This window comes from Arthrobacter crystallopoietes BAB-32, from assembly GCF_000328305.2.
In the GTDB taxonomy this organism is placed as follows: Bacteria; Actinomycetota; Actinomycetes; order Actinomycetales; family Micrococcaceae; genus Crystallibacter; species Crystallibacter crystallopoietes_A.
Genome location: NZ_ANPE02000058.1, coordinates 1 through 57,671, shown reverse-complemented (window position 1 = coordinate 57,671; position 57,671 = coordinate 1). Strand labels below are relative to the sequence as shown.

General features: G+C 66.8%; 45 protein-coding genes, 1 tRNA gene and 2 pseudogenes (1 of these 48 running past the window's edge). 18 read left to right on the top strand and 30 right to left on the bottom strand.

Annotated features, from left to right (window positions below; genetic code table 11):
• From D477_RS01785 to D477_RS01755, 7 genes are all read right to left on the bottom strand, one after another.
• A protein-coding gene (locus D477_RS01785; protein WP_005266681.1) for a gluconeogenesis factor YvcK family protein crosses the window boundary here: on the bottom strand, positions 1 to 375 show its beginning. It extends 666 nt beyond the left edge of the window; 375 of the gene's 1,041 nt are visible here — the first part of the coding sequence; its start codon is at positions 373 to 375; its stop codon lies off the left edge, out of view.
• Positions 375 to 1,274, bottom strand: a complete 900-nt coding sequence (rapZ, locus tag D477_RS01780) for an RNase adapter RapZ (RefSeq protein ID WP_005266680.1) — start codon at positions 1,272 to 1,274, stop codon at positions 375 to 377. Before rapZ ends, D477_RS01785 begins: the two co-directional genes overlap by 1 nt.
• A gap of 86 nt (positions 1,275 to 1,360) precedes the next feature.
• Positions 1,361 to 3,364 (bottom strand): excinuclease ABC subunit UvrC, encoded by a 2,004-nt coding sequence (gene uvrC / locus D477_RS01775; RefSeq protein ID WP_005266679.1) that lies wholly within the window; start codon positions 3,362 to 3,364, stop codon positions 1,361 to 1,363.
• Positions 3,365 to 4,033, bottom strand: a complete 669-nt coding sequence (locus D477_RS01770; RefSeq protein WP_005266678.1) for a lysophospholipid acyltransferase family protein — start codon at positions 4,031 to 4,033, stop codon at positions 3,365 to 3,367. It lies immediately after the preceding gene.
• A gap of 2 nt (positions 4,034 to 4,035) precedes the next feature.
• Entirely contained in the window at positions 4,036 to 4,743 is a 708-nt protein-coding gene (locus D477_RS01765; protein ID WP_237740668.1) for an HAD hydrolase-like protein, read from the bottom strand.
• Positions 4,744 to 4,776: 33 nt separating this feature from the next.
• A complete protein-coding gene (gene uvrA, locus D477_RS01760) occupies positions 4,777 to 7,674 on the bottom strand; it encodes an excinuclease ABC subunit UvrA (protein ID WP_043845230.1) in 2,898 nt (965 codons plus the stop codon).
• A 90-nt stretch (positions 7,675 to 7,764) separates the two neighbouring features.
• Entirely contained in the window at positions 7,765 to 8,136 is a 372-nt protein-coding gene (locus tag D477_RS01755) for a GntR family transcriptional regulator (RefSeq protein WP_005266674.1), read from the bottom strand.
• Positions 8,137 to 8,282: 146 nt separating this feature from the next.
• Between D477_RS01755 and D477_RS01750 the strand changes: the two genes are divergently transcribed.
• Complete coding sequence (locus tag D477_RS01750) at positions 8,283 to 8,921, top strand: MBL fold metallo-hydrolase (RefSeq protein ID WP_005266673.1); 639 nt, start codon at positions 8,283 to 8,285, stop codon at positions 8,919 to 8,921.
• Positions 8,922 to 8,967: 46 nt separating this feature from the next.
• Here the strand turns inward: D477_RS01750 and D477_RS01745 are convergent, their stop codons facing one another.
• The gene (locus D477_RS01745) at positions 8,968 to 9,744 is read right to left on the bottom strand and encodes a trans-aconitate 2-methyltransferase (RefSeq protein WP_005266671.1); all 777 of its coding nucleotides are present in this window, start codon (positions 9,742 to 9,744) and stop codon (positions 8,968 to 8,970) included.
• A 71-nt stretch (positions 9,745 to 9,815) separates the two neighbouring features.
• Between D477_RS01745 and D477_RS01740 the strand changes: the two genes are divergently transcribed.
• From D477_RS01740 to D477_RS01730, 3 genes and pseudogenes are all read left to right on the top strand, one after another.
• Positions 9,816 to 12,356, top strand: a complete 2,541-nt coding sequence (locus D477_RS01740) for a DEAD/DEAH box helicase (RefSeq protein WP_005266658.1) — start codon at positions 9,816 to 9,818, stop codon at positions 12,354 to 12,356.
• A gap of 14 nt (positions 12,357 to 12,370) precedes the next feature.
• A complete protein-coding gene (locus D477_RS01735; protein WP_005266656.1) occupies positions 12,371 to 12,868 on the top strand; it encodes a GNAT family N-acetyltransferase in 498 nt (165 codons plus the stop codon).
• Positions 12,868 to 14,189, top strand: a pseudogene (locus tag D477_RS01730) (alpha/beta fold hydrolase). The gene D477_RS01735 and the pseudogene D477_RS01730 overlap by 1 nt, the downstream one beginning before the upstream one ends.
• Positions 14,190 to 14,308: 119 nt before the next feature.
• On the opposite strand, the gene D477_RS01725 reads toward D477_RS01730, so the two are convergent.
• Both D477_RS01725 and uvrB read right to left on the bottom strand, forming a co-directional pair.
• Positions 14,309 to 15,340 (bottom strand): TerC family protein, encoded by a 1,032-nt coding sequence (locus D477_RS01725; RefSeq protein ID WP_005266654.1) that lies wholly within the window; start codon positions 15,338 to 15,340, stop codon positions 14,309 to 14,311.
• Positions 15,341 to 15,557: 217 nt separating this feature from the next.
• Positions 15,558 to 17,666 (bottom strand): excinuclease ABC subunit UvrB, encoded by a 2,109-nt coding sequence (gene uvrB, locus D477_RS01720; protein ID WP_005266653.1) that lies wholly within the window; start codon positions 17,664 to 17,666, stop codon positions 15,558 to 15,560.
• 388 nt (positions 17,667 to 18,054) lie between these two features.
• On the opposite strand from uvrB, the gene D477_RS01715 reads away from it, so the two are divergent.
• Entirely contained in the window at positions 18,055 to 19,326 is a 1,272-nt protein-coding gene (locus D477_RS01715) for an MFS transporter (RefSeq protein ID WP_005266652.1), read from the top strand.
• 19 nt (positions 19,327 to 19,345) lie between these two features.
• Here the strand turns inward: D477_RS01715 and coaE are convergent, their stop codons facing one another.
• Positions 19,346 to 20,557, bottom strand: a complete 1,212-nt coding sequence (gene coaE, locus D477_RS01710) for a dephospho-CoA kinase (protein ID WP_005266650.1) — start codon at positions 20,555 to 20,557, stop codon at positions 19,346 to 19,348.
• A 38-nt stretch (positions 20,558 to 20,595) separates the two neighbouring features.
• Complete coding sequence (locus D477_RS01705; RefSeq protein ID WP_005266648.1) at positions 20,596 to 22,017, bottom strand: FAD-binding oxidoreductase; 1,422 nt, start codon at positions 22,015 to 22,017, stop codon at positions 20,596 to 20,598.
• A gap of 217 nt (positions 22,018 to 22,234) precedes the next feature.
• On the opposite strand from D477_RS01705, the gene D477_RS01700 reads away from it, so the two are divergent.
• Both D477_RS01700 and D477_RS01695 read left to right on the top strand, forming a co-directional pair.
• The gene (locus D477_RS01700; RefSeq protein WP_005266647.1) at positions 22,235 to 22,930 is read left to right on the top strand and encodes a YigZ family protein; all 696 of its coding nucleotides are present in this window, start codon (positions 22,235 to 22,237) and stop codon (positions 22,928 to 22,930) included.
• The gene (locus tag D477_RS01695; RefSeq protein ID WP_005266645.1) at positions 22,923 to 24,056 is read left to right on the top strand and encodes a class I SAM-dependent methyltransferase; all 1,134 of its coding nucleotides are present in this window, start codon (positions 22,923 to 22,925) and stop codon (positions 24,054 to 24,056) included. Before D477_RS01700 ends, D477_RS01695 begins: the two co-directional genes overlap by 8 nt.
• Positions 24,057 to 24,165: 109 nt before the next feature.
• Here the strand turns inward: D477_RS01695 and rpsA are convergent, their stop codons facing one another.
• The 3 genes from rpsA to polA all read right to left on the bottom strand — a co-directional run bounded on the left by rpsA (position 24,166) and on the right by polA (position 30,074).
• On the bottom strand, positions 24,166 to 25,641 hold the full coding sequence (rpsA, locus tag D477_RS01690; RefSeq protein ID WP_005266643.1) for a 30S ribosomal protein S1: 1,476 nt from the start codon (positions 25,639 to 25,641) through the stop codon (positions 24,166 to 24,168).
• A 244-nt stretch (positions 25,642 to 25,885) separates the two neighbouring features.
• Positions 25,886 to 27,193 (bottom strand): GNAT family N-acetyltransferase, encoded by a 1,308-nt coding sequence (locus D477_RS01685; RefSeq protein WP_005266641.1) that lies wholly within the window; start codon positions 27,191 to 27,193, stop codon positions 25,886 to 25,888.
• A 115-nt stretch (positions 27,194 to 27,308) separates the two neighbouring features.
• Complete coding sequence (gene polA / locus D477_RS01680; RefSeq protein ID WP_081608427.1) at positions 27,309 to 30,074, bottom strand: DNA polymerase I; 2,766 nt, start codon at positions 30,072 to 30,074, stop codon at positions 27,309 to 27,311.
• Between polA and D477_RS01675 the strand changes: the two genes are divergently transcribed.
• Entirely contained in the window at positions 30,073 to 30,558 is a 486-nt protein-coding gene (locus D477_RS01675) for a hotdog fold thioesterase (RefSeq protein ID WP_005266638.1), read from the top strand. The genes polA and D477_RS01675 overlap by 2 nt on opposite strands.
• A 38-nt stretch (positions 30,559 to 30,596) precedes the next feature.
• Here the strand turns inward: D477_RS01675 and D477_RS01670 are convergent, their stop codons facing one another.
• Positions 30,597 to 31,145, bottom strand: a complete 549-nt coding sequence (locus D477_RS01670; protein ID WP_005266637.1) for a dihydrofolate reductase family protein — start codon at positions 31,143 to 31,145, stop codon at positions 30,597 to 30,599.
• Between the two features lie 2 nt (positions 31,146 to 31,147).
• The gene (gene ligD / locus D477_RS01665) at positions 31,148 to 32,170 is read right to left on the bottom strand and encodes a non-homologous end-joining DNA ligase (RefSeq protein WP_005266635.1); all 1,023 of its coding nucleotides are present in this window, start codon (positions 32,168 to 32,170) and stop codon (positions 31,148 to 31,150) included.
• 79 nt (positions 32,171 to 32,249) lie between these two features.
• On the opposite strand from ligD, the gene D477_RS01660 reads away from it, so the two are divergent.
• Positions 32,250 to 32,915 carry an alpha/beta hydrolase family protein gene (locus D477_RS01660; protein WP_005266633.1) on the top strand — a complete coding sequence of 222 codons (666 nt, stop codon included), beginning with the start codon at positions 32,250 to 32,252 and terminating at the stop codon, positions 32,913 to 32,915.
• A gap of 56 nt (positions 32,916 to 32,971) precedes the next feature.
• Here D477_RS01660 and D477_RS01655 read toward each other — a convergent pair whose 3' ends face one another.
• Positions 32,972 to 35,146, bottom strand: a complete 2,175-nt coding sequence (locus tag D477_RS01655) for an elongation factor G-like protein EF-G2 (protein ID WP_005266632.1) — start codon at positions 35,144 to 35,146, stop codon at positions 32,972 to 32,974.
• 144 nt (positions 35,147 to 35,290) lie between these two features.
• Between D477_RS01655 and D477_RS01650 the strand changes: the two genes are divergently transcribed.
• The 5 genes from D477_RS01650 to D477_RS01635 all read left to right on the top strand — a co-directional run bounded on the left by D477_RS01650 (position 35,291) and on the right by D477_RS01635 (position 37,398).
• On the top strand, positions 35,291 to 35,620 hold the full coding sequence (locus D477_RS01650) for an ArsR/SmtB family transcription factor (RefSeq protein WP_005266630.1): 330 nt from the start codon (positions 35,291 to 35,293) through the stop codon (positions 35,618 to 35,620).
• A gap of 13 nt (positions 35,621 to 35,633) precedes the next feature.
• Positions 35,634 to 36,125, top strand: a complete 492-nt coding sequence (locus D477_RS01645) for an SRPBCC family protein (RefSeq protein WP_005266628.1) — start codon at positions 35,634 to 35,636, stop codon at positions 36,123 to 36,125.
• 113 nt (positions 36,126 to 36,238) lie between these two features.
• Positions 36,239 to 36,460 (top strand): hypothetical protein, encoded by a 222-nt coding sequence (locus tag D477_RS21595; protein ID WP_081608426.1) that lies wholly within the window; start codon positions 36,239 to 36,241, stop codon positions 36,458 to 36,460.
• 6 nt (positions 36,461 to 36,466) lie between these two features.
• The gene (locus tag D477_RS01640; RefSeq protein WP_005266627.1) at positions 36,467 to 37,129 is read left to right on the top strand and encodes an RNA polymerase sigma factor; all 663 of its coding nucleotides are present in this window, start codon (positions 36,467 to 36,469) and stop codon (positions 37,127 to 37,129) included.
• Entirely contained in the window at positions 37,126 to 37,398 is a 273-nt protein-coding gene (locus D477_RS01635) for a hypothetical protein (protein ID WP_005266626.1), read from the top strand. Before D477_RS01640 ends, D477_RS01635 begins: the two co-directional genes overlap by 4 nt.
• Before the next feature lie 13 nt (positions 37,399 to 37,411).
• Here the strand turns inward: D477_RS01635 and D477_RS01630 are convergent, their stop codons facing one another.
• Positions 37,412 to 39,415 carry a vWA domain-containing protein gene (locus D477_RS01630; protein ID WP_005266625.1) on the bottom strand — a complete coding sequence of 668 codons (2,004 nt, stop codon included), beginning with the start codon at positions 39,413 to 39,415 and terminating at the stop codon, positions 37,412 to 37,414.
• A 26-nt stretch (positions 39,416 to 39,441) separates the two neighbouring features.
• Positions 39,442 to 40,830: a sigma 54-interacting transcriptional regulator gene (locus D477_RS01625; RefSeq protein ID WP_005266624.1), complete on the bottom strand. Its 1,389-nt coding sequence runs from the start codon at positions 40,828 to 40,830 to the stop codon at positions 39,442 to 39,444.
• A gap of 87 nt (positions 40,831 to 40,917) precedes the next feature.
• On the opposite strand from D477_RS01625, the gene D477_RS01620 reads away from it, so the two are divergent.
• From D477_RS01620 to D477_RS01610, 3 genes and pseudogenes are all read left to right on the top strand, one after another.
• Entirely contained in the window at positions 40,918 to 41,577 is a 660-nt protein-coding gene (locus tag D477_RS01620; RefSeq protein ID WP_052510647.1) for an MSMEG_4193 family putative phosphomutase, read from the top strand.
• Between the two features lie 13 nt (positions 41,578 to 41,590).
• A complete protein-coding gene (locus tag D477_RS01615; protein ID WP_005266622.1) occupies positions 41,591 to 42,292 on the top strand; it encodes an SCO1664 family protein in 702 nt (233 codons plus the stop codon).
• Between the two features lie 97 nt (positions 42,293 to 42,389).
• Positions 42,390 to 43,633 (top strand): annotated as a pseudogene (locus tag D477_RS01610) (DNA polymerase domain-containing protein).
• Between the two features lie 269 nt (positions 43,634 to 43,902).
• On the opposite strand, the gene D477_RS01605 reads toward D477_RS01610, so the two are convergent.
• Positions 43,903 to 43,984: transfer RNA gene (locus D477_RS01605), tRNA-Leu, on the bottom strand.
• 161 nt (positions 43,985 to 44,145) lie between these two features.
• Here D477_RS01605 and D477_RS01600 point away from each other — a divergent pair.
• A complete protein-coding gene (locus D477_RS01600) occupies positions 44,146 to 44,739 on the top strand; it encodes an ANTAR domain-containing response regulator (protein WP_005266620.1) in 594 nt (197 codons plus the stop codon).
• A gap of 52 nt (positions 44,740 to 44,791) precedes the next feature.
• Here D477_RS01600 and pyk read toward each other — a convergent pair whose 3' ends face one another.
• The 9 genes from pyk to D477_RS01555 form a co-directional block, all read right to left on the bottom strand.
• Positions 44,792 to 46,276 carry a pyruvate kinase gene (gene pyk / locus D477_RS01595; protein ID WP_005266619.1) on the bottom strand — a complete coding sequence of 495 codons (1,485 nt, stop codon included), beginning with the start codon at positions 46,274 to 46,276 and terminating at the stop codon, positions 44,792 to 44,794.
• Positions 46,277 to 46,332: 56 nt separating this feature from the next.
• Positions 46,333 to 47,802 carry a glutamate synthase subunit beta gene (locus D477_RS01590; protein ID WP_005266617.1) on the bottom strand — a complete coding sequence of 490 codons (1,470 nt, stop codon included), beginning with the start codon at positions 47,800 to 47,802 and terminating at the stop codon, positions 46,333 to 46,335.
• Positions 47,795 to 52,423, bottom strand: a complete 4,629-nt coding sequence (gene gltB / locus D477_RS01585) for a glutamate synthase large subunit (RefSeq protein ID WP_005266615.1) — start codon at positions 52,421 to 52,423, stop codon at positions 47,795 to 47,797. The genes D477_RS01590 and gltB overlap by 8 nt, the downstream gene beginning before the upstream one ends.
• Before the next feature lie 289 nt (positions 52,424 to 52,712).
• Entirely contained in the window at positions 52,713 to 53,852 is a 1,140-nt protein-coding gene (lgt, locus tag D477_RS01580) for a prolipoprotein diacylglyceryl transferase (RefSeq protein ID WP_005266612.1), read from the bottom strand.
• 37 nt (positions 53,853 to 53,889) lie between these two features.
• Entirely contained in the window at positions 53,890 to 54,690 is an 801-nt protein-coding gene (gene trpA, locus D477_RS01575) for a tryptophan synthase subunit alpha (protein WP_005266610.1), read from the bottom strand.
• A complete protein-coding gene (trpB, locus tag D477_RS01570; RefSeq protein WP_005266608.1) occupies positions 54,687 to 56,012 on the bottom strand; it encodes a tryptophan synthase subunit beta in 1,326 nt (441 codons plus the stop codon). The genes trpA and trpB overlap by 4 nt, the downstream gene beginning before the upstream one ends.
• Positions 56,013 to 56,102: 90 nt before the next feature.
• Positions 56,103 to 56,927, bottom strand: a complete 825-nt coding sequence (trpC, locus tag D477_RS01565) for an indole-3-glycerol phosphate synthase TrpC (RefSeq protein WP_005266606.1) — start codon at positions 56,925 to 56,927, stop codon at positions 56,103 to 56,105.
• Positions 56,928 to 56,929: 2 nt separating this feature from the next.
• Positions 56,930 to 57,205 carry an HGxxPAAW family protein gene (locus tag D477_RS01560; RefSeq protein WP_005266604.1) on the bottom strand — a complete coding sequence of 92 codons (276 nt, stop codon included), beginning with the start codon at positions 57,203 to 57,205 and terminating at the stop codon, positions 56,930 to 56,932.
• Between the two features lie 99 nt (positions 57,206 to 57,304).
• Positions 57,305 to 57,671 (bottom strand): Trp biosynthesis-associated membrane protein (locus D477_RS01555; protein ID WP_005266602.1); only part of this gene is annotated, 367 nt, incomplete at its 5' end.

Genomic DNA, 57,671 nt, shown 5'->3' with positions numbered 1-57,671 from the left:
GAGCAGGTTGCCGAGGGCATGGTTGTCCAGGCTGCCCTCGACGTGGTCCAGCGATTTGAACCGGTGCTGCATAACATCGCGCCAGGTCTGGCCCCATTCGGTGTCGTCGCAGAGCGCGGCCAGCGCCATCCGCAGATCCCCGGGCGGGAGGACCCCCAGCTCGCGGCGCAGGCGGCCGGAGGACCCGCCGTCGTCCGCTACCGTAACGATGGCGGTCAGTTCCGTAGTAAGCAGCCGCAGCGCAGCCAGCGACGCGGAAAGACCGTGTCCGCCGCCCAAGGCGACGACCGAGGGCGGATTCTGGCTGCGGGCACCCCCGGGCCGGTCCGGCTGCGCCACTGGTACGCGCGGAAGCGGCCCTGTCAGCAGCGCCACTATTCGCGTCCCAGGTCCCGGTGCTGCACGGCAACCTTGGTGCGCGGCAGCTGGGCGAGGCGCTTGCCGAGCTCCTCCGCGACGGCGACGGAACGGTGCTTCCCGCCGGTGCAGCCGACGGCGATGGTCGCGTAGTGCTTGTTCTCCTGCCGGTAGCCCTCGAGGACCGGTTCCAGCGCAAAGACGAAGCGCTTGATGAACTCCTCGGCGCCGGAGTCGATCAGCACGAAGTCGCTGACTTGCTTTTCGAGGCCGGTGTGCGGACGCAGCGCCGGCACCCAGTGCGGGTTGGGAATGAACCGGGCGTCGGCCACGAAGTTCGCGTCGACCGGCAGGCCGTACTTGAATCCGAAGCTCATCACGTTCAGGCGCAGCACGATCGGGCCCGAATCGGAAAACAGTTCGGTCACGTTCGTGGCGAGGGCGTGGACGTTCATGTCCGTGGTGTCGATGACCAGGTCCGAGGAGTCCTTCAGCCGGGCCAGCAGTTCACGTTCGGCCCTGATGCCGTCGGAGATCCGGCCGTCCCCTTGCAGCGGGTGCGGCCGGCGGCCCTGTTCGAAGCGGCGAACCAGCACTTCGTCGGAGGCGTCAAGGAAGAGCACCCGGAGGTTCACGGCGCTGGCGCCGAGCCCGTTGAGGGCTTCCCGGATGTCGCGCTGCAGGTTCTTGCTGCGGACGTCAATAACGACGGCGAGGCGGGGCAGCGATTCGGGCATGCGGGAGACGAGCTCGGCGAGCGTGCCGAGCATCTGCGGCGGCAGGTTGTCGACCACATACCAGCCGTGGTCCTCCAGCGCATGCGCCGCGGTCGTGCGGCCGGCCCCGGACATGCCCGTGACCACCAGCAATTCGGATTCCTCCGGCTTGACCGGTGTGAGATCCTCTTCCTCCGACATTCAGCCCGTCCTGTTCCTTGTCTTGGGCCGCGCGGATCCTCGAAACGGCGGTGCGCCGGCTCCGCTGCGGACGTTCCTAAGCCTAACTAAGATTCGACGATCTCGCCGGTAGCCATGTTGACCGCCGGTGCCGGCTCGGGTGCTTCATCCGAGGGTGACACATGCTGTTTGATGGAGGCGGCCAAGGCCGGTCCTACCCCGGGCACCTGCTGCAGTTCCTCCACGCTTGCGGCCTTCAGCTTGCGGGCCGAGCCGAAGTGCTTCAGCAGTGCCTTGCGCTTGGCCGGGCCAAGCCCCGGGACGGAGTCCAGGACGGACTCGGTCATCGACTTCCCGCGCTTCTGCCGGTGGTAGCTGATGGCGAAGCGGTGGGCCTCGTCGCGGATGCGCTGGAGCAGGTAGAGCCCGTGCGATGCCCGCGGCAGGATCACCGGGAAGTCGTCGTCCGGTACCCACACTTCTTCGAGCCGCTTGGCAAGGCCGACGACGAAGACATCACTGATGCCCAGGTCCGCCAGTGCCCGCGAGGCCGCGGCAACCTGGGGCGGTCCCCCGTCGACCACGACGAGGTTCGGCGGGTAGGCGAACTTGGTCCGCGGCGCCTCGGTGGTCGTGTCCGCCAGGGGTCCGGCGGACCCGGCCTGCGCGACCGGTTCTTCCGCCTCTGGACCGGCGGAGGGCTGGGCCGTCTTGTCGGCGAGGTAGTGGCGGAAGCGCCGGCTGATCACGTCGTACATGGCCGAGGTGTCGTCGCGGGCGGCGTCGCCGGTAATGGCGAACCGGCGGTAGTCGGACTTCTTCGGCAGACCGTCTTCCACGACGACCATGGAGGCGACCACGTTGGTGCCCTGGACATGCGAGATGTCGTAGCATTCGATCCGCAACAGGGCGACCGGGAGGTCCAGGGCTTCCTGCAGTTCCTGCAATGCTGCCGAGCGGGTGGTGATGTCGCCGGCGCGGCGGCTCTTGTGCAGGGCCAGCGCCTGTTCGGCGTTCTGCCGCACCGTCTCCAGCAGCGCAGCCTTGTCTCCGCGTTTCGGCACGCGCAGTTCAACCTTGCTGCCGCGCAGGCCCCGCAGCCACTGCTCCAGTTCGTCGCGGTTGTCCGGCTCCACGGGCACCAGCACCTGTCGGGGGATGCGGTCGGGGTCCTCGCCATCGCCATAGACCTGCTGCAGCAGGTGCTCGGCCATATCCGCCCGGGACGTATCCTCGACTTTTTCCACGACCCAGCCGCGCTGGCCGCGGATCCGGCCGCCCCGGACATGGAACACCTGGACTGCTGCCTCCAGCTCGTCCTCTGCCAGGGCGAAGATATCGGCGTCGGTATCCTCGCTCAAGACCACCGCGTTGCGTTCGAACACGCGCTTCAGCGCGGCAATGTCGTCGCGGTAGCGGGCGGCGGATTCGTAGTCCAGTTCCGCCACGGCCGCTGACATCTTCTTCTCCAGCGCCCGGATGAACCGGTCCGCTTCCCCGCCCATGAAGGCGCAGAATTCCCAGGCCAGCGCCTTGTGGTCCTCCGGGGAAATCCGGCCGACGCAGGGAGCCGAACACTTGTCAATGTAGCCGAGCAGGCAAGGCCGCCCCGTCCGCTGGGCCCGGTTGAACACCCCGACGCTGCAGGTCCGTACCGGGAACACCCGCAGCAGGGTGTCCACGGTCTCGCGGATGGCTTTGGCCGGGTAGAAGGGGCCGAAGTACTTGGTTCCCTTGCGCTTGTCGCCCCGCATCACCTGCACGCGGGGGAATTTCTCCGACATCGTGACGGCCAGGTACGGGTAGGACTTGTCGTCCCGGAACATGATGTTGAAGCGCGGCGCGAACTCCTTGATCCAGGTGTACTCCAACTGGATGGCTTCGAGTTCGCTGCCGACGATGGTCCACTCGACGGAGGCGGCGGTGTGCACCATCGCCTTGGTCCGCGGCATCAGCGAATCCGGGTTGGCGAAGTAGCTGTTCAGCCGGGAGCGCAGGTTCTTCGCCTTCCCGACGTAGACGACGCGCTTGTGCTCGTCCCGGAACCGGTAGACCCCGGGATTCGTGGGGATTTCCCCCGGCCGCGGCCGGTAGGAGGCAGGAAGGGCCATTTACCCGGCCTGCTTGGACTGGTTGTAGGTACCGGCCCTTTGCTGTCCGCTGAGCGCGGCAATCGCGTCCATGATTTTGTCTGTCGCAGCGCGGCGTGCGGGCAGGGGGTGGTCCGGACCGGTCTTCTCGAAGTAGAGCGGCGCCCCGATCTTCATGGTGAAATGCTTGGCCTTGATCATGTTGCTGTCCGCTGGCTGCAGTTGCTCGGTGCCGATCAGGCCGACCGGCACCACCGGGGCCCCCGTGGTCAATGCCAGCCAGCCCACTCCCGTCCTTCCACGGTACAACAGTCCGTCCCGGGAGCGCGTGCCTTCCGGATAGATTCCGAAGGCCTCGCCGCGGTCGAGGATTTCCAGCGCTGTCTGCAGCGCGGCTACGCCCGCTGCCTGCTCGCCCCGTTCCACCGGAATCGAGCCCACGCTGTTGAAGAACCACCGCATGGCGGCGCCCTTCGGGCCGCGGGCAGTGAAGTATTCGGACTTGGCGAAGAAGGCCACTTTCCGGGGCATCAGGGCCTGGATGATGATGCTGTCCAGGAAGGACAGGTGATTCGGCGCGACAATGACCGGGCCGCTTCGCGGGAAGTTCTGCAGTCCTTCCACCGACGGACGGCACGTGCTCCGGATGGTGGCGCGGAATGCGGCGCGGGTGCCTTCAAAAAATTCCACGTTCAGCGACTTCCTCCGCTTTGCCGGATTCCCTCATCCAGTGCTTTCAACTGTTCCTGCAACTCCTCCACCGATGCTGCGACCGTGGCGGCCCCGGCGGCAGCCAGTTCGCCGTCAGCGGCAAACCCCCACCCTACGGCGACGGCGTCGATTCCGTGATGCGCCGCAGCCTCCAAGTCGTAATGCCGGTCCCCCACCATGACAGCGTGGCTGAACCGCCCTGCATACCGCTCCAGTGCTTCGGCGAGGATCGGGATCTTTCCCAAGTCCTTCCCGCTTGCGCCTTCCAAGTCGTCCATGGCCGCACCATGAATGCTCTCGAAGTAGCCGGCCAGCCCTTGCACCTGCAGCAGTTCGACGGCGATCGGGGTCGGCTTCTGCGTGACCACCGCCAGCAGTGTCCCCTCGGCTGCCAGCCGTTCCAGCGCCGGGACGATTCCGGGGTAGACCCGGCTCCCGGACATGCCGGCGGCACGATAGTCAGCACGGTAAAGCCGGATCACTTCGCCCACCTCGGCCTCCGGCACGCGGGCCAGCCGCCGCAGGGATTCCCCGAGCGGCGGGCCGACCATCGCGTCGAGCACGTGCTCGGCGGGAACCGGCAGGCCACGGGCCTGCAGCGCGCGGCTGATCCCTCCGGTAATGGCGCCGGCCGGGTCCACGAGGGTCCCGTCCAGATCAAACAGAACCAAGGCCGGCAAAGAAGTCACCTAGGCATTTTTCCACATGCGCCAGAGCGATCGTTACTGGAAGATCTCGGCCAGGAACCGGCCGGTGTGGCTGCCCTCGGTCCGGGCCACTTGCTCGGGCGTACCATTGGCGATGATCCGGCCGCCGCCGGAGCCTCCGTCGGGACCCAGGTCCAGGATCCAGTCGGCGCTCTTGATCACATCGAGATTGTGCTCGATGGTGATGACCGTGTTGCCCTTGTCCACCAGGGACTGCAGGACGGTCAGCAGCTTGCGGATGTCCTCGAAGTGCAGGCCCGTGGTCGGTTCGTCCAGCACATACACGCTGCGGCCGTTGCTCCGCTTCTGCAGTTCGCTGGCGAGCTTGACGCGCTGCGCTTCGCCGCCGGAGAGCGTGGTGGCGGGCTGGCCGAGGCGAACGTAGCCCAGGCCGACGTCCACGAGCGTATTCAGGTGCCTGGCGATCGGGGTGAAGGCAGCGAAGAACTCCGCCGCCTCCTCGATCGGCATGTCCAGCACGTCCGCGATGGTCTTGCCCTTGTAGTGGACCTCCAGGGTCTCCCGGTTGTATCGGGCCCCGTGGCACACTTCACAGGGAACGTAGACATCCGGCAGGAAGTTCATTTCGATCTTGAGCGTGCCATCACCAGAACAGGCTTCGCAGCGGCCGCCCTTGACGTTGAACGAGAAACGGCCGGGCTGGTAGCCGCGGACCTTCGCTTCGTTCGTCTCGGCGAACAGCTTGCGGATGTGGTCGAACACACCGGTGTACGTCGCCGCGTTGGACCGCGGAGTGCGACCGATCGGGCTCTGGTCTACGTGGATGACCTTGTCCAGATGGTCCAGTCCCTCCACCCGGGTGTGGCGGCCGGCGACCTGCTTGGCGTTGTTGAGCTTGTTCGCCAGCACCTTGTACAGAATGTCGTTGACGAGCGTGGACTTGCCCGAGCCGCTGACGCCCGTGACCGCCGTGAACACGCCCAGGGGGAAGGAGGCATCCACGCCCTGCAGGTTGTTTTCCCTGGCCCCGACCACCTTCAGCTGGCGTTTCCGGTCGATCTTCCGGCGCTGGGCAGGGACCTCGATGCGGCGGCGGCCGGAGAGGTAGTCCCCGGTGATGGACTTGTCGTTGTCCAGCAGTTCCTTGAGCGAGCCCGAATGCACGACCTCGCCGCCGTGTTCGCCGGCACCGGGACCGACGTCGACAATCCAGTCCGCTTCATGGATGGTGTCTTCATCGTGCTCGACGACGATCAGTGTGTTGCCGAGGTCGCGCAGCCGGGTCAGCGTTTCGATCAGCCGGCGGTTGTCCCGCTGATGCAGTCCGATGGACGGTTCGTCCAGCACATAGAGCACGCCGACCAGGCCGGAGCCGATCTGCGTGGCAAGGCGGATACGCTGCGCTTCGCCGCCGGAGAGCGTCGCGGCGGCACGTTCCAGGTTGAGGTATTCCAGCCCGACGTCGAGCAGGAACTGCAGCCGCGCTTTGATCTCGATCAGCACCTGGTGCGCGATCTGGATTTCCCGCGGCGTCAGTTCGAGGCCGTCCAGGAACGCCAGGCACTCACGCAGCGGGAGGGCCGACGCTTCCGCGATCGACTTGCCGTTGATCAGGACGGACAGCGAGGCCGGATTGAGCCGCGCACCGTTGCACTCCGGGCAAGGCACCTCACGCATGTACTGCTCGTAACGGTCCCGCGCGTTGTCCGATTCGGTTTCCAGGTGCTTGCGGTGGATGTACTGCACCGCGCCTTCGAAACCCGTGCTGTACTTGCGTTCGCGGCCGAAGCGGTTCCGGTACTGGACGACGACCTTGTAGTCCTTGCCGTGCAGCACCGCCTTCTGGACGTCCTTGCTCAGCTTGCCGAACGGCTCGTCCATGCTGAAGCCGAGCTCATGGGAGAGTCCTTCGAGCAGCCGGTTCCAGTATTCCGACGTGGCTTTGCCGAGCGACCACGGCGCGATGGCGCCTTCGGCCAGGCTCAGTTCATGGTCCGGCACGACGAGTTCCTCGTCGACTTCGAGCCTGCTGCCGATGCCGGTGCAGACCGGGCAGGCACCGAACGGATTGTTGAACGAGAAGGAGCGCGGCTCGATCTCGTCGATGGCCAGGGGGTGCTCGTTGGGGCAGGCCAGGTTTTCGGAGAAGGAACGGAGCCGGTGCGGATCCGCCGGATCCAGGTCCACGAAGTCGGCCAGCACCCGGCCTTCGGCCAGGCCCAGGGCGGTCTCCACCGAGTCCGTCAGCCGTTGGTGGATGCCCTCCTTGACCACCAGGCGGTCCACCACCACCTCAATGGTGTGCTTGAACTGCTTGCCCAGCTTGGGCGGATCCGAGAGCTGGATGAGGTCGCCGTCGACCCGCGCGCGCGAGTAGCCCTTCGCGGACAGCTCCTTGAACAGGTCCACGAACTCGCCCTTGCGCCCGCGGACCACGGGCGCAAGGATCTGGAACCGGGTGCCCTCGTCCAGTTCCTGCAGCTGGTCCACGATCTGCTGCGGTGTCTGCTTGGTTACCGGTTCGCCGCAGACCGGGCAGTAGGGCCGGCCCACCCGGGCCCAGAGCAGGCGCAGGTAGTCGTAGATCTCGGTGATGGTGCCGACGGTGGAGCGCGGGTTGCGGCTGGTGGACTTCTGGTCGATGGACACCGCAGGCGAGAGCCCCTCGATGAAGTCCACGTCCGGCTTGTCCACTTGCCCCAGGAACATACGGGCGTATGAGGAAAGCGACTCGACATAGCGGCGCTGGCCCTCGGCGAAGATGGTGTCGAACGCCAGCGAGGACTTGCCGGAACCGGACAGTCCGGTGAAGACGATCATGGCGTCGCGGGGCAGGTCCAGGTCCACATTGCGCAGGTTGTGCTCGCGCGCCCCCTTGACGATCAGCCTGGAGAGGTCACCGCCCGCGGCTCGCACGAGGCCGGATTCAGTTGATTCAGTCGCTTTTAGCACAGCTTCCACTCTAATCGAAAATGCGTTCGAAACCGTAACCGCCAAGGCCCTCCACCCGGCGGCCGCGGACACCTGCTGTCCGCGAACGTCTCAGCGTTCCAGGGCTGCCTTGACAGCGGCCACTGCGGCTTCCGTGCCGATGCTTTGGGATTTGACGACGGCGGCAAACCGGTCCGCGGCTTCGGCCAGGAGCTGCGCGGTTTCGTCCGCACCGGCGCTGATGACCGTGCCGGCCCGCCCGGCAGTCTTGACCCGTCCGGCCGTTTCCAGCTCCCGGTACGCCCGCGCGACGGTGTGCGGCACAATGCCGAGGTGGTCCGCCAGCCGGCGTACCGGCGGCAGCTTCGTACCTACCGGAAGTTCGCCATCGTCCGCCGCTTCGATGATGCGCCGCCGCAACTGTTCGTACAGCGCAACAGAGCTTTCCTTGTCGAGCCGCCAGTCGAACTGGTCAGCCTCCATCCGCTGTCCATCCTTCCGCTGCGGCCGCCGGGACGAACTGAATTTACGCCGCGGCCGCAACACCGGGCAAGCGCTTTCACTCTGGGCGCAGTCCGGTGCCGCCATGTTGCAGGCGACGGCGCGGCCAGCTGCATAGACTGGGGCGCATGTGGGATCTCCAGGACATCACCATCCGCTCGGCTGCCGTCAGCGAGATGGACAACAACGTCTACGTCATCACGTCGAAGCGGACCGGTGCACAGGTGCTCATCGATGCCGCCGACGACATGCCCGCCATCCACCGCCTGCTCGAGGAAGCGGCGGCGGACACCAGTGCGGAGGCGAAGGTGGGGCTGATCATCACCACCCACAGCCATTGGGACCATGTCCGCGCCCTCGCCGACGCCGTCGCGGCCACCGGCGCGCGCACCGCTGCCGGCAGCGAGGACGTGTCCGGCATCGAGGTCCCCACGGATGTTGCGCTGGATCACGGCGATACGGTGGACGCCGACGGTTTCAGCCTCGAGGCCATCAAACTGCGCGGCCACACACCGGGCTCCGTCGCCCTGCTCTACCGCGACCCGGCCGGCCCCGCGCACCTCTTCACCGGTGACTCGCTGTTTCCGGGCGGGGTGGGCAATACGCAGCAGGACCCTGCCCGGTTCACGTCGCTCATTAACGACGTCGAGGAGCGGCTTTTCGCGTATCTTCCGGACGACACCGTCGTCCACCCGGGCCACGGCAAGGGCACCACGCTCGGCGCGGAGCGCCCGCACCTGGCGGAGTGGCGCGAACGCGGCTGGTAGCGCTGGTAGCCCGCGGCCGGTCCCGCCCGGGCAATCCGTCCGGACCTCAGCGCTTGCGCGCTGCGCAGAAGATCCGGCGGAACGGGTAAACCGTGCCGAACGGCCCGGCTGGATAGGCCGTGCGGAGCTCCGCGGCATAGGCAGCCTCGAATTCCGCCGCGTCGGCCGGACCCAGTGCCGCCAGCACTGGCCGCAGGCCGGTCCCGCGGACCCACTCGAGTACCGGGTCCTCCCCCTGCAGAAGGTGCAGGTACGTGGTTTCCCAGGCCTCGGCGTCGTACCCCTGCTCCTGGAGCAGCTCCAGGTACTGGGCCGGCTCCCCGACCGCGCCGTCATGCCGCAGCACGCCCTCCAGCTGCTGCTTCCAGCGGCCGCTCTCGGCCACCTCCCGCATGAGGGCGTGGGAGGGCGAGCCGAAATTGCCGGGCACCTGGAATGCAATCCAGGCGCCCGGCCGCAGCCGCCGCGCCCAGTCGCGGAGCAGCTCGCGGTGGCTGGGCACCCATTGCAAGGCCGCGTTGGAGACGAGCACGTCGAGCCCGGCCGGCGGAGTCCAGTCCGCGATGTCGCCGTGGCGGAAGCCGAGGTTGGGCAGGCCGTTGGACGACGTCGCGGTCCGCACCATTTCGGCCGAGGAATCCAGCCCGGTGACCTGCGCGGCGGGCCAACGCTGTGCCAGGGACGCGGTCAGCTCGCCGGTGCCGCAGCCGAGATCCACCACCAGCTGCGGACCGGGGTGCAGGATCCGCGCCGTCAGGTCGAAGAACGGGCGGCTGCGCTCGTTCGCGTATTCGGTGTATTTCGACGGATCCCACGTGAACATGGACCAACTCCTCGGGTCTGCAGGGTGCAACGCCAGCCTAGTATTGCTGCTGCCGATAGGCTGGGAGGGCAATGACTCTTCTTGACCAGCTGACTGCAGCCGACACTTCCGCCCCGGACGACATCTACACCGCCTTCGTGGACTGGGTGGAAGGCCGCGGCATGTCCCTTTACCCGGCGCAGGACGAGGCGGTCATGGAACTCGTGACCGGCAACAACGTCATCCTCGCCACGCCGACCGGTTCGGGCAAGTCCATGGTGGCCATCGCCGCACACTTCCACGCCATGGCCGGCGGAGCGCGCAGCTACTACACCGCGCCCATCAAGGCGCTGGTATCGGAGAAGTTCTTCGCGCTCTGCGACATTTTCGGCCCGGACAACGTCGGCATGGTGACCGGCGATTCCGCCGTCAACCCGGATGCACCGGTGATCTGCTGCACCGCGGAGATCCTGGCCAATATCGCGCTGCGCGAAGGCGCCGCAGCGGACCTGGGCACCGTCATCATGGACGAGTTCCATTTCTATTCGGATCCGCAGCGCGGCTGGGCCTGGCAAGTGCCGCTGCTGGAACTTCCGCAGGCCCAGTTCCTGCTGATGTCCGCGACGCTGGGCGACGTCACCCGCTTTGAGCGCGGGCTGACCGAGCTCACCGGCCGGACCACCACAACGGTCAGCTCGGCGGAACGGCCGATTCCGCTGCACTACTACTACGTGCAGACGCCGGTGCAGGAGTCGCTCGAGGAGCTGCTGGGCACCCGCCAGGTCCCGGTGTACGTGGTCCACTTCAGCCAACTGGAAGCGATCGAGCGGGCGCAGAACCTGATGAGCATCAATGTCTGCACGCGCGAGGAGAAGGACCGGATCGCCGAGCTGATCGGCGCCTTCCGCTTCGCCCCCGGTTTCGGCAAGACGCTCAACCGGCTGATCCGGCACGGCATCGGCGTGCACCATGCAGGCATGCTGCCGAAGTACCGCCGCCTCGTGGAGCAGCTGGCGCAGGCGGGCCTGCTGAAGGTCATCTGCGGCACGGACACTCTGGGCGTGGGCATCAATGTCCCGATCCGCACGGTCCTCATGACTGCCCTGAGCAAGTACGACGGCGTCCGGACCCGGCTCCTGAACGCCCGGGAGTTCCACCAGATTGCCGGCCGCGCGGGACGTGCCGGCTACGACACGGCGGGCACCGTCGTCGTCCAGGCCCCCGAACACGTAGTGGAGAATACCAAGGCGATGGCCAAGGCCGTCGCCAAGTTCGGCGATGACCAGAAGAAGCTGCGCCAGGTGGTGAAGAAGAAGCCGCCGGCCGGCTTCGTCAGCTGGGGCGAAGCCACCTTCAACAAGCTCGTGGAGAGCGACCCGGAGCCGCTGTCGTCCAGCTTCACCGTCACGCACGCGATGTTGCTCAACCTGCTGGAACGGCCGGGCGATCCGTTCGCCGCCGCCAAACGGCTGCTGACGGAGAACCATGAGAACCGGGCCACCCAGCTGAAGCTGATCAAACGTGCGCTCGGCATCTACCGGGAGCTGGTGGCCTCCGGGCTGGTGGAGCGGCTGGACGAACCGGACGGGACCGGCCGCCGGGTCCGGCTGAAGGTGCACCTGCAACCCAACTTCGCGCTGAACCAGCCGCTCTCCCCCTTCGCGGTCGCCAGCCTGGAGCTGCTGGATCCGGAAAGCGGCGCCTACGCGCTGGACGTCGTGTCCGCCATCGAGGCCATCCTCGAGCAGCCGCGCCAGGTGCTCTCCGCCCAGGAGAAGAAGGCCCGCGGCGAAGCGGTCGCCGCGATGAAGGCGGACGGCATCGAGTACGAGCAGCGGATGGCGCTGCTGGAAGAGGTCACGTACCCGCAGCCGCTGGCCGAGCTGCTCCATCAGTCCTTCGACGTGTACCGGAAGGGCGCGCCCTGGCTGGGCGATTTCGAGCTGGCGCCCAAGTCGGTCATCCGGGACATGTACGAGCGGGCGATGAACTTCAGCGAGTACGTGCAGTTCTACGGGCTCGCCCGCTCCGAGGGCATCCTGCTGCGCTACCTGACGGACGGCTACAAGGCGCTGCGGCAGACCGTGCCCACCGAGGCGCTGCGCGAAGACCTGGAGGACATCATCGCCTGGCTTGGCGAGCTGGTCCGCCAGGTGGATTCCAGCCTGCTGGACGAGTGGGAGGAACTGGCTGCCGGCGCGTCCGCCGCAGACCTGGCCGCCGAGCATGCCAGCGAATCCGTCCTGACCCAGTCGCCGCCCAAGCTGACCGGGAACGTCCGGGCGTTCCGCGTGATGGTCCGCAACGAGCTGTTCCGCCGCGTGGAGCTCTTCGAAGCCGAAGACGAAGAAGCACTGGGCGAACTGGATGCGGAGTCCGGCTGGGACGCGGACCGTTGGGCGGACGCTATGGACGCCTACTTCGACGCGCACGACGACCTGGGCATCGGCCCGGACGCCCGCGGGCCGCAGTACCTGGTGATCGAGACCGGGCCCGCGGAGTGGAAGGTGCGGCAGATCTTCGACGATCCGGCCGGGGACCACGATTGGGGCATCAGCGCTGTAGTGGACCTCGCGGCCTCGGACGAGCTCGGCGCGGCGGCAGTGCGGATTACCGCCGTCGGGCAGCTGTGAATAGGATGCCAACCATGAGCCGCATCCGTCCCGCCCAAGAAGCCGATGTCCCCGTCATCCTCGAACTGATCCACGAGCTGGCCCGGTACGAGAAGGAACCCGACGCCGTCAAGACCACGGAAGCGCAGCTCCATAGCGCGCTGTTCGGCCCCACCCCGGCCGTCTTCGCGCACGTCGCCGAGGACGACGGGACCGTCCAGGGCTTCGCCCTCTGGTTCCGCAACTTCTCCACCTGGGAAGGCGTGCACGGCATCTACCTGGAGGACCTGTACGTCCGGCCGGAGGCCCGCGGAGCAGGCCACGGGAAGGCGCTGCTGCAGACCCTGGCGCGCCACGCCGTCGACCACGGCTACGCCCGGGTGGAATGGGCCGTACTCAACTGGAACGAGCCCTCCATCGGTTTCTACCGCAGCCTCGGCGCCCGCCCGCAGGACGAATGGTCCACCTTCCGGCTCACTGGCGAGGCGCTGCGGGAGTTCGGCGCGGCCCGGCCGGCCGGAGTCCCGTCCTAATGAACGACGGCGCCGCCCACCGCACCGGCAAGTGGCAGGTCATGCGCGGGGTGCGGAGCGTGGAGCACTTCTTCACCGTGCCGCTCGTCCACGCGGAACCGGCACGCGGAACCATCGGCCTCTTCGCCCGCGAGTACGTTTCGATGGATCATGACGATCCGGCGGAGCTGCCGTGGCTCCTGTTCCTGCAGGGCGGGCCCGGCGGACGCGGAAATCGCGTGACCTCGCTCAGCGGCTGGATGAAAGAGGCAGCCCGGCATTTCCGCATCCTGATGCTGGACCAGCGCGGCACCGGCCTCTCCTCGCCGGTGAACCGGCAGACCCTGCCGCTGCAGGCGACGCCGCGGCCCAGGCCGAGTATCTGACGCACTTCCGCGCCGACTCCATCGTGGCGGACGCCGAGCTGATCCGCCGCATGCTCGGCAGCGGCCCTTGGACCGTGTTCGGCCAGAGCTACGGCGGCTTCTGCACGCTCAGCTACCTCTCCTTCGCGCCGGAAGGGATCCGCGAGGCGCTGGTCACCGGCGGCCTGGCCCCGCTCACCGGCCATCCCGACCGGGTCTACGAGGCGACCTTCGGCCGGGTCGAGACCCGCAACGCCGAGTATTTCGCCCGGTATCCGCAGGACCGGGCTGTCGTGAACCGCATCGCGCAGCACCTGCAGGACGTGCACGAACACCTGCCCACCGGGGAGCGGCTCACCGTCCGGCGCTTCCAGATGGCCGGGTCCTTCCTCGGCGGCAACACTCGGATCGACGCGCTGCACTACCTGCTGGAGGACGCGTTCGTCCCCACCGCCGAGGGTGATCGGCTCTCCGACACCTTCCTGGAGCAGCTGGGCCACCTCGTCAGCCGGGCATCGAATCCGCTCTATGCCCTGATGCACGAGTCGATCTACGCCCAGCGCGAGGCCAGTGCCTGGTCCGCCTGGCGGGTGCTGGAGCGCTGGCCGCAGTTCCTGCCGAAGGCGGAGGACCTGCTGCTCACCGGCGAGATGGTCTACCCCTGGTACTTCGAAGAAGATCCGGCCCTGGTTCCGCTGGCCGAAGTTGCCGGGCTGCTCGCCGCCAAGCAGGACTGGCCCGCGCTGTACGACCCGGACCGCCTGGCCGTGAACCAGGTGCCCGTGGCTGCCGCGGTCTACCGTGACGACATCTATGTGGACCGGGAGCTCTCGTTAGAGACGGCCGCCCGCTTCCGCGACCTGCAGGTCTGGGAAACCGCGGACTTCCACCATGACGGGATTTCCGACGACGGCGAGGCCATCTTCCGCAGGCTCCTCGCCATGGTGCGCAGCGGCACGAGCGGCGGGCGGGTCTGACCTCCTGCCTGCCCGCTGGAGGGAGAGTGGGCGAGTGCGGGCGTTAAGACAGTGCGGCGCCGAATGCGCCGGTAGTTCCGGCGTGCATTCAGCGCCGCATTGGTTCAGCGGGAGCGCGGTTACTTCTCCTCGACCCGCTCCACTTCGTCCGGGTGCCGGCTGGTCTCGATGTCGCGGGCGAGCTCGGCGTCGATCTTCGCCTGCTTCGCAGCCGGGCTGAGCAGGCTGGCCACGGTGGCCACCACGATGGTGCCGATGATCACGCCCAGCGACAGCGGGGTGCTGATCTCCGGGATCCACTCAACATGCTGGCCGCCGTTGATGAACGGCAGCTCGTTCTCGTGCAGCGCGTGGAAGATCAGCTTCACACCGATGAAGGCCAGGATCACGGACAGGCCGTGCTTGAGGTAGACCAGGCGGTCCATCAGGCCGCCGAGCAGGAAGTAGAGCTGGCGCAGGCCCATCAGCGCGAAGATGTTCGCGGTGAAGACAATGAACGCGCTCTGGGTCAGGCCGAAGATCGCCGGGATGGAGTCCACGGCAAACAGCAGGTCGGTCATGCCGATGGTGATGAAGACCATGACCATCGGAGTGAACACGCGCTTGCCGTTGACCGTGGTGCGCAGCTTGTTGCCGTCGAAATGCTCGCTCACCGGAAGCTTCTTGGTCAGCTTGGTGATCATGCCGCTCTCGGACTCTTCGTCCTCGCCCGAGTCGGTGGCCTGCTTCCAGGCCGTCCAGAGCAGGAAGGCGCCGAAGATGTAGAAGACCCAGCTGAACTGGGCAATGAGGGTGGCGCCCAGCAGGATGAAGACACCGCGCAGGATCAGCGCGATGATGATGCCGAACATCAGCACTTCCTGCTGGTACTTCCTGGGCACGGAGAACCGGGCCATGATGATGATGAAGACAAACAGGTTGTCGACGCTGAGGCTGTACTCGGTGACCCAGCCGGCGAGGAATTCCTGGCCGTAGTCCGGACCCGCCTGCCAGAACATCAGGCCCGCGAAGATCAGCGCGAGGGCTACGTAGAAGCTGACCCACAGGCCCGCTTCCTTCATCGAGGGCTCATGCGGGCGTTTGACCACATAGAGCAGGTCGAACAGCAGAATGGCGCCGAGGATCGCAAAGGTTGCAATCTGGAACGGCATGGTTAATTGGTCCGTCACGGAACCTTGCCTTTCAACGGTGATCCCGCGCGGATGCGCCGCGCGGGGGTACGGGTGGTCGCCGCAAGTCTCTCCGCCCGCCGGTGTCCGGTCGGGCCACTGCGCCCGGCAGGGCCGCTATGCCCCGCGTGTTGACGTCCGCAGTGTTCGGGATACTCCCCTACGCTCGGTCAAGTGTAGCGTATGGCGGCGCCGGACCTCAGGCGTGGCCGGCAGCGCGCATCTGCCGCAGTTCCTTTTTCAGTTCCCCCACTTCGTCGCGGATCCGCGCGGCCAGCTCGAACTGCAGTTCGGCCGCGGCGGCGTGCATCTGCGCCGTCATCTGTTCAATCATGGACGCCAAGTCCTCCGCCGGAGCCGCCGCAATCCCGTCCTTGCGGACCTTCTCCGTGGCCTTGTCCTTGGACTTCGTAGCGGAGTAGCCGCGTTTGCCCTTGCCGTAATCGAAGTCGCCGAGCAGCGCATTCGTGTCAGCGTCCTCGCGGGCGAGCTGGTCGGTGATGTCCGCAATCCGCTTGCGCAACGGCTGCGGGTCGATCCCGTGCTCCTTGTTGTAGGCGAGCTGGATGGCCCGCCGCCGGTTGGTCTCCTCGATGGCGTGCTCCATCGAGTCGGTGATCCTGTCCGCGTACATGTGCACTTGGCCGGAAACGTTGCGGGCGGCGCGGCCGATCGTCTGGATCAGCGATGTGCTGCTGCGCAGGAAGCCTTCCTTGTCTGCATCCAGGATGCTGACCAGGGACACCTCCGGCAGATCCAGGCCCTCGCGCAGCAGGTTGATGCCCACCAGGACGTCGAAGGTGCCCAGCCGCAGTTCCCGCAGCAATTCGACGCGGCGGAGGGTGTCGACGTCGGAATGCAGGTACTGCACCTTGACCCCGTGCTCCAGCAGATAGTCGGTGAGGTCCTCCGCCATACGCTTGGTCAACGTCGTGACCAGCACGCGCTCGTCGCGTTCCACCCGCGCATGGATCTCGCCCAGCAGATCGTCGATCTGGCCCTTCGTGGGCTTGACCACGACTTCCGGATCGATCAGGCCGGTGGGACGGATGATCTGCTGGACATAGCCGTCTGCTTTGCCCAGCTCATACTTGCCCGGGGTGGCCGACAGGTAGACCGTCTGCCCGATCCGTTCCAGGAACTCGTCCCATTTCAGCGGCCGGTTGTCCATCGCCGACGGCAGCCGGAAGCCGTGCTCCACCAACGTCCGCTTGCGGGACATATCGCCTTCGTACATGGCGCCGATCTGCGGGACGGTCACATGGGACTCATCGATAACCAGCAGGAAGTCGTCCGGGAAGTAGTCCAGCAGGCAGTGCGGCGCGGTCCCCGGACCGCGACCGTCGATGTGCCGCGAATAGTTCTCGATACCGTTGCAGAATCCCATCTGCTGCATCATTTCCAGATCGTACGTGGTGCGCATCCGCAGGCGCTGCGCCTCGACCAGCTTGTTCTGCGTCTCGAGGACCTCCAGCCGCTCCTGGAGTTCGTCCTCGATGGCCTTCACGGCCCGGCTCATCCGCTCCGGACCGGCGACATAGTGCGAGGCGGGGAAGACGTACATCTCGGTTTCCTCGCGCAGCACCTGGCCGGTGACCGGGTGTAGCGTGTGGATCGCCTCGATCTCGTCGCCGAAGAACTCGATCCGCAGGGCCAGTTCCTCGTACATCGGGATGATCTCGACGGTGTCGCCCCGGACCCGGAAGGTGCCGCGGTGGAAGTCCATGTCGTTGCGGGCATACTGCATCGCCACGAACTGGCGCAGCAGGTCGTCCCGGTTGACTTCGTCGCCGCGGCGCAGCGTCACCATCCCGGCCACGTACTCTTCGGGCGTGCCCAAACCGTAGATGCAGGAGACGGTGGCAACAACGACGACGTCGCGCCGGGTCAGCAGCGCGTTCGTCGCCGAGTGCCGCAAACGTTCCACTTCCTCATTGACCGAGGAGTCCTTCTCGATGAAGGTGTCCGTCTGCGGCACGTAGGCCTCGGGCTGGTAGTAGTCGTAGTAGGAGACAAAGTATTCGACGGCGTTGTTCGGGAGCAGTTCGCGGAACTCGTTCGCCAACTGGGCCGCCAGTGTCTTGTTCTGCACCAGGACCAGGGTGGGCCGCTGCACCTGTTCCACCAGCCAGGCGGTCGTGGCGCTTTTGCCGGTGCCGGTGGCGCCGAGCAGGACGATGTCCTTCTCCCCCGCCTGGATCCGTTCGGTCAGCTCCTTGATGGCGGTCGGCTGGTCCCCGGCCGGCTTGTACTCGCTGACCACTTCGAAGGGGGCCACCACGCGTTTGATGTCCTGGGCAAGACTCATGTCCTTAACGGTAGCCCCAAATGCGGTGAGCGCAGGTCCGTGATTGCTGCAGGCTGAACGCCGCCGGAGCCCGAAGAGTAAGTAAACTGATCAATCAGTGCAAATCCCGGCGATTCTCTTGGCCTACGCCCCTGACCGGCGGATACTGTGACCTAAAGCCGCATCGAATCGAGTAGAAGGTGCGCAGGGCTTTTGTGGCTGTGCACCTGGATGGAGATAAAGTGCCGACCGACGAAAACCAACCGGAAAGGGACGCGGCCAGGGGCGTTCCGGACGAGACGGCCGAAGGACGGAGCGGCGGAGCACCGGTCGAGCCACAGTATGCGGCGCCAACGACCGACACTCTCGAGGCCGCAAGACCATCCGCAAAGCGATCGGCGCTTCGGCGATGGGTAACGCGACGGAGTGGTTCGACTACGGCATCTACGCCGTAGCCGTCACCTACATCACGGCGAACTTCTTCCCCACTGAGGGCGGCGTTGCGTTCGCGCTCGCCACGTTCGCCATTTCCTTCCTGGTCCGGCCGCTCGGCGGACTGGTCTGGGGCCCGCTGGGCGACCGGCTCGGCCGCAAGTCGATCCTCGCCCTGACGATCATCCTGATGGCCGGCGCCACGTTCGCCATCGGCCTGCTGCCCACTTACGACATGATCGGGATCTGGGCGCCCATCCTGCTGATCTTCCTGCGCATGGTCCAGGGCTTCTCAACCGGCGGCGAGTACGGCGGCGCCGCGACCTTCATGGCCGAATACTCACCGGACAAGAAACGCGGATTCTTCGGCAGCTTCCTGGAATTCGGCACGCTCTTCGGCTTCGTCCTCGGTACCGCGCTGGTGCTGTTCTTCCAGATCGTCCTGGGCCAGGAAGCCATGACCGAATGGGGCTGGCGCCTGCCGTTTCTGGTCGCGGGCCCAATGGGCCTGATCGGCTTGTACCTGCGGACCAAGCTTGAGGACACTCCCGTCTTCCGGGACCTGGAGGACCACCACCAGGAGGAGCCGAGCGCCAAGACCGAACTGCGCGACCTGATCGTCAAGTACTGGAAGCCGCTGCTGACCATGGGCGGCCTGGTGATCGCGCTGAATGTCACCAACTACACGCTGCTCAGCTACATGCCGACCTACCTGCAGACCGAGATCAACCTCTCGGCCAACAGCGCGCTGACCCTGACGCTGCTGGGCCAGCTGGCGATGATGGTGGTCATTCCGTTCGCCGGGCGGCTGTCCGACCGGGTGGGCAGGAAGCCGATGTGGTGGGCCTCGCTGCTGGGCCTGTTCGTGGCGGCCATTCCGATGTACCTGCTGATGCGGATCAATTTCGGCGCCGCCCTGATTGGCTTCGCAGTGCTTGGCCTGCTCTATGTGCTCCAGCTCGCGACCATTTCGGCTACCTTCCCCGCAATGTTCCCCACACAGGTCCGCTACGCCGGCTTCGCCATCACGTACAACGTCTCCACTGCGCTGTTTGGCGGCACGGCCCCGCTGGTCAACGAACTGCTGATCGGCGCCACCGGCGATACCCTCGTGCCGGCCTACTACATGATGATGGCCTGCATCGTGGGCGCGGTCGCGCTGAAGTTCATTCCCGAAACGGCCGGCTGTTCAATCCGCGGCACGGAGATTCCCAGCATCGAACGCGACCGCGCGGAGGCCGCCCGCTGATCCCGGGAACTGGGACGGACTAGAAGTCCGAGGCTTCCTCGGGGCGCCAGCCGGTGCTGCGGATCCATTCCCGCAGCGCCGGCTCCGCCGTGTTCGTGAACCACTGGTCCTTGTCCTTGGCGTAGCGGCCGGCAGAACTGTCCGCGGCGTGCAGCCGGGACAGCCGCCGCTTTTCCGCCAGGTACTCTGCCGCCATCGACGGGTCCGCCCGCAGCCAATCCCGGAACGCGAGGGCATACCGCCAGCCTGGCGATCCCTGCACGCGGATGTGCACGTTGGCTCTGCGGGCCGGATCGGCATTGCCGTGCAGCCGTTTTTCCCACGCCGCGGGATTCGGTTCGGACGGCTTCGGCATGTCCCGCCACTGGCCAGGCCAGCGTGGAAAGCCAGCAGCGGCGAGGTTGCCGGCCAGGGCATCCGCATCGGCCAGCGACTCCACGGCCACCTGCAGGTCGATGACGTCCTTGGCCGCGAGTCCGGGCACAGCCGTGGAGCCAATGTGTGCGACGGCCAGGATCCGCGGGTCAGCCGCCGCGATCCGGGCAGCGAGCCGCTGTGCCTGCAGCCGCCACTCGGGCAGGGCCTCCACCAGTTCCGGGCCGCCTCCGCGAGCTATCCGTCCAGCCGCCAGATTCCCGGCGAACGGGACCAGCCGCTGCTCCCACAGTCCATCGACGGCGGCCAGCAGGCTTTCCGCGCTCGACGTGTTCGCCAGTACGACGTCCGCTGCGGCCTGCCGCTGTTCGGCCGTGGCTTGGGCCGCAATCCGTGCACGCGCATCCTCCGCGGCCATCCCCCGCAGCTGGACCATGCGCAGGATCCGCACGTCCTCCGGTGCATCCACCACGACCACCAAGTGGAAATGCGCGCCCTGGCCGGTTTCAACGAGCAGCGGGATGTCCTCGACGACGATCGCATCCGGCCCAGCCTCGGCCACGAGCTGTGCCGAACGGGCGCGCACCAGCGGGTGGACGATCGCATTGAGCTGCTCCCGCTTGCTTTGGTCCCCGAAGACAATGGCGCCGAGCGCCGCACGGTCGAGACCGCCGCCGTCGTTAATCACCTGGCTGCCGAAGCAGTCCGCGATGGCCTGCAGCCCCTCCGTCCCCGGTTCCACCACCTCGCGCGCCAAAACGTCGGCATCCACCAGCACCGCACCGAGCTCGCTGAGCCGCCGTGCCACCATGGATTTGCCCGCGGCGATCCCGCCTGTCAGTCCGACCTTCAGCATGCCGCCAGCTTAGCGGCATGCCGAAGGACCACCGCGCATCACCCTGCTGCGGGCGGAATGTTCTGGTTGACGTGGAAGACGTTGTCCGGATCGTACTGAGCCTTCACCCGGGCCAGCCGATCGAAATTGCCCAGATAGGAAGCCTTCACCCGGTCCGGTCCTTCGTCCATCATGAAGTTCACGTAGGCTCCTCCGGCAGACGTGGGGTGCAGTTCCTGCCAGTAGGCTTTGGCCCATGCCGAAATGGACTCAGCGTTGGCCGGGTCCGGGTCGATGCCGGCGATCACGCCGGCCCATCCGCCGTTGCGGTAGGCGAAGGCCGTGGCATCCGGGGCAACCTGCTGCGCTGCGCCGCTGATCGGATACAGATGCATAGTGGACAATTCGGTCGGTATCGCCTCCCCGTACTTGCTGTGGACACCGATCGCTTCGTCGGAGAGCTCAGTGCAGAAGTCGGCTTTCCAGTACCACTGCATGCCGGCCGGAAGCAGCGGATTGAACATGGATTGGAGCGACGAGAACGGCATGTTCTGCAGGCCCACCAGCAGCGGGTTTCCGAACTCGCGCACCGGGGCCAGGACCCGCTCGGCATCGGTATGCGGCCCGGTGTAGCACCAGACGATCACGCACGCCTTGCGGTCATGCAGTTCTTCGGGGAACACCGGAACGGACGGGATTCGGGTTACCCCGATCCAGCCATTGAGCTCCCCCGGCTGGGCGGGCAGGAACTCGCGGTACCAGCGCATCACGTCGCCGGTATCGGCCAGATCGTAGAAAACCGGTCCGCCGATTATGACGCCGTTCTCGCCGATCTCGTGGCAGCGGAAGCGGAACGAAGTCACTACGCCGAAGTTGCCTCCGCCGCCGCGCAGCGCCCAGAACAAGTCTCGATGGTGCTGCTCGTCTGCGGTTACCAGGGCGCCGTCCGCCAGCACCACATCGGCGCTGAGCAGGTTGTCGATGGTCAGGCCGCAACGCCGGGCGAGGTACCCGATCCCACCGCCCAACGTCAGTCCGCCGACGCCTGTCGTCGAGACAAAGCCGGACGGTGTCGCCCTGCCGAACGGCACCGTGGCATGGTCCACGTCCTGCCACAGGCAGCCGCCGTCTGCCCTCACCTCGTGGTTGGCCGGGTCGACGGTGGTGCTGCGCATCAGCGCTAGATCGATGACGAGGGCACCGTCCCACACACCGAGCCCGCCGGCGTTGTGGCCGCCGCCCCGGACGGCGACTTCCATCCCCTGCTGGCGCGCAAAGCGTACGCAGGCGACGACGTCTGCCGTGTCGGCGCAGCGGACGATCACCGCGGGGTGCCGGTCGATCATGCCGTTGTACACCGCCCGAGCCTCGTCGTAGGCAGGGTCAGCAGGTTTGATGGTGTAGCCGCGCAGTTGAGCCTCAAGCTCCTCGTACGGATGCACGAGGCCGGTAATGCTGCTGTCGACTGGGGTCGTAGACATAATGGTTCCTCCTGAATCCGGCCTCGCCAAACACAGGAGCATCCGGCCGCCCCCGCCGCATACCAGGACAGTCCGCAATGCCGATCGAATGGTAGCTGCGCGTGGCGCGGCACGGCGTTTGCTCTGTCTCCCCGGCGCAATTTTCCCACCGGTGCTGATAGCTGGCAACAGGTTTTCAGCGTGTCGCGCGCGGGTACCTGGGGTTAGGCTTGGAGGCGTGACTGCCGTGCCTCCCCCGCTCTCTTCGACCGATTCCGGGTCCAGCTACACCACCGTTGACGGCGAGCATCGGCATGAGCTGGAGATCAAGCGGTCGCGCTTCATTACGGTGCTGCGCCGGACTGAAACCGAGGAGGAAGCGCGCGCCTTGGTGGCTGCCTTGCGCAAGGAATTCCACGACGCGCGCCACCACTGCAGTGCCTTTGTCCTGGGCCCGGAGCGCCAGGTCCAGCGGTCCAATGACGACGGCGAACCTTCGGGCACCGCGGGCATTCCCATGCTGGAGGCCCTCATCCAGCGCGAGACCGCTCCGGGGGTAGCGGACCTCAGCGACGTCACCGCCGTCGTTGTGCGCTATTTTGGCGGCATCCTGCTCGGGGCCGGTGGCTTGGTCCGGGCGTACTCCGATTCGGTGTCGCAGGCTTTGTCCACTGTCCGGCTGATCCGCCGCCGGCACATGCAGCTGTTCTCCGTGCCTGCTGACCACGCCGCGGCCGGCCGGCTGGAAAACGAACTCCGGGCCGCAGGAGTGGAAGTACTTGGCAGCGAATACCAGGCTGATGGTGTGCGGATCCAGGTCGCCTTGGAAGACGCCCCCGACGTCCTGGCCGGTTTCCGCGAACGGCTCGCGGCGCTGACCAGCGGCGGCCCCGAACCGGTTCCCAGCGGCGGCCGGTGGGTGGACCTTGGCTGACTTTGACTTCGCGGCCCTGCGGCGCCGGCCGGACATCGAAGCCGGGAACCTCTTCGCTTCCGATGCCGCCGACCGCCTGCTGCTTGACACGGCAGCACCTGCCCTCGAAGCGGCGCTGCCAGGGCAGGTGGCCATCATCGGCGACCAGTACGGCGCGTTGACCCTGGGCGCTGCGGCACGGCACGGGCTGCGAGGGCTGCGCGTGCACCAGGATGGGCTGTCCGGTGAGTTGGCGCTGGCCAACAACGCCGCCCAGGCAGGCCTGGCGGACTGCTACCGCAACGACCAGCTGGACCAGGAGCTGCTGGGCGGGGCCAGGGTCGTGCTGCTGCGCCTGCCCCGGTCGCTTGAGGCGCTGGAAGAGATCGCATGGACGGTCGCCAGCTACGCTGATCCATCGGTCCGGGTCTTTGCCGGCGGCCGGCTCAAGCATATGAACACCGCGATGAACGATGTTCTGGGCCGCTTCTTCGGCAAGGTCGAGGCATCGCTCGCGCGGCAGAAATCCCGGATCCTGCTGGCGGAAGGGCCCCTGTCCGCGGGACCGAACCGCTTCCCCCTCGCGTCGGCGCACGATGTCGGCCTGGCCAATCCCCTGCAGCTGCGGGCGTACGGTGCTGCCTTTGCCGGACCGAAGCTGGACGTCGGCACCCGTTTCCTGCTGCCCCACCTGTCCCAGGCCAGGCCGGCAACGGAGGCGATCGACCTTGGCTGCGGCACGGGTGCCATCGCCGCTTACCTCGCGCTTAGCCGCCCTGGCCTGAGGGTGCTGGCCAGTGACCAGTCCCAGGCCGCCGTCGACTCCGCCGCTGCCAGTGTGCGCGCGAACGGGGTTGCCGACCGCGTCACCGTGCTCCGCGACGATGCCCTCTCCAGCCAGCCGGACCGCTCGGCGGAGTTGATCGTGGTCAACCCGCCGTTCCATGTCGGCTCCACCGTGCATGCGGGGATCGCGCTGAAACTCTTTGCCGATGCCGGACGCGTCCTTGCGCCGGGCGGAGAGCTGTGGGCGGTCTGGAACAGCCACCTTGGCTACCGCCCCGCGCTGCGGAAGCTGGTGGGACCGACGCGGCAGGTGGCGCGGAACCCGAAGTTCACCATCACCGTCAGCACCAGGGAAAACTAAGCGGCTCGGGTCCTCCGCCGCCCGGCGGTGAGCAGCCGGTTAACTGAACGGGACCCCTGCCCGAAGGCAAGGGTCCCGTTCCGGATCGTCGCGCCGTTGGCGCGTCGGATTACTGGCCGGTCAGCTTCTCGCGCAGAGCGGCGAGTGCCTCGTCGGAAGCCAGGGTGCCGGCGCTGCCGGTCTCACCCGCGGATGCGTCCGAGGAGTAGCTCGTCGGAGCGGCTTCGCCGGTCTCCGAGCCTGCCTGTGCGTCTTCCTGCAGGTGGCGTGCAACCTGCAGCTTGTGGGCCTCCCAGCGGGCCTGGGCGTCAGCGTACTGCTGCTCCCAAGCGGCGCGCTGTGCCTCGTAGCCCTCGAGCCATTCGTTCGACTCGGGGTCGAAGCCCTCGGGGTACTTGTAGTTGCCCTCTTCGTCGTACTCGGCAGCCATGCCGTACAGCGCCGGGTCGAACTCGGTGCCTTCCGGATCGACGCCCTCGTTGGCCTGCTTGAGGGACAGCGAGATGCGGCGGCGCTCCAGGTCGATGTCGATGACCTTGACGAACAGCTCGTCGCCCACGGAGACAACCTGCTCGGCCAGCTCGACGTGGCGGACGGCCAGCTCGGAGATGTGGACCAGGCCCTCGATGCCGTCTTCGACGCGGACGAACGCACCGAACGGAACCAGCTTGGTGACCTTGCCCGGGACAACCTGGCCCAGGGCGTGGGTGCGGGCGAAGGTCTGCCACGGATCTTCCTGGGTGGCCTTCAGCGACAGGGAGACACGCTCGCGGTCCAGATCCACCTCGAGGACCTCGACGGTGACTTCCTGGCCAACCTCGACAACCTCGGACGGGTGGTCGATGTGCTTCCAGGACAGCTCGGAGACGTGCACCAGGCCGTCGACGCCGCCCAGGTCCACGAAGGCACCGAAGTTGACGATCGAGGAGACAACGCCCGGACGGACCTGGCCCTTCTCCAGCTTGTTGAGGAAGGTGGAGCGGACCTCGGACTGGGTCTGCTCCAGCCAGGCGCGGCGGGAGAGCACAACGTTGTTGCGGTTCTTGTCCAGCTCGATGATCTTGGCTTCGATCTGCTGGCCGATGTACGGAGCCAGGTCGCGCACGCGGCGCATCTCGACCAGGGAGGCGGGCAGGAAGCCGCGCAGGCCGATGTCGAGGATAAGACCACCCTTGACGACCTCGATGACGGTACCGGTGACGACGCCGTCCTCTTCCTTGACCTTCTCGATGTCGCCCCAGGCGCGCTCGTACTGTGCGCGCTTCTTGGACAGGATGAGGCGGCCTTCCTTGTCTTCCTTGGTCAGGACAAGGGCTTCGACCTCGTCGCCCACGGCGACAACTTCGCCGGGATCAACGTCGTGCTTGATGGAAAGCTCGCGGGAGGGGATGACACCTTCGGTCTTGTAACCGATGTCGAGCAGGACTTCGTCGCGGTCGACCTTGACGACAGTACCCTCGACGAGATCGCCGTCGTTGAAGTACTTGATGGTTGCGTCGACGGCAGCGAGAAAGTCTTCCGGAGTACCGATGTCGTTGACAGCGACCTGAGGGGTACCGGGCTTCTCGGTGGAGGTGATGGTCATGTAGTAGGGGCTCCGATGTGGATAGTTTTCTTGGTTCCGCACAGTGCGGCTCTGCTCTGGGACCCCAGCGCAAAGCAGCTGCAGCCTTCCAACATTGCTGACTGTCCGGAAGCGGACAATATGGTATGACGCAGGATGACGCATCTGCGTACGCATTACGCGCCCACCCAGTCTAGCGGCATGCACCAATTCGGGTCAAAGCTGTGACGGCGCGCCGCCAGTCTTTTCCCAGCCCGTCTCCACGCTAGAAATGCGTGATGCAGTAGGGCGCCGCACTGGTGCCGAACAGCCGGTCCAAACGGTCGACGGCGGCGTCCCCGCCGTCCAGCCGTCCCGCACCGGCGAGGGTGCGCGCCTTCGCTCCCCCGAGGTAGAGCGAGCCGAGCACATCGACGCCTAGGGTGAGGTCGGCCGGCGCAGCGGAATCCAGCCGCTTCACCCGGCAGCGGCCGCCGTCGACATCCAGCCGGAATTTTCCTTCCGCAAGGCCCAGCGGATCCTGGATCGCGATGGCCAGGGTGCCGTCCCGCTCGAAGTGCCGGGCCTCCAGGGCTGCCGCCGGATCCAGCACCCTCAACCAAAGCATGTCTTCTTCCGACTTCACCGCATAGCGGCGGGCATCCGCCAACGCCCATGGCAGCGGATCCTCCACCGGCGCCATCGGCCAGGTGATCCGCTGCACCAGGTCGATAGACCCGAGGTAGCGCCAGAGCTCCAGGTAGCTGGCGGCGGACGACGCCACGAGATCGACCACCTTCATGGTGTGGGGCTCGGTGTCCCAGCCGGCGAACTTATAGGCCACATAGCCGGCCGGCTCGCCGTTCGGCAGGAAATGCACCGCTGTCCGCAGTTTGCGGTTCGGTTCGGGCTTCTCCCACTGCCAGCGGCCGGCCGCCACCTGTGCGTACGAATACTGGCGGTCCAAGGATCCCATCGTCCCGGCTTGGAAGCCGGCAAAGATCCGCGGCGCAAGATCCAGCAGGGCTGCAGGATCGACCAGTTCCATGGTGCCGTAGGAGCTGGAGCGCAGTTGGAACCGTTCCCGCACATCGACGTCGATGCTCCGGGTGAAGGTTGCGGCGCCAAAACCGAACCGGCCGTAGATGGTTGCTTCCGACGCCTGCAGCGCGGCCATGGCCAGGCCGTTCGCCGCTGCCTGTTCCAGGTCCTGGATGATCAGGGAGCGCAGCAGGCCGCGCCGGCGGTGGGTTGGCCGGACCGTTACGCCCGTGATCTGGTGTGTCGGCAGCTGCCTCCCGCCGCCAACGTTCAGTGCGTGGACCATGGTTCCGTAGGTGGCCACCGGAATTTCGGTGCCCCAGGCACCCGGCCTGGCCTCGTCGTCGTACGCTGCCCGGAGGATGCGGCCGTCCGCGACATAGCCGGCCGCCTGCTCTGCCACGTGTTCCGGTTCCGGCGCCCCGTCGTGGAAGCCGGCCCTTACGGCCTCGAACCAGCCCATGGTCCGCGCGTCCGGACGGCCGTCCTCCAGTCCGGCGGGAAACTGCTCGATCCGGATCGTCCCGGCTTGGTTTGCTGTGCTGGTCTCCACGACAGCCGAGCCTAGTGGGCTGCAGCCGCTTCCACCAGAGTCCGGCTGTGCTCCGGCTGGACCAGCGCCAAGTCGGGGCGAGGTCTCCCGCGGCAGCACCCGCCCGGCTCCCGGATCAGTGGCCGGCTTCGTGCCAGTTGCTTCCCACGCCGACCGACACGTCCAGCGGCACCGACAGCTCGGCCGCCGAGCCCATCTGCTCCCGCACGAGTTGTTCGAGCGCTTCCCGTTCGCCGGGTGCCACCTCGAACACCAATTCGTCATGGACCTGCAGCAGCATCCGCGACTTCAGCTGCTGGGCCTTCAGTTCGGAGTCGACGCCCAGCATGGCCTTCTTGATGATGTCCGCGGCAGAACCCTGGATCGGCGCGTTCAGGGCCGCCCGCTCCGACATTTCGCGCAGCTGGCGGTTGGTGCTGGTCAGGTCCGGCAAGTAGCGGCGGCGGCCCTCGATGGTGGAGGTGAAGCCATCCTTGCGTGCCTGGTCGACGATCCCGCGCAGGTAGTCGCGTACGGCACCGAACCGGGCGAAGTAGTCCTTCATCAGCGTCCGGGCCTCATCCACCGGGATGTTGAGCTGCTTGGACAGGCCAAATGAGCTCAGTCCGTAGACCAGGCCGTAGGACATGGCCTTCACCTTGGCACGCATCTCGCTGGTGACCTCCTCCGGGGCCACACCGAAAATGTGCGCACCGACGAAGCGGTGCAGGTCCTCTCCCTCGCGGAAAGCCTGGATGAGCCCTTCATCGCCGGAAAGATGCGCCATGATCCGCATTTCGATCTGCGAATAGTCCGCTGTGAGCAGCGATTCATACCCCTCGCCGACGATGAACACTTCGCGGATGCGCCGACCCTCCTCGGAGCGGACCGGGATGTTCTGCAGGTTGGGGTTGATCGAGGACAACCGGCCGGTGGCGGCAACTGTCTGCGCATAGGTCGTGTGGATGCGCCCGTCTTCGGAGACGGACTTGCGCAGGCCTTCGACGGTCTGGCGCAGCTTGGAGGCATCCCGGTAGGCCAGCAGCTGGACCAGGAACGGGTGCTGGGTCTTGGTGATCAGATCGTTCAGGGCGTCAGCGTCCGTGGAGTAGCCGGTCTTGATCTTCTTGGTCTTCGGCAGGTCCAGCTCGTCGAACAGCACCGTCTGGAGCTGCTTGGGCGACCCCAGGTTGATCTCCTTGCCGATGATCCTGAAGGCCTCGGAGCTGGCGGCATTGATCGTGGCGGAAAAGCCGTCCAGCAAGTCGTCCAGCTTGTCCGTCGCGATCGCGATGCCGCTCAGTTCCATCCTGGCCAGCACCAGCGACAGCGGCAGGTCCAGTCCGCCAAGCAGCTGGTTGGCGCCGCGCTCGATGAGCTGGCCGGCAAAATGTTCGCTCAGCTGCAGGGCGGCGAAGGCCTTGGCCACTGCCGGTCCGGCGGCGTCTTCGCTAAGGTCCAGCTGCAGCTGTCCGCCGCCGGTACCGCCGGAGGCCGCCACGGAGAGCTTCAAGTGGTACTGGGCCAGATCCGCCAGTTCGTAGTTCCGCCGGTCCGGCTGGATCAGGTAGGCCGAGATGGCGGTGTCGTCGACGACGCCCAGGATTTCGAGGCCGCGCTGGCAGAGCAGCTTGTAGGCGTACTTGAAATCGTGGACCACCTTGGGAGCGTCCAGGTCCTGGAGCCAGTCGGCGAGCCGCTTTTCCGCATCCGCGTCCAGGCCTTCCAGCGCCACATAGGCTGCCGCGGACGGCGACACCAGCGCGAGCGCCACGGCATCCTCTCCGGCCGTCGTCGCTTCGGCAACGACCTGCACGGCCACTGGCAGCTGGTTCGTCCCGTCCAGCCAGGCGTCGAGTTCGTCGGCGGTGGCCAGGACGACATGGTGAGGCGCGTGCACCTCGGTGTCTTCGGCTTCCTCTTCCTCCGCGAACAGCTCGAACAAGCGTTTGCGCAGGGTGGTGAATTCCAGAGCGTCGAAGAGCTCTTCGACCGCGTCCCGGTCCGGGTGCTCCAGCGTCATGGTCGCCAGGTTCACCGGCAGGTCCAGGTCCCGCAGCAAATGGTTCAGCCGCCGGTTGCGCTTGACCTGCTCGATGTTCTCGCGAAGGGCGTTGCCCACCTTGCCGCCGATCGACTCGAGGTTCTCGAGGATCCCGTCGAGGCCGCCGTACTGGTTGATCCATTTGGCGGCGGTCTTCGGGCCCACGCCGGGAACGCCCGGAAGGTTGTCCGCCGTCTCGCCCACGAGCGCGGCCAGGTCCGAGTAGCGGCTGGGCGGTACGAAGTACTTGGCCTCCACTGCGGCGGCATCCATCGGCGGAATGTCGCTGACGCCCTTCTTGGGGTAGAGCACCGTGACCTTGTCCGTGATCAGCTGGAAGGCGTCCCGGTCGCCGGAAACCACCAGCACCTCCCAGCCTGCCGACTCTGCCTGTTCGCTTAGGGTGGCGATGATGTCATCCGCCTCGTAGCCGTCCAGCGAGATCGTGGGGATACGCATGGCCTCCATGACCTTGATGATCAGGTCCACCTGGCCGTGGAACTCTTCGGGCGTCTTGTTCCGGCCGGCCTTGTACTCGGTGTATTCGGCCTCCCGGAACGTCGGGGTGTCCAGGTCGAAGGCGACGGCGACATGCGTCGGCTGCTGGTCGCGGATCATGGCGAGCAGCATCGAGGTGAAACCGTAGACGGCGTTGGTGTGCTGACCGGTGGTGGTGGCGAACTTGTCCGCCGGCAGCGCGTAGAACGCCCGGAACGCCATTGAATGTCCGTCGATCACCAGCAGGCGCTGCTGCCCGCCGCCGGAATCAGTAGTGCTGGGTACTGCAGTTGCCGTGGCCGATTGGCCGGCTGATTCCGGCTTGTTTGTTTCACTCACAGGTGCCAGCCTAGTTCCCATGAGCGACAATTTCACACCCGCAACCGAGGCCGTCAGCAGCACCGGCGACAAGACCGAGGAGCTCGCGGCGGCAGGTGTTCCGCCGGAATACTGGTCCTGGTTGCGCCACATGGGAGTCGGAGCCCTGGTCGTGAAAATGGGCATTGTCTTCTCCGAGATGTCCGCCCAACGCACTGTCGCCACCATGCCCGTCGAGGGCAATACCCAGGTCGCCGGCATCCTCCACGGCGGGGCGCATGTGGTGCTGGCTGAAACCCTCGGCTCCTTCGCGGCGTCCATCCATGCCGGCCCCGGCCGGCATGCCCTTGGCATCGAAGTCGGAGCCACCCATCACCGCGGGGCTGCCTCCGGCCTGGTCACCGGTACGGCGACCGCCATCCAGCTCGGCGGCACCTTGGCGGTCCACGAAGTGGTCATGACCGACGAGCAGGGCCGCCGGCTGTCCACGGCCCGCATCACCAACCTGATCAGGGACAATGGGTAGCAGCGGGCGTCAGCTGACCCTATGGCAACCAGCGCGGGCTACTCCTTGCCGAAGCGGTAGCGGAGCTCCACCATGCCGGCACCCAGGGTGCGGGACCCGGTCAACTCGGCGGGCGCCGTCGTCGTTGTCACCGGCAGGAGCCGCTTGCCCCTGCCCAGTACCACCGGCACGAACGTGACGATCAGTTCGTCGAGGAGGCCGGCGTCGAGGTACTGCGCCGCCACCTCCCCGCCGCCGATGACCCAGACGTCCCGGTCGCCGGCGTCAGCCGCGACATTCTGGTGGAACAGGCTGATGTCGCCGCGGACGAAGGTGATGTCCGCGCCCGGGATCCCTGGCAGCTCGTGGTGGGTGTAGACCCACGCCGGGGTGTCGCCGTACTCCCAGGCGTCCGCTCCCCCGGAGTCCAGGATGAACTTGTAGGTCTCCGATCCCATGACGAGCGCGCCGATGCCGGCCATGAACTCCTTGTAGGAGTCCTCGACGCCGTCGGCATCGTTGAACTGGAAGAGCCATTCGAGCTTGTCCTGCTCGTCCGCGATGAACCCGTCGAGCGAGCTGGCGACGTAGTACACGGTCCTGGGCATCGTCACTCCTTCTTTTTCGCGCGGCTCGGCTGCACCCGGGGCGGCTCGCCCGGCATCTTGGGATAATCCGGCGGGAAGGGCAGCTCCCCCAGGCCGTTGGCGCAATCGCGGTCCCACCACGTGAGCAGTTCGTCGACGGTTCCCGGGTTCTCGTGCATCCTGGCCCACGGGTCCCCCGTCTCCTGCAGCCGCGCCGGCACCGTAGTGATGGTGAAGTCCGCGGGTTTGATGTGCTCCAGCTCGTCCCAAGTGATCGGACAGGACACTGAGGCATGGGGCAGGGCCCGCGGGCTGTAGGCGCCGGCGATGGTCCGGTCCCGGTTGGCTTGGTTGAAGTCGACGAAAATCCGCTTGCCGCGTTCTTCCTTCCACCAGGCCGTGGTCACGTCCTGGGGCATCCGCCGTTCCAGCTCCCGGGCGGCGGCGATGACGGCGTGCCGCACGTCGAGGAACTCGCGGACCGGCTTGACCGGGGCATACACGTGCAGCCCGCGGTTGCCGGAGGTCTTGATGAACGCCTCCAGCCCGGCCTCGGCCAGGACCTTGCGCAGTTCCAGGGCGGCGGGGATTGCGTCGTCGAAATCCGTGCCGGGCTGAGGGTCCAGGTCGATGCGCAGCTGGTCCGGATTGTCCGTGTTGCCGGTCCGGGATGGCCACGGGTGGAAAACGACGGTGTTCATCTGCACCGCCCAGACCGCGGCGGCCGGTTCATCCAGCACCAGCTGCGGATGCGACCGGGCACTGGGATAGATGACCGGCACGGAGCGCACATAGTCCGGCGTGCCCTTCGGCGGGTTCTTCGAGAAGAACTGCTCGCCGTCGATATTCTCCTTGAACCGCTGGAGCGCGACCGGCCGGTCCCCGTTGGCGGCGATGAAGGCTTCCCCCACGCTGGCGACGTAGCGGGCCAGGTCCAGCTTGGTCAGGCCGGGCTCCGGCCAGACCACCCGGGACGGACTGGAGATCCGCACCTCCCGCTCGCCGTGCGGCCCGTCCACCTTCAGGAATGTCTGCTCGCTGGCCATGGCTACACCATAAGCGCAGGCCGGCGCCCGTGACGAGGGCTGGCAGCGCATCGGAGCGTTGGCACGGCATCATGGGTACATGCCAGCTGACCAGACCCTGCAGATCCGCGTCGGCGACGCGGCCGTTTCCGCCGTTTATGCCCGGCCCGACACCGCGTTCGCCACGCTCGTGGTCGCGCACGGCGCGGGTGCCGGGATGGAGCATCCGTTCCTGCGCGGCTTCACCAACGCCATGAACGACGACGGCGTGGCCACTTTGCGCTTCAATTTCCCCTATCGGGAGGCCGGCAGAAGGTTCCCGGACCGGCCGCCGGCGGCGATGGCCACCTGGCGCGAGGTCATGGCCGTCGCGGCAGAGCTATCCGACGGCGAGCCGCTGTGGGCGTGCGGGAAGTCGTTCGGCGGGCGGATGGCGTCCATGGCAGTCGCGGAAGGGATGCCTGCCGCCGGGCTGGTCTACCTCGGCTACCCGCTGCATCCGCCGGGCAAACCGGAGAAGCTGCGCGACGAGCATCTCTACGGCCTCACGGTGCCCATGCTCTTCCTGCAAGGCGCCAAGGATCCCTTTGCGACCCGGGAACTGCTGGAGGGCGTAGTGGAGAAAATCGGACCGGCGGCGGAGCTCGACTGGCTGCCGGACGCCGGGCATTCCTTCGAAGTCGCCGGCGCCAAGCGCAGCGCCGAGGAAACCGGCGCCTCCCTGGCCGGCAAGGTCACCGCGTTCCTGCGAGCGCACGGCTCCTGAGGGAACCGGGACCGCATCGCGCTCCTGGCCAGGCATGCCCCGTCAGGCGTTCACTGTCAGGCATTCACCGCCGAGGCAGCGCTGGCGGGGGCCGGATCGTGCCGCAGGTAGCTGCGCCGGAACCGCCCGGTCCCGCTGGTCAGTGCCCGGAGGTCGATGGCGTAGCGCAGCAGCTCCTGGTCCGGGACTTCCGCCGTGATTTCGGTGCCGCCGCCTGGCGCTGAATCGGTGCCCGTCAGGCGGCCGCGGCGGGCGGACAGGTCGCTCATCACTGCGCCCACGTATTCCTCCGGCACCGTGATGGCCACGGCGGAGACCGGTTCGAGCAGCTGGATCCGCGCTGCAGCCGCGGCCTCCCGCAGGGCGAGCGCCCCTGCGGACTGGAACGCGGCGTCGGAGGAGTCCACGCTGTGGGTCTTGCCGCCGACCAGCGTGACGCGGATGTCCACCACGGGGAACCCGGCCGCCACGCCCTTTTCCATCTGTGCCCGGACGCCCTTCTCGACCGAAGCAATGAACGGGCCGGGAATCACTCCGCCCACGATCTTGTCGAGGAACTCGAAGCCGGCGCCGCGTTCGAGCGGCTCCACCTCGATATCGCAAATGGCGAATTGCCCGTGCCCGCCGGACTGCTTCACGTAGCGACCATGGCCTGCCGCAGCTGAGGCGAACGTCTCGCGCAAGGGGGTAACGACGTCGACCGTGTTCACCGTGACGCCCTGGCCGCGCAGGTGGTCCAGGACGACCTCGGCGTGGGATTCACCCATGCACCAAAGGATCAGCTGGTGCGTTTCGGCATTCCGCTCCACGCGCAGGGTCGGATCCCCGGCCGCCACCTTCGCCAGGTTCTTGGCCAGCGCGGCCTCGTCGTTTCGGGAAGCCGCCTCGACCGCGACCGGCATCAGCGGCTCGGGCATGTCCCAGGCCTGGATCAGCAGCGGCTGGTCCTTGGCCGAGATCGTGTCGCCCGTCTCGGCGCTGCCGATTTTTGTCAGGGCGCAGATGTCCCCGGCGATGCAGTACGGCACGGCCCGCAAGGAAGTCCCCATGGGCGCATGCAGATGGGTGACCCGCTCATCGCTGTCGTGGTCCGGATGGCCGCGTTCGGCCAGCCCGTGCCCGGCGACGTGGATGGCCGAGTCCTCCCGCAAGGTGCCGGAGAAGACGCGGACCAGGCAGACGCGCCCGAGGAAAGGGTCCGTCGTCGTGCGCACCACCTCGCCGGCCAGCGGGCCGTCCGGATCGCAGCTCAACGGCTTGCCCTTCGAGCCGAACAGCGGCATGGCCGGCGGCAGCGCGTGCTCCAGCGGCGACGGGAAGGCGCGCCTGATCATGTCCAGCAGCTCCGCGATGCCCAGGCCCGTTTCCGAGGACGTGGCCAGCACCGGGTAGAAGGAGCCGCGCGCCACGGCGGTCTCCAGGTCCGGGATCAGGACGTCCAGGCCGATGTCCTCGCCGCCGAGGTAGCGGTCCATCAGCGACTCGTCCTCGCTCTCGGCGATGATGCCCTCGATGAGCGCTGCCCGGGTATCCTCCGCGGCCGCGAGTTCCTGTGCTTCCGCCTGACGGACCGCGGGCTGCCGGTCGCCTTTGCCGTAGTCCGACACGGTGGCGGAAAGCAGCCCCAGCAGCCCGGTGGTTTCGGACCCGGCGCGCACCGGCAGGTACAGCGGCTGCACGGTCTCGCCGAAGGCCTGGCGGCACCGGGCCAGCGCTGCTTCGAAATCCGCGCGCGGATGGTCCATTTTGCTGATGGCCACGGCGCGGGGCATCCCGACGGCCTCGCACTCGCCCCAGAGCGCCGTGGTGGCCCCGTCGATGTCATCGACAGCAGACACGACGAAGAGGGCCGCATCAGCTGCGCGGAGTCCGGCACGCAGCTCGCCGGTGAAATCCGAGTAACCCGGTGTGTCGAGGAGGTTGATCTTGACGTCGTCGTACATCAACGGAATGACGGACAGCGCAACCGACCTCTGCTGGTGGATCTCGGACGGATCGGCGTCGCTGACGGTGGTGCCGTCGGCGAGGGAACCCAGGCGCGTGATGGCCCCCGTCGCCGCCAGCATCGCCTCCACGAGCATGGTCTTCCCTGCCCCGGAATGACCCACCAGCACGACATTGCGGATCTGCTCCGGGCGGTCGGGTGGCGCCGGGGCCGCGGGGTCCGTCCGTCGCAGGTCGGCCGTCCGCCCTGAACCCTTTGCCGTCCCGTTGGTGGATTTCCCCGACATGAGCGCCTCCTGGCTGGACATCGTCGTCGTGCATTCGCCCGTGCTGTTAAGAGATTCGACACCAGGACAGGGGTCTACAGCAAGAGCGGGAGCCGGTGCAATTTTCCTTGACGACGGCGGACGGGACCAGTAATCTACAACCAAATGGTTGTACATGAGCTAAAAGAGATCGAGCTGGACCGCCTGTTCCAAGCGTTGGCGGACGCCACCAGGCGCGATATCGTCGCCCGGGTCCTCACCAGCGAATCTTCGGTTTCAGGGTTGGCCGCCCGGTATGACATGAGTTTCGCCGCAGTGCAGAAACACGTGGCGGTTCTCGAACGCGCGCTGCTCGTCACCAAAGAGAAGCGCGGAAGGGAGCAGATTGTGCGGGCTCATCCTGAAGGGCTGGGAAGGGTCCAGCGGCTGCTTGACGAGTACGAGAAGATCTGGCTCCAGCGACTGGGCCGGATTGCGGAAATCCTCGAACAGTAGAAAGGGCACGACCATGACCGTTATCGAATCCCGCAAGGACACCCAGGCCTTGAACCTCACCATTGTCGCCGAGTTCGACGCCAGCGTTGAGCGGGTGTGGCAGATTTGGGAAGATCCGCGGCAACTCGAACGCTGGTGGGGCCCGCCGACCTATCCGGCCACCTTCGAGACCCACGAGTTCAAGCCGGGCGGCAAAGCCAGCTACTACATGACGACACCGGAGGGCGACAAGCCGCGCGGCTGGTGGCGGTTCACGGCAATCGAGGCGCCGCACCGGCTCGAGTTCGACGACGGCTTCGCCGACGACAACGGGGACCCGGTGGCCGAGATGGGGAGCGCCCACGCCGTCGTCACGCTCGAGGACGTGGGCGGACGCACGCGCATGACAACGGTGTCCAACTTCGAATCCCTCGAGCAGCTCCAGAAGATGCTCGAGATGGGCATGGAGGAAGGCATGAAGGAGGCCATGGGGCAGATCGACGGCATCCTGGCGTCGCAACCTTGACCCGCTGGCAGGAGGATACCGGGCCGGCACTGATGTTCCGCTGGCCCGGCAGCCCCTCGAAATTTTTTCGCTGCTTTCCGTAAGTACTGCCGCCCCGCTGACACTAATCAGGTATGACCACCCAACATGTACCCGCGGCGGCTACAGACAGCGTCGTCGCCTGGCGCGGCCGGCTCCTTCAGGCCGCGGGCTTTCCTGATACGCTGGCGCAACTTCTGGCGGCAACACCCGGCGTTGACATTCATGCCTTGCTGAATCTGGTCGACCGGGGCTGTCCCCCGGAACTGGCGGTCCGGATCCTCGGCCCGTTCGCTGGAACCCGGGAACGGGAGTGATGCTCTATGGCGGCGTTGGACGGTCCCGAACTCGCTGATGCCGACCCGGTCCGGATCCCGGATGCCAGCCAGGGCTGGGTGGACCTGCTCAGCGCTCCGGGACCCGGCCACGACGAGGCGCTGGCCCGTTTGCATTCCCTCCTGCTGAAGGCGGCCCGCCATCAGGTATCCCGGATGCTGGCACCAACGATTGGCAGTGCCCGGCGTGAGGAACTGATCCAGCAGGCCGCAGACGAGGCCATGGTCGCGGTGCTGGGCAAGCTGTCCAGCTTCGAGGGCAGGAGCAGGTTCACGACCTGGGCCTACAAGTTCGGCATCCTGCACGCGGCTGTAGAAGTGCGACGCACGGTCTGGCGCCGGCGCGAAGTCCCGTTGGATTCCCTGCCCGAGCCCGCCGCTGCCGGGAGTTCTCCGGAGCAGTTGGCCGAGGCGGCCGACTTTTCCCACGCGGTCAACATCGCCATCGACCAGGCTCTAACGGCCCATCAGCGGACGGTTGTGCTCGCCCTGCTCGTTGACGACGTCCCCATCGATGTCCTCGCCGACCGGCTCGGCACCACCCGCAACGCTCTGTACAAGACACTCCATGATGCCCGGGGCCGGCTCCGCGCCCGGCTGACGGAAGCCGGCTATCTGGAGCCATCCCGCACGGAGGAAGTGATCCCATGACTGGACAGCACCGCGACCTGACGCCGGAGGCCGCCGCGCGGCTGACCCTGGATCCCGGGCCTTGGCTGTCCTGCGACGACTGCTTCGAGCAGATGGACGAATTTGTCGACAGGTTGCTAACCGATGGCCCAACAGGCATGCCGGCCCTGCACGCACATCTTGCCGGCTGCGGTGCCTGCGGCGAGGAAGCCCGGTCCCTGCTGCTGCTCGTGGCAGCAGATGAGGGCATCGACCCCGCCCCCGGCCTGCGCAGGCTGGCCGAGGATTAGGAAGCCGCGCCGCCTACGAAACCCAGTCGCCGTCGTCGTACAGGCTGCGGAAATGCGCACGGAGGTACTCCCCCACAACAGCAGCCCCCAGGTCCCCGGCGTCCGGTGCGACCACCCTGCCGTCAATCCGGCGGGCCATACGCTGGACGAACCGTTCAAGGCCCGGATCATCGCCGAGCCGGAAGAACGTGGCCTGGGTGCCGGCACGTCCGAGCCGGTCGAGCTCGGCAACCGTGACGCGGATGGTTTCCGGGTCGGGCGGCCAGGAGAACCACGAGTGGCCGTCCGCCACCAGGTGCGCGGTGGGTTCGCCGTCGGTCACCACGAGGAGGATGTGCTGCATGGACGGGTGCCGGCGGAAGAAGCGGTTGGCCAGCAGCAAGCCGTGATGCAGGTTCGTTCCCTGCTCGCGTACCGCCGGCAGGGCCGTGAGCTCGCCGATGTCCATGGTCTGCGCGTAGCGGCCGAACGTGATCAGCTGCAGCCGGTCGCCGCGGAACCGTGTTGAGACCAGGTGGTGCAAGGCGAGCGCCGTGCGTTTCATCGGCACCCAGCGTCCCTCCGCCGCCATCGAGAACGACACGTCGACGAGGAGGGCGACGGCGGCTTGCGTGCGGGCTTCGGTTTCGGCCACTTCAATGTCGCCCATGCCGAGGCGCAGGCCGCGGGCCGGATCACCGCCGTCGGCGATCGTGCGCCGGATCGCGTTGGTCATGGTCCTTGTGACATCCCACGGTTCGGCGTCCCCGAACTGCCATTCACGGCTGGAGCCGGTCTGCTCGCCCGCAGCCCCGGCGGTGCGGGTGTCCCGGCGACCCTGGCGGCCGGACAGTTGCCTGGCGGTGTCCCGCAGCAACGACTTTCCAAGCCGCCGCATGGCCTGCGGGGACAGGCGAAGGTCCCCGTCCACGCCGCGCCGCAGATAACCGCCGTCCTGTATCGCCCGCTCGATCTCCGCGAGGGTCCGGGCGGTCACCGCGGCATCCTGGCCGAGCTGGCGGGCCAGGGCATCCAGATCCAGGTCGTCCAGGTTTGATCCGTTGTAGGACTGGGCAAGCTGTTCGGCCAGCCCGTCCAGTTCGGCCAGGTCCTGGAGCACGCCCGTCCCGTCGCCCAGGCCGAGCCCCTCCTGGCCCTCGAAGCGTTCGGCGCCGGTCCAGTCCTCGCCGGGGCGCAGGGCCCGCAGGCTCGCGTCAAGCTGATCGAGCTGTGCCATCAGTTCAGGGGAACCGAACGCCTGGGCCGACAGGCGCATCAGCTCCTCGCGCTGCTCCGGGGACATCGATTGCAGGAGCCGCTGGGCGGCAGCGGCGCGCTGGGCGAGGGCATCGATCAGCTCCTCGACCGATTGCGGATTCTCCGGAAAGAACTGCCCGTGCCGTGCCATGAACTCCTGGAAGTCCGCGTCCGTATCCTCGCCGCGCCGGTGTTTGTCCAGCAGTTCGTTGAGGTCGCGCAGCATGGCGCCCACCGCGGCCCGGTCCTCATCAGTGGCGTTCTCGAGGGCCTGTTTCATGCCGGCGAACCGTTGGTCGAGGACCTCCCGGCCCAACAGGTCCTTGATCCGCTCGTAGGCCTCCCGGGCGGAGCTCGACTGCCAGTCATAGGAGGCGAGCTCGTTGACCGCTGCCGCCGTGGACGAGGGGAGGTTCTGCAGCTGCATTTCCCGGAAGGCGCGGTCGGTCTCGTCCATCATGGCGTCGCGGGCAAGTTGTTTGCGCTCCTCCAGCACGGCAGTATCCAGGAGCTTCCGGACCTCCTCCAGTGTGCCGTCCAGCCGGTGGCGGCCCAGCAGTTCACGCCGGCGCTGCTGCACCCGGCCGGCGAGGTCATCGAGCCCGTCCCGGCTCCGGCTGCCACGCCGCAGGAACTCCTGCAGGGCGTGCCGGGGCGAGTAGCCTGCCATGACGTCCTCGGCGATCGCGTCAAGCGCCTCGGCCAGGTCGACCGGCGGGGCGAGCGGATCGGGTCCGCCCGTGTACCGGCCGTATCTGGAGGACCGGTGGTGAACGCCCATGATGCTGCCTGTCCCTCGTCCTGTACCTAGCCGTAGATCGTTTCGCCGTCGTCGGATTCCTTGGAGATCCGCCGGGCGAGGAACAGTCCCTCCAGCGCAAGCTCGATGGCGCTGGCCCGCTGCCCGTCGTTTTTCGCCTCCAGGCGGGCGCTGATCTCGTCATACAGTCCGGATCCGTCGAGCGCCGGTAGGTTCTCGAGGAACTCCCGTGCCGTGACTTCTTCCCCGGTGGTTACGGTGGTGTGGCCGTCCAGCGCCGCCACGAGCGGTCCGAAATCGAGGCCGCGGTAGTGGACGCGGACGGCTTCTGCAGTGGCCGTGCGCACCAGGTGCTCAAGGACGGCTTGTTCGCGTCCCTCCTCGCCCGATTCGAACTCGATCTTGCCGGAGAGGACTTCCACCGCGCTCTCCAGGTCCACGATCCGCGCGACCGCCTCGTCCTCCCCGCGCACAGTGGCCCGGCGCAGCGCCGCCGCGGCCACCGTCTCGGCACCCGCGATGCCGAACCGGGCCGAGACCCCGGAGCTCTGGTTGATCGCCGGTGACTCCCGCAGCGCACGGGTGTAGCGGGCCAGGATCTCGAGGATGACCGGCGGGACCTCGGCGACCAGCCGCCCCTCCTGCTGGATGACGGCGACCTCGTCGTCGAGTTCGATCGGATAGTGGGTGCGGATCTCGGCACCGAAGCGGTCCTTCAGCGGCGTGATGATCCGGCCGCGGTTGGTGTAGTCCTCGGGGTTGGCCGAGGCGACAACGAGCACGTCGAGCGGCAGCCGCAGCACATAGCCGCGGATCTGGATGTCGCGCTCCTCCATCACATTCAGCATTGCGACCTGGATCCGTTCGGCAAGGTCGGGCAGTTCGTTGATGGCGATGATGCCGCGGTTGGAGCGCGGGACAAGGCCGTAGTGGATGGTTTCCGGGTCCCCCAGCCGGCGGCCCTCGGCAACCCGCATCGGGTCCACGTCGCCAATGAGGTCAGCCACGGAGGTATCCGGCGTGGCGAGCTTCTCGACGTAGCGCTCCGAGCGGTGGCGCCATGCCACGCGCAGGCGGTCCCCTTCTGCGAGCGCGTGCGCCCGGGACTGCTCGGTGATCGGCTCGTAGGGGTGTTCGTTCAGCTCCGATCCCTCAATGACGGGCGACCACTCATCGAGCAGCCCGACCAAGGTGCGCAGAAGCCGGGTCTTGCCCTGTCCCCGCTCCCCCAGCAGCACGACGTCGTGCCCGGCGATTAATGCACGCTCAAGCTGGGGCAGCACGGTGCGGCTGAAACCGTACATACCCGGCCAGGGATCGGCGTCCGCGGCGAGCGCGGCGAGCAGGTTGTCGCGGATCTCGTGGCGCAAGTCCTTGTGGACGTGCCCGGCCGCACGCAATTCTCCAACGGTGAAGATATTCGGACGATCACTCACACCTCAACCGTAGACCCCGCCGTGCACTGAATCGAGAGTTCGGCTCCCCCGGCCCGGGGCATGCGGCGAACGCTAGGCTGGATCGTGATGACTGCAGCAACGCCTTCGGCGCCAGCCACACCGCCGAACACCCTGCTTCTCCTGGTGCGCCATGGAGAGACGCCGACGACCGGCAAAGTGCTGCCCGGATTGGCTCCGGGACTGCATCTGTCGGAGCGGGGCCGGGTCCAGGCTGAACGGGTCGCGGAGCGGCTCGCCGGCCTCCACATCGACGGCCTGTATTCGTCGCCGCTGGAGCGCGCCCGCGAGACTGCAGAGCCTGCGGCAGCTTGCACCGGACTCACGCTGCACGAGGACGCCGGCCTGCTCGAATGCGATTTCGGCGAGTGGACCGGCGCCGCGCTCGCCGACCTGGCGGCCCTGCCGCAGTGGCAGACCGTCCAACAGACCCCGTCGGCGTTCCGTTTCCCTGACGGGGAGAGCTTCGCGCAGATGCAGGCACGGATGGTCGGAACGCTTGAGGCACTGCGTACCGCCCACGCTGGCGGCGTCGTCGTCTGCTTTTCCCATGCGGATCCGATCAAGGCGGCCGTCGCGCACGCGCTGGGAACGCATCTGGACCTCTTCCAGCGGATCGTCATCGGGCCGGGTTCGGTTTCGGCCATCTCGTATTCGGAGGGGCAGGCACCCGCCGTGCTCATGGTGAACTCGACCTTGGAGCCCTTGATCGGGCTGAGGGCATCGTGAAAAGGCAGGAACGGTGTCCGGACGGGAGCTGACGCTGCTCGTCGAGGGCCGCATCGAACTGCTGGGACGGATCCTGCGCAGCAGCAACGCGACGTTCCTCGTCCAGGTCTCGTGCGGGGACGATTCGGCGTGGGCAATCTACAAGCCGGAGGCGGGGGAACGCGCACTGTCCGATTTCGAGCCCGGGCTGTACCGGCGGGAACGCGCGGCCTACCTGCTCAGCGAGCACTTGGGGTGGGGAATTGTTCCGACGACGGTGATCCGCGAGGACTCCCCGTTGGGCATCGGGTCGCTCCAGTGGTTCATCGAGAACGACCTGCACGAGCACTATTTCACCCTGTACGCGGAATCACCCGAAACCCATAACGTCCTGGCCCAGATTGCCCTGCTCGACTGCGTCGCCAACAACACCGACAGGAAGAGCGGGCATGTCCTGCGTGGACAGGACGGCCATGTGTGGGGCATCGACCACGGATTGTGCTTCTCAGCAGACTTCAAGCTCCGCACGGTGATCTGGGACTTCGCGGGCGAACCTATTGCCGATGGCCTGCTCGAGGACATCGCCCCGCTCGCCGAGACAGTGCCTGAGGACGTCGCCGACCTCCTCGACGACGCCGAGATCAGCGCGTTGCAACGGCGGGTCAGGCGCCTGCTGCGCGAACGTGTGCTGCCGGTCGATACCACCGGCATGCGTTTCCCCTGGCCGCTCGTGTAGCAGCCTGCTCTTGGCCTGGGCCTAAACCCTTCCTGGTCAATTTCATTGGCGCGCAGCTGGTCTGGCTGGGACATCCGATCGTTGCTAGCGTGGCGGAATGAACCCGTCAAAGACCCCGGCCGAGATCCTCGACATTGCCGGCACCGAGGTTCGCATCTCAAGTCCGGACAAGGTGGTGTTCCCCCAAGCCGGGCTGACGAAGCTCGACCTGGTTCGCTACTACCTCGCCGTCGCGGACGGTGCGCTGCGCGGCGCCGGCGGCCGCCCAATGGTGCTTAAGCGCTTCCCGAAGGCATCGACGTTGAACCGTTCTTTCAGAAACGCGTGCCCGAAAACCACCCTGACTTCATCGACACGACAACGCTGCACTACGCGTCAGGGACATCAGCCGAAGAGGCGGTCATCCGGGATGCTGCGGGCCTGGCGTGGGTGGTGAATCTTGGATGCCTGGACCTCAACCCGCACCCCGTGCGCGCCGAAGACCTGGAACATCCCGACGAGCTCCGCGTCGACCTTGACCCGATGCCGGGAGTCAACTGGTCGCAGATCGTCGACGCCGCCTACGTCGCGCAGGAGGTGCTCGAGGACGTGGGACTGGTGGGGTGGCCGAAAACGAGTGGGTCGCGGGGACTCCACATCCTCGTGCGCATCGCGCCCCAATGGTCGTACCGCGACGTGCGACTAGCCGCCGAGACTCTCGCCCGCGAGGTCGAGAACCGTGCTCCCGGACTCGCGACCGCTCGGTGGTGGAAGGAGGAGCGCGGCGAAAGTGTGTTCGTCGACTTCAACCAGAACGCCAAGGATCGCACCGTGGCGTCCGCGTACTCGATCCGGCCCCTGCCCGACGCCCGGGTCTCGACCCCGCTCACCTGGAACGAGGTCCGCTCCGCCCGGCCAGAGCAGTTCACTGTGCGATCAGTGCTCGAGCGTTTCGCCGATGTGGGTGACCCCCACGCCGGCATCGATGAGGCGGTCGGCACCCTTGACGGGCTCCTCGCCTTGGCGGCCGAGCTCGGCCCCGCAGAGAAGCCGCCGCGCGGTGGCGACGGTTCCGGCCGCCGGAAGTCGATCATGCCGCTCATCGAGGTTGCCCGCACCAAGACCAAACCCGAGGCGTACGCGGCGCTCGATGAATGGAAGAGCCGGCACGCGGACCTCGTCCCGGCACTGCACCCGGCCGATGTGCTCGTCGACGGTATGCGCGGATCAAGCTCGCTCTGGTACAGAGTGCGGGTGAACCTGCAGCACGTCGCCGAAACGGAGCGGCCGCCGCAGGAGGAGCTCATCGTGGATTACGACCCGTGGGCCAGCAAGGAGCGGCCCGGGCGCCCCGGGTCCTAACCCGCTGGCCGAAATCCGGCAGCGCGCGAAGCTCAGTATCAGCAATCCCAAAGGTTGTGAGCCCGCTCCATCTCGTCCAAGCTACGACGCCGACTGCCGCACGGCCGGTACGACGGCGGTGCGTCCCGTCCCTATACCCTGACCACCGGCAAGGTCACGGATATCACTACCGCCCTCGCCGTCGTTCTTGCGCAGAGCCATCGATGACAGAGGATCGTCCATACAGTGCATACACGCGGAGAGCAGAACCCAAACTAGGGGAAACATTGTGCCCGAGGTGGGACTCGAACCCACACACCTTTCGGCGCCGCATTTTGAGTGCGGTGCGTCTGCCAATTCCGCCACTCGGGCCCGGCCGTACGGCCGATGATCGCGGAAGCTTGGCCTCCGGACCGATAGAGCGCATGTGAAGACTGTCATGCTCCACAGTGCGCGAATCTACTCTACATGCCGATAGGCTGTTTTCGTGAACCGCCACCAGCGGGTTGCCCGAACGTCCTCAAGGAGCACCAGTGTCCGAGCAAACTGAGACCACCCCCGCACGCCGCGTTGTCGTCGCCGAAGACGAAACGCTGATCCGCCTGGATATCGTCGAAATCCTGCGCGGTGAGGGGTACGACGTCGTGGCCGAGGCTGACAACGGCGAGAAGGCCGTGGAACTGGCTACGGAGTTGAAGCCCGACCTGGTGCTCATGGACGTCAAGATGCCGGTCATGGACGGCATCACGGCGGCGGAGCAGATCGTCAAGGCCAGGATCGCGCCGGTCGTTTTGCTGACGGCCTTCAGCCAGAAGGAACTGGTGGAACGCGCCCGCGACGCCGGTGCCATGGCCTATGTGGTCAAGCCGTTCACACCTGCCGACCTGGTTCCGGCCATTGAGATTGCGCTCTCCCGGCACCAGGAGATCAAGGCCCTGGAGGCAGAGGTGACCGATCTGCAGGAGCAGTTCGCCACCCGGAAGCTGGTGGAGCGCGCCAAGAGCCTGCTGATCACCAAGATGGGACTGACGGAGCCGGAGGCTTTCCGCTGGATCCAGAAGACCTCGATGGACCGCCGCCTGAGCATGCGCGAGGTGGCCGAGACCATCATCAACCAGGTCAACTAAACAGCCGCACAAAAGGGCCGGTTCAGTTTGAACCGGCCCTTTTGTCGCTTGATCAGCTGCTGGGCCAGGGACCGACGCGCTCACGCCGGGAATCGCCCTGGCCGCTCAGGGCTTCGCCTGCATCCGCCAGGTCCCCGACCCGGTGGACCTTCAGCGAGTTGGTGGAACCGGCCTTGCCGGGCGGCGAGCCGGCCGCGATGACGACCAGATCGTCGATGTCCACCAGGCCCTTTTCGAAGAGCACCCGGTCCACCTGCGCGGTCATCTTGTCCGTGTGCTCCACGAACTCAACGAGCAGCGGCTGGATGCCCCAGATCAGGGACATGACGTTGAGGGTGGACTTGTCCGGCGTGAACGCGAAGATGGGACGGCCGGGCCGCAGCCGCGAGAGACGGCGGGCGGAATCACCGGTCTGAGTGAAGGCGCAGATGTACTTGGCATCCAGCTGGTTGGCGATCTCCACGGCGGCCCGGGTGATCGCTCCGCCGCGGGTGCGCGGCCGGCTGCCCAGCGGCGGCACGCGGTCCAGACCGTGCTGTTCGGTGGATTCGATGATCCGGGCCATTGTCTTGACCGTGTCCAACGGGTAGGCGCCGACGCTGGTTTCGCCGGAGAGCATCACGGCATCCGCTCCGTCCAGCACCGCGTTGGCGCAGTCCGAGGCTTCGGCCCGGGTCGGCCGCGGGTTCTCGATCATCGATTCGAGCACCTGGGTGGCCACGATGACCGGCTTCGCCCAGCGGCGCGCCAGCTCAATCGCGTGCTTCTGCACCACCGGCACATCTTCCAGGGGAAGTTCGACGCCGAGATCGCCTCGTGCGACCATGATTGCGTCGAATGCGTCGATGATTTCTTCCAGCGCATCCACAGCCTGGGGCTTCTCGATCTTCGCGATCACCGGCGTGCGGCGGCCTTCTTCGTCCATGATTTCGTGCACCCGCCGCACATCGGCCGCGTTGCGCACAAAGGACAGGGCGATCATGTCCACGCCGGTACGGATGGCCCAGCGCAGATCTTCCTCGTCCTTGGTACTCAGCGCCGGGACGTTGACTGCGACGCCGGGCAGGTTGATGCCCTTGTTGTTGGAGACGGCGCCGGCCACGGTCACCTCGGTGACCACATTCTCGTCGTCGACCTCTACGGCCCGCAACGCGACCTTGCCGTCGTCGATAAGGAGTGGATCCCCCACCCTCACGTCCTGCGGCAGGCCCAGATAAGTCGTCGAGCAGATCTCCGCCGTGCCTTCGACGTCCCTGGTGGTGATGGTGAACCGGTCCCCCACCTCGAGCTCGTGCGGTCCGTCGGCGAAGCGGCCGAGCCGGATCTTGGGCCCCTGGAGATCGGCGAAGATCCCCACGGGCTTGCCCAGCTCGGCCGCCGCGCGGCGGACGTTGTCGTACGTGGCCTGGTGCACGCTGTGGTCGCCGTGGCTCATGTTCATGCGTGCCACGTCCACACCGGCCTTCAGGACAGCGAGGGTGCTCTCGTAACTGGCGATGGCTGGACCGAAGGTTGCAACGATTTTCGCTCGTCTCATAGCCCTAGCCTAGCCACCTCCAGCCAAGAGTTGCGCCGATAGTGGCGCGGAATACGTCACGGTTGCGGCAGCGCCGCGATTGCCCTGTCGGTGGGCGCCACCGGGGACGGCAACCGGGTCTTGCCCATCAGCCACTTGTCAACGGCAGCGGCGCAGGCACGGCCCTCCGCAATGGCCCACACGATCAGCGACTGGCCGCGGCCGGCGTCACCGGCGACGAAGACGCCGTCGGTCGCGGACATGTACTCGGCGTCCCGTTCCACGTTGCCACGGTTGTCGAAGGCGGCGTTGATCTGCTCCGTGATCCCGGCCGGTTCCGGACCGGTGAAGCCGAGCGACAGGAACACGAGGTCGGCGGGAATTTCCCGCTCGGTGCCCGCCTTCGGCAGTCGCTTGCCGTCGACGAACTCGGTCTCCGCAACCTTCAGCGCGCGCAGCCTCCCGTTCTCGTCGCCCACATACTCGACGGTGGACGCCAGGTAGGTGCGTTCGCCGCCCTCCTCATGGGCGCTGGCCACCTCGAACAGGGTCGGGAACGTCGGCCACGGCTGGTGCGCTGCGCGCTCCGTCGGCGGCTGCTTTCCGATGGCCAGCGTGGTTACGGAGGCGGCCTGCTGGCGGTGCGCGGTGCCGAGGCAATCCGCGCCGGTGTCGCCGCCGCCAAGGATGACCACGTGCTTGCCGCGGGCATCGATCTGGTCCGGCACGGTCTCACCCGCAACCACGCGGTTGGCCTGCACCAGGTACTCCATGGCGTAGTGGATGCCGTCGAGCTCGCGGCCGGGCAGCGGCAGGTCCCGCGGCACCGTGGCGCCGGTGGCGATCACCACGGCGTCGTACCGGCGGCGCAGCTGCTCCCAGCTGACGTCCTTGCCGATCTCGATTCCCGTGCGGAAGCGGGTTCCTTCGGCCTGCATCTGCTCCAGCCGGCGGTCCAGGACTTCCTTCTCCATCTTGAAGTCCGGGATGCCGTAGCGCAGCAGTCCGCCCACCTTGTCGTCCCGCTCGTAGACGGCGACAGTGTGGCCGGCGCGGGTCAGCTGCTGGGCGGCCGCCAGGCCTGCGGGACCGGAACCAACGACGGCGATCGTCTGTCCCGTGAGCCGTTCCGGTGCCAGCGGGGTAATCCAGTCATTATCGAAGGCTTCGTCGGCGATGGAGACCTCGATCTGCTTGATGGTCACGGCAGGCTGGTTGATGCCCAGCACGCAGGACGCCTCGCACGGTGCCGGGCAGAGCCGGCCCGTGAACTCGGGGAAGTTGTTCGTGGCGTGCAGCCGCTCGCTGGCTTCCTGCGGTTTGCCGCGCCAGGTCAAGTCATTCCACTCCGGAATCAGGTTGCCCAGCGGGCAGCCCTGGTGACAGAACGGGATGCCGCAGTCCATGCAGCGCCCCGCCTGGCTCTTCAGGACGCCTTTCTCCTGCGCCTCGTACACTTCCTTCCAGTCCATGATGCGGACCGGAACCGGGCGGCGCGGCTGCGTCTGGCGTTCGCGCACCTTCATGAATCCGCGTGGATCAGCCACCGGTTACCTCCAAAATTCGAGACCAGACAACATCGCCGTCGGGGTCCAGGCCCTCGGCTTCGGCGGATGCGCGGGTCGCCAGCACTGCGGCGAAGTTGCGCGGCAGCACCTTGGTCATACGTGAAATGGTTGCGTCAAGGTCCTGCAGCAGGTGCTCGGCGAGATCCGAGCCGGTCTCCTCGGCATGCCGCTTGAGCAGCCCGGCGACCGCCTCGCGGTCCGAGCTGTCCAGCTGCTGCAGCAGCAGTTCCTTGTTGTCCAGGCTTTGCCGGTTGACTCGGGATTCGTCCAGGTCCAGGACGTAGGCCACGCCGCCGGACATGCCGGCGCCGAAGTTCCGCCCGGTGCGGCCCAGGATCAGTGCCAAGCCGCCGGTCATGTACTCGCAGCCGTGGTCGCCGATGCCTTCAACAACGGCGGTCGCCCCGGAATTGCGGACCAGGAAGCGCTCGCCCACCTGCCCGCGCAGGAACATCTCGCCGCTGGTCGCGCCGTAGCCGATTACGTTGCCGGCAATGACGTTCCGCTCGGACTGGAAGACGTTGGACCGGTCCGGCCGGACAATGATCCGGCCGCCGGAGAGGCCCTTGCCGACGTAGTCGTTCGAGTCACCGAGCAGGCGCAGCGTGATGCCGGCGGGCAGGAAGGCGCCCAGCGACTGGCCGGCCGGACCCGTGAGGGTGACGTCGATCGTGTCGTCCGCGAGTGTGTCGATGCCGAACCGCTTGGTCACCTCGTGCCCCAGCATGGTGCCCACCGACCGGTCGGTGTTGACCACGTCCAGGCTGATCCGCACCGGCGCACGGCTGGAGAGCGCGTCGGCGCTCATCTCGATCAGCCGGTTGTCGAAGTGCTTGTCCAGCTCATGGTTCTGGCCCGTCATGTTCCGCAGCGGCGACTGCGCGTCGAAGCCGTAGCCGTTGAGGATAGGCGCCAAGTCCAGCCCGGAGGCCTTCCAGTGGTCGATCGCTTCCCGGGAGTCCAGCAGTTCGGAGTGCCCGATCGCTTCATCCAGGCTGCGGAAGCCGAGTTCGGCCAGGATCTCGCGGACCTCTTCGGCGATGAACTCGAAGAAGTTCACCACGAATTCCGGCTTGCCCGTGAACCGCTTGCGCAGCTCCGGATTCTGGGTCGCCACACCCACGGGGCAGGTGTCAAGGTGGCAGACACGCATCATGATGCAGCCGGAGACCACCAGCGGCGCCGTCGCGAAGCCGAACTCCTCGCCGCCCAGCAGCGCCGCGATCACCACATCGCGGCCCGTCTTCAGCTGGCCGTCGACCTGGACCACGACGCGGTCGCGCAGGCCGTTCAGCATGAGGGTCTGCTGCGCCTCGGCCAGCCCGAGCTCCCACGGAGCCCCGGCATGCTTGAGCGAATTGAGCGGGCTCGCGCCAGTACCGCCGTCGTGCCCTGAAATAAGTACGACGTCGGCCTTGGCCTTGGTCACGCCCGCCGCCACCGTGCCGATCCCGACTTCCGAGACCAGCTTCACGTGCACCCGGGCCTCGGGATTGGCGCGTTTGAGGTCGTAGATCAGCTGCGCCAGGTCCTCGATCGAGTAGATGTCGTGGTGCGGCGGTGGCGAAATCAGTCCGACGCCCGGCGTCGAGTGCCGTGTCCGCGCTACCCAGGGGTAGACCTTCTGGCTCATCAACTGTCCGCCCTCGCCAGGCTTGGCGCCCTGGGCCATCTTGATCTGGATGTCGTCCGCGTTGGTCAAGTACAGGCTGGTCACGCCGAAGCGTCCGGAAGCGACCTGCTTGATGGCCGAGCGGCGCTCGGGGTCCAGCAGGCGGTCGACGTCCTCGCCGCCTTCGCCGGTGTTCGACTTGGCGCCGAGCCGGTTCATCGCGATGGCCAGGGTTTCGTGCGCTTCCTTCGAGATCGAGCCATAGCTCATGGCGCCGGTGGAGAACCGCTTGACGATGCTCGAGACGGGCTCGACTTCTTCCAGTGGCACGGCCGGCCGCCCGCTGGTCTTGAACTTCAGCAGCCCGCGCAGCGTCATCAAGTCCTTGGACTGGTCGTCAACGCCCTTGGTGTATGCCTTGAAGATGTCGTAGCGGCGCTCGCGGGTGGAGTGCTGCAGCCTGAACACCGTCTCGGGATTGAACAGGTGCGGCGGTCCTTCCCGGCGCCACTGGTATTCGCCGCCGGTATCGAGTTCGCGGTGCGGTTCCTCAATGCCGTCGCTCGGATAGGCCGCGGCATGCCGGGCGGCTGCCTCGGCTGCGATCACGTCGAGGCCGACGCCCCCGAGCTGTGACTGGGTTCCGGCGAAGTACTGGTCCACCAGGGTCTGGGACAGGCCGAGTGCCTCGAACGTCTGCGCGCCGCAGTAGGAGGCCACGGTGGAGATGCCCATCTTGGACATGATCTTCAGGACGCCCTTGCCGAGCCCCTTGATCAGATTGAAGACGGCCTCTTCCTCGGTGACACCGTGGATGTCCCCGCGCCGGACGAGCTCTTCGCAGCTCTCCATGGCCAGGTACGGGTTCACTGCTGAAGCGCCGTAGCCGATCAGCACGGCGACATGGTGGACTTCGCGGACGTCGCCTGCCTCCACCAGCAGCGAGATCTTGGTCCGGTTGGCGCTCTTGAGCAGGTGGTGGTGCACGGCGCTGGTCAGCAGCAGCGACGGGATCGGCGCCCACTGGGCGTTCGAGTCGCGGTCGGAGAGGATGATGAACTTCACGCCGCGGTTGACGGCAGCGGAGACCTTCTCGCAGATTTCCTGCAGCCGGGCCCGCAGCTCGGATTCTCCGCCGTCCGGACGATAGAGCCCGCGGACCTTCAGCGTCTCCTTAACGCCGTCGTCCGACTCCAGCGCGGCAATCTTTGCGAGTTCGTCGTTGTTGATGACCGGGAACTTCAGGGCCACCTGCTTGGAACGCACCTGTCCATTGGAGAGCAGGTTGCCGTCCGGCCCGATCGAACCGCGCAGCGAGGTGACCAGCTCTTCGCGGATCGCGTCCAGCGGCGGGTTGGTGACCTGGGCGAAGGACTGCACGAAGTAGTCGAAGAGCAGCCGCGGCCGCTTCGACAGCACGGCAATGGGAGTGTCGGTCCCCATCGCGCCCAGCGGCTCTGCGCCGGTGCGGGCCATGGGGCCGAGCAGGATGCGCAGTTCCTCCTGCGTGTAGCCAAAGGTCCGCTGGCGCCGGTTGATGGAGGCCGGGGTGTGCACCACGTGCTCGCGCTCGGGCAGATCCTCCAGCCGGATCATGTTTTCCTTCAGCCACTCGCCCCACGGGTTGGCGGAAGCGACTTGGGCCTTGATCTCCTGGTCGTCGATCAGCCGGCCGGCTTCGGTGTCCACCAGGAACATCTTGCCCGGCGAAACGCGGCCCTTCTTGACGACGCGGGACGGCTCCAGATTGAGCACGCCGACCTCGGACGCCAGCACCACCAGGCCGTCCTCGGTCACCCAGTACCGGGCTGGACGCAGGCCGTTGCGGTCCAGCACCGCTCCCACCAGCTGCCCGTCGGTGAAGGAGACTGCCGCAGGGCCGTCCCACGGCTCCATCAGCATGGAGTGGTACTGGTAGAACGCGCGGCGGGCCGGATCCATCGTGGCATGGTTCTCCCAGGCCTCCGGGATCATCATCATGATCGCCTGCGTAATCGGCTTGCCGGAGAGCATCAGCAGCTCCGCGACCTCGTCGAACGAGGCGGAATCGGATGCGCCCGGGGTGCAGATCGGGAAGAGCTCTTCCGGCGTGTCGCCCAGGATCGGGTGGCTCAGCTGGGACTGGCGGGCCCGCATCCAGTTGCGGTTGCCTTTGACGGTGTTGATTTCGCCGTTGTGGGCAATAGTGCGGAACGGCTGCGCCAGCGGCCAGGAGGGGAACGTGTTGGTGGAGAACCGCGAGTGGACAATCCCCAGCTTGGTCTTGAAGCGGGTGTCCGAGAGGTCGGGGTAGAAGGGCTCCAGTTGGGCAGTGGTCAGCATGCCCTTGTAGACGATGGTCTTCGAGGACAGGGACGGGAAGTACACGCCGAACTTGTTCTGGGCGCGCTTGCGGACCCGGAAAACCCTGGCGTCCAGGGTCGCGGCATCGGACCCGGCCTGCGGATCGATACCGAGGAAGACCTGGACGAAGTGCGGCATGCAGGCGCGGGCCATGGCGCCGACGATTTCGGCGACTACGGGGACTTCTCGCCAGCCGAGGACCTTCAGTCCTTCGTCGGCGGCAAGGGCTTCGATGCCGGTGCGGGCCACCTCGGCTTCGGTTTCATCGCTGGGGAGGAAGGCCGTTCCCACCGCGTACTCGCCCGGCGCCGGAAGGCTGAATCCGGTAACAGCCCGGAAAAATTCGTCGGGGATCTGGGTCAGGAGGCCGGCACCGTCACCGGTGCCTTCATCGGCGCCGACGGCGCCCCGGTGCTCAAGGTTGCGCAGTGCGGTGAGTGCCGCGTCGACTATGTCGTGCCCCGGCTCGCCGCGCAAGGTCGCGATGACGGCAAGGCCGCAGGCATCTTTTTCGTTGACAGGATCGTAGAGTCCTGTGGCTTCGGGGTAGGCGGCGAATCGCTTGAACGGCGAGACAGCGGACGCAGGGGCGACCTGGCCGCCTGATGTGCGTGGTGTACTGGATCCGTTGAACGGAGGAGTCATCTCGGTTTTCTCCTTCTCCTGTGAGTGATCTCGAGAAGGGGGACTCCTTTGGCCCCACAAAGCCGGCGGGGCAGGGTTCCACGCCGTACTTAAGTACTGGAATTGTATGGCTTGGCCCATGCCATGCAGCACACTTGGTGCATAACGATTTTTACCGGCCCTGCTGAGAGGGGACCGGAGGCGTCAACCATATCCGCCGGAGGCCGTTCGGGTAATGGGGGTACCGGCGGATTCCACATCGCCGTGGGCTGCACGAAGGTATCGATAGGTCCGGGCGGTGGCCCTTTTCCTACTTGTCTTCTGCGTCCTCCGGGCCAGCCTTGCCGCCGGCTCCGGACGCGGTCGAGCCTTCCGGCTCATTTGCAGTATCAGAGAGACTAGCACGACGTGAGGCCGCCGACACATTCTTCTCCGTTTTTTTCGTTTGCATTTCCGCGCCGTTAACCCGGTTCTTGCCTCCGGAAGCTACGTCCGCTTTGCTGCCGGCGTTCTCAGACTTGTCTGTCGCGGATACCTCATCCGCTGTCCCGGCGTTGTCGGCAGCGGCCACCGGTTCCCGCCCGGACAGGTATACGCTGTCCGACTCGGGGGTACGCGGGCGGCGGGCGAGCACGGCGAACATGACGAGCGCTGCGGCCAGCAGGAGCAGGGACGTCCAGACGTTGAGGCGCTGGGTGATGCCGAACAGCGTGATCATCTCGGCGTCATCGATCCGCATCATTTCGATCCAGACCCGCCCGAGAGTGTAGTAGGCGACGTACAGCCAGAAAAGCATGCCGCGGCGGAAACGGAACCTCCGGTCCAGGAGCAGCAGCAAAGCCACGCCCGCGAGGTTCCAGAGCGATTCGTACAGGAACGTCGGGTGGAACAGGGTGCCGGGTTCGGCCCCGGCCGGAAAGTTGGGATTGTCGGCATCGATTTCGAGACCCCACGGCAGGTCCGTGGGGGCGCCGAAGAGTTCCTGGTTGAACCAGTTGCCCCAGCGGCCGATCGCCTGCGCGAGCAGTACGCCCGGTGCTGCCGCATCCATGAACGCGGTGAGTTTCACCCCGGCCCGCCGGCAGCCGATCCATGCGCCGACAAGGCCCAGGGCCACCGCGCCCCAGATGCCAAGGCCTCCGAGCCAGATCTGCGGTATCAGGCTCAGGTCCCCGTCCGGACCGAAATAGGCATCCGGCGACGAAAAGACGTGGTACAGCCGGCCGCCGATAATGCCGAAGGGAATCGCCCAGATGGCGATGTCCCATACGGTTCCTTCAGGACCGCCGCGCGCGTGCCAGCGCCGGTTGGTAAGCCACAGGGCTGCGACAATGCCCGCGAGGATGCACAGGGCATAGGCGTGGATCGTCAGCGGACCGATGGTGAAACCGGACCAGTCCGGACTGGGAATCGACGCCGGGATAACAAGGGCGGATGTCGTCGTATGCACCGTGGCGGTCCTTAGGATCGGCGGATGGGGCTGTGTATCAGTTCTTGGCGGTACCGCTGCGCAGTTCGGCAGCCAGCTTCCCGACGCCGTCCACACCGTCCTGGCCCAGGGCCGCGACCAGAGCCGTGCCCACGATGGCGCCCTCGGCATAGCTGCCGATCTCGCGTACGTGCTCAGCCCGGGACACGCCGAGGCCCACACAGACCCGTTCGGCGCCGGCAGCGTGCGCGGCCTCCACGACGCGGTGTGCGGCATCATTGACGGATTCACGCGCCCCGGTGACGCCCATGATGGACACTGCGTAGACGAAGCCGCGGCTGGCCTTGACTGTCATGGCCATCCGCTCAGGCGACGTGGATGGAGCGACCAGGAAGACGCGGTCCAGCCCGTACTTGTCTGATGCCTCGAACCACTCGGCTGCCTCGTCGGGAATAAGGTCCGGGGTAATCAGGCCCGCTCCCCCGGCTTCGGCCAGGCGGCGGCTGAACTCGTCGACGCCCATCCGCATCACCGGGTTCCAGTAGGTCATGACCAGCACGGCGGCATCGCAGCGGGAGGTGATGCCGGCGACGATGTCGAAGACCTGGGCGACGCGGAAGCCGTTGGCCAGAGACTGGACCGTGGCAGCCTGGATTACCTGCCCGTCCATCACCGGGTCGGAATACGGAATGCCGATCTCAATGACGTCGGCACCGTTCTCGGCCAAGGCCACTGCAGCATCGATGCTGGCCTGGACGTCCGGGTAGCCCGCGGGCAGGTAGCCCACGAGCGCTGTGCGGCCGGCAGCAGCAGCGCGGTCGATGGCCGCAGCCGACTTGCTCTGGATAGCGGAATTCACAGCTGTTCTCCTTCGGCGCCGATTTCCGACTCAGGGGACTTCTTGTCAAGCAAACCGAACCATTCGGCCGCCGTTGCCACGTCCTTGTCGCCGCGTCCGGAGAGGCTCACGATGATGATGACGTCCTGCGGGTCGGACTTGCCCTCGGTCAGCTTCCTGCCGACCTTCAGAGCGCCGGCCAGGGCATGGGACGATTCGATCGCCGGAATGATGCCCTCGGTGCGGCACAGCAGGCGGAAAGCGTCCATGGCCTCGGAGTCCGTGATGGGCTCGTACTTGGCCCGGCCCAGATCCGCAAGGTAGGAATGCTCCGGTCCGACGCCCGGGTAGTCCAGGCCCGCGGAGATCGAATGCGACTCGATGGTCTGGCCGTCCTCGTCCTGCATCAGGTAGGAGCGGGCACCATGCAGCACGCCGGGCCGGCCGAGCGTGATGGTGGCAGCGTGCCGGCCCGTCTCGACGCCTTCGCCGCCGGCCTCGAAGCCGTAGAGCCCAACCGAGGGGTCGTCGAGGAAGCCGTGGAAGATGCCGATCGCGTTGGAGCCGCCGCCGATGCACGCGCAGACTGCATCCGGAAGCCGCCCGGTCTGCTCCAGGATCTGCTCGCGCGCTTCGTCGCCGATGACCTCGTGGAAGTAGCGCACCAGCGCCGGGAACGGATGGGCTCCGGCCGCGGTCCCGAGCAGGTAATGGGTGTTGTGGACATTGGTCACCCAGTCCCGCAACGCCTCGTTGATGGCGTCCTTCAGTGTCTGGGATCCGGCCGTCACCGGGACAACCGTGGCCCCGAGCAGCTCCATCCGCGCCACGTTGAGCGCCTGGCGCCGCGTATCCTCGGCCCCCATGTAGACGACGCATTCGAGCCCAAGCAAAGCTGCCGCCGTCGCACTTGCCACGCCATGCTGCCCGGCGCCGGTTTCGGCGATGATGCGGGTCTTGCCCATGCGCTTGGCGAGCAGGGCCTGGCCAAGGACATTGTTGATCTTGTGCGAGCCGGTGTGGTTCAGGTCCTCGCGCTTGAGGAAGACGCGCGCGCCGCCGGCGTGCTCGGAGAACCGCTTGGCCTCGGTCAGCAGCGAGGGCCGGCCCGAGTACGTGCGGTTGAGGTTGGCGACCTGGGCGATGAAGTCGGGGTCGGACTTTGCCTTGTCGAAAGTGTCCTCGAGCTCGTCCAGGGCGGCGATCAGCGATTCCGGCATCCATCGGCCGCCGTAGTTGCCGAAGTAGGGACCGGGAGCGTGGCGGAGGCTCGCTCCGGCCAGGAAAGCGTCAGCCGTGTCGCTGGTCGCGCCGGTTTCAGGCGTCTGGGGGCTCTGTGTCATGGCCGTCCTCATCTGTTGTCTCGGGCAGCTTGGCCGGGCCCGCCGCACGTGCGCGCCGGGCCAAGCGGTCCCCTGTGCTGAAGCTGTCTGCTAGCCCTTCAGGCGCTCTGCGATGGCAGCGGCGCCGGCGGTGCTGAAGTCCGCAATGGCCTGCTCCGGCTGGTTGCCGATGACAAGGGCCTCGCCGACGAGTACGGCGTTGGCCCCGTGCGCTGCATAGTGGGCGACGTCGTCCGCATCGCGCACTCCGGACTCGGCCACGATCACGGCCTCCGGCGGGATGTTCCCGACCAGCGAGGCAAAGACCGACCGGTCAACGTCCAGGGTCTTCAGGTTGCGCACGTTCACGCCGATGATCCTGGCACCGACGGCGACCGCGCGTTCGATCTCTTCGGCCGTATGCGTCTCGACCAGGGCGTTCATGCCCAGGCTTTCGGTCAGCTTCAGGAACGAGCGCAGCGCCGCGTCATCCAGTGCCGCGACGATGAGCAGGACCAGGTCCGCACCGTGGGCGCGGGCTTCCCAGATCTGGTACTCGTCGACGGTGAAGTCCTTGCGCAGCAGGGGGATTTCGACGGCGGCGCGCACCGCATCGAAGTCATCGAGCGATCCGTTGAAGCGCCGCTGCTCGGTGAGCACACTGATGACGGCCGCGCCGCCTTGCTCATAGCGCCTTGCCAGCTCGGCCGGATCCGTGATCGAGGCCAGTTCCCCCTTGGAGGGGCTTTTGCGCTTGACCTCGGAAATCACTTTCAGCTCGGTGCGCGGTTCTGCGGTGCCGCCGAGTGCGGCGTAGGCGTCCAGGGCAGCCGGGGCAGCCTCCGCGCGGAGCTTCAGTTCCTCAAGGGGCACGGCTGAACGCCGGACCTCCAGGTCTTCCCTGACGCCGGCGATGATGTCATCGAGGACAGTCACTCCTAGTGTCCGCTGCCCTTGAGCTTGTCGCCGTCCACGCCGTAGCCGGCCTTCTTCATGATCCAGCCGACAATGAGGCCAACGGCGACCACGCCCATGCCGCCCCAGAACACCAGGTGGGACGCCATCATGAAACCGATCGCGGATATCAGGCAGCCTACGGTCATGACCAGGACGCAGGTCCAGGCGGCCGGGCTGTTGCCGTGGCCGATGACCTCATCATGAATGCTGGCGGACTGCGCAGTTTCCTGCTCGGTGACGGTGGCGTGATTAGCCATGATCAAACTCCCTCACAAAACGATTCTGGTTCTTATTCTGCCATTGATTGGCGGGCTTCCCGGCCACTGTGACGTAGCCGCGCGTGCCGCACTGCAGGCCTAATCCGTCGGGTCGTTGCCGCGGCTGAGCTGGTCCCAGCTGTCGATCTCGTCCACGGCGCCGCGGTCGGACGGTGAGCCGTCCGCTTTCCGCGGACCCGCCGCCGCCGAATACTTGCGGCTGGTCCGCCAGTGCCTCCCGGCCACAACGAGCCACACGGCGGCTGCCGCCATCAGCAACCCGCTGGCAAGGCCAAGGACGGGGAAGGCCGTTGCGCTGACGACCGCGTCCTGGCCGACCTGCCCGGTGGCCTCCCCGATCGAGGATGACGCGGCGGCGTAAGGGTCGGCCAGGACAGCGGCACACGCGACGGCAACTCCGGCACCGGCGAGGCCCAGCAGCGCGGCGGCCATGATGCGCGCGACC

What these genes read in the sequence shown, in the direction of transcription:
- D477_RS01660 (WP_005266633.1), top strand. Translation starts at nt 32,250, where the DNA reads ATGCCAGCTGACCAGACCCTGCAGATCCGCGTCGGCGACGCGGCCGTT.
- D477_RS01630 (WP_005266625.1), bottom strand. Translation starts at nt 39,415, where the DNA reads ATGGGCGTTCACCACCGGTCCTCCAGATACGGCCGGTACACGGGCGGA.
- D477_RS21595 (WP_081608426.1), top strand. Translation starts at nt 36,239, where the DNA reads ATGACCACCCAACATGTACCCGCGGCGGCTACAGACAGCGTCGTCGCC.
- trpB (WP_005266608.1), bottom strand. Translation starts at nt 56,012, where the DNA reads ATGACACAGAGCCCCCAGACGCCTGAAACCGGCGCGACCAGCGACACG.
- D477_RS01560 (WP_005266604.1), bottom strand. Translation starts at nt 57,205, where the DNA reads ATGGCTAATCACGCCACCGTCACCGAGCAGGAAACTGCGCAGTCCGCC.
- uvrB (WP_005266653.1), bottom strand. Translation starts at nt 17,666, where the DNA reads ATGAGTCTTGCCCAGGACATCAAACGCGTGGTGGCCCCCTTCGAAGTG.
- D477_RS01640 (WP_005266627.1), top strand. Translation starts at nt 36,467, where the DNA reads ATGGCGGCGTTGGACGGTCCCGAACTCGCTGATGCCGACCCGGTCCGG.
- D477_RS01750 (WP_005266673.1), top strand. Translation starts at nt 8,283, where the DNA reads ATGTGGGATCTCCAGGACATCACCATCCGCTCGGCTGCCGTCAGCGAG.
- D477_RS01670 (WP_005266637.1), bottom strand. Translation starts at nt 31,145, where the DNA reads ATGCCCAGGACCGTGTACTACGTCGCCAGCTCGCTCGACGGGTTCATC.
- gltB (WP_005266615.1), bottom strand. Translation starts at nt 52,423, where the DNA reads ATGACTCCTCCGTTCAACGGATCCAGTACACCACGCACATCAGGCGGC.
- D477_RS01655 (WP_005266632.1), bottom strand. Translation starts at nt 35,146, where the DNA reads ATGTCGGGGAAATCCACCAACGGGACGGCAAAGGGTTCAGGGCGGACG.
- uvrC (WP_005266679.1), bottom strand. Translation starts at nt 3,364, where the DNA reads ATGGCCCTTCCTGCCTCCTACCGGCCGCGGCCGGGGGAAATCCCCACG.
- D477_RS01705 (WP_005266648.1), bottom strand. Translation starts at nt 22,017, where the DNA reads ATGTCTACGACCCCAGTCGACAGCAGCATTACCGGCCTCGTGCATCCG.
- D477_RS01735 (WP_005266656.1), top strand. Translation starts at nt 12,371, where the DNA reads ATGAGCCGCATCCGTCCCGCCCAAGAAGCCGATGTCCCCGTCATCCTC.
- D477_RS01745 (WP_005266671.1), bottom strand. Translation starts at nt 9,744, where the DNA reads ATGTTCACGTGGGATCCGTCGAAATACACCGAATACGCGAACGAGCGC.
- rpsA (WP_005266643.1), bottom strand. Translation starts at nt 25,641, where the DNA reads ATGACCATCACCTCCACCGAGAAGCCCGGTACCCCTCAGGTCGCTGTC.
- rapZ (WP_005266680.1), bottom strand. Translation starts at nt 1,274, where the DNA reads ATGTCGGAGGAAGAGGATCTCACACCGGTCAAGCCGGAGGAATCCGAA.
- D477_RS01755 (WP_005266674.1), bottom strand. Translation starts at nt 8,136, where the DNA reads ATGGAGGCTGACCAGTTCGACTGGCGGCTCGACAAGGAAAGCTCTGTT.
- D477_RS01715 (WP_005266652.1), top strand. Translation starts at nt 18,055, where the DNA reads ATGGGTAACGCGACGGAGTGGTTCGACTACGGCATCTACGCCGTAGCC.
- coaE (WP_005266650.1), bottom strand. Translation starts at nt 20,557, where the DNA reads ATGCTGAAGGTCGGACTGACAGGCGGGATCGCCGCGGGCAAATCCATG.
- D477_RS01675 (WP_005266638.1), top strand. Translation starts at nt 30,073, where the DNA reads ATGAGCGACAATTTCACACCCGCAACCGAGGCCGTCAGCAGCACCGGC.
- D477_RS01650 (WP_005266630.1), top strand. Translation starts at nt 35,291, where the DNA reads ATGGTTGTACATGAGCTAAAAGAGATCGAGCTGGACCGCCTGTTCCAA.
- D477_RS01620 (WP_052510647.1), top strand. Translation starts at nt 40,918, where the DNA reads ATGACTGCAGCAACGCCTTCGGCGCCAGCCACACCGCCGAACACCCTG.
- D477_RS01635 (WP_005266626.1), top strand. Translation starts at nt 37,126, where the DNA reads ATGACTGGACAGCACCGCGACCTGACGCCGGAGGCCGCCGCGCGGCTG.
- D477_RS01645 (WP_005266628.1), top strand. Translation starts at nt 35,634, where the DNA reads ATGACCGTTATCGAATCCCGCAAGGACACCCAGGCCTTGAACCTCACC.
- ligD (WP_005266635.1), bottom strand. Translation starts at nt 32,170, where the DNA reads ATGGCCAGCGAGCAGACATTCCTGAAGGTGGACGGGCCGCACGGCGAG.
- D477_RS01725 (WP_005266654.1), bottom strand. Translation starts at nt 15,340, where the DNA reads ATGCCGTTCCAGATTGCAACCTTTGCGATCCTCGGCGCCATTCTGCTG.
- polA (WP_081608427.1), bottom strand. Translation starts at nt 30,074, where the DNA reads ATGGGAACTAGGCTGGCACCTGTGAGTGAAACAAACAAGCCGGAATCA.
- pyk (WP_005266619.1), bottom strand. Translation starts at nt 46,276, where the DNA reads ATGAGACGAGCGAAAATCGTTGCAACCTTCGGTCCAGCCATCGCCAGT.
- D477_RS01740 (WP_005266658.1), top strand. Translation starts at nt 9,816, where the DNA reads ATGACTCTTCTTGACCAGCTGACTGCAGCCGACACTTCCGCCCCGGAC.